Source organism: Candidatus Tokpelaia sp. (assembly GCF_008636115.1).
Classification (GTDB): Bacteria; Pseudomonadota; Alphaproteobacteria; order Rhizobiales; family Rhizobiaceae; genus QLZD01.
Genome location: NZ_QLZD01000021.1, coordinates 1 through 50792 on the forward strand (window position 1 = coordinate 1; position 50792 = coordinate 50792).

Below are 50792 nucleotides of genomic sequence, written 5' to 3' on the forward strand. Positions count from 1 at the left end.
CGGCTCACGGCTCACGGCTCACGGCTCACGGCTCACGGCTCACGGCTCACGGCTCACGGCTCACGGCTCACGGCTCACGGCTTGGGCGCGGCGCTGGGTTTCTCTGTATGCGGCGTTTGTCCGGCTAGCTGAGATAAATGCGCAGCTTGGGTGCAGTGCTTATGCTTTGTTGCGGGTACGGTTCTCGGTTTGGCGGCTGCCTGCGGTTGGCGCGCCGGCGACAGGAACAAGCGCCGAGGCGAGGTAAAGGCAGGCGTGGCAGCGGGCGGAAGCCTGGGGTGCTGGGGCAAATACGACAGCGGGCGCAAACCCCGGAAGCAGAGGCGAATGCCGGCGGCGGACGTGTGCCTGTGGTATGCGGTGTCTGGTAGCTGTATCAGCCGGTTTGCCGGCCGGAAAGGCGGAGTGTAGCGCAGCCTGGTAGCGCACCTCGTTCGGGACGAGGGGGTCGGAGGTTCAAATCCTCTCACTCCGACCAGTTTTTTATACGAAAATTGGCATTTTTACAGAAGCGCGCAGTTGAAGTAAATGGCGCTTAACAATAAATGCTTGTGCTGCTTTAGGCTTTTATATCACTTTCTTTAAGCTGTCTTCATCTTCACAATAAATATATTGGTCGCATGATTTTTCCGCGGCAGCTCCTGCTCCTGTTTGTGGGTTGTTACCGTCATCTGTTTCGCTTTCTTCCGTGAGGTCGCCTGCCGGCTCGCACCTCCTGCCAAAACCGTGCCCGGCGCAAAAGGATTTCGCTCGATTCCGTGACTGCGCCTACAGATTCAGCAGTGAGGGGGAGTTTTTTTATGAATTTTCTTGCTGTTTTAATTTCTGCCTCACGGTCTATTTCATAAGGAGCAAAAATAGGAGCCTGTTCACTGGCTTTATATTCTTGAAAAACGCCGTTATCTTTCCGTTTACCCCTGGTAAAAAATTCTGCGTAACGATTAGCGGTGATACCGTAAAAATGTATAAAATGGGCAGCAGGATATTCTTCATATCCTTTGCGAGACGCTCCTTCGACCTTCGCCGAATCAGAATGCATATCGGCCGTCAGGCTTTTAGGGTAAGGCTCAAGAAAAATAACCTGTTTTAGCCCGGCGGCAATAATATGTTTGGCGCACATATGGCAGGGGAAAGTAGTGCAATATAAACTAGCGCCTTTCAGGCTAATGCCAAGCCGGGCAGCGTCTGTTACGGCGTTCATCTCAGCGTGGACAATACGGCCATATTCCAGCGCGTCCATAAATTGCGAATCTTCTAATTTTTTCTTTTTATCTGAAGTGACATCTCCAATATCCTTATCAAGAATATGAAGAATCTCATTCAGCAACTGTATTTTACGCCTATCATTATTGTCCCCACCTCTTTTATATTCCCTGGCATCATATGTCTCGTCTGCCCAATAAGTACCGCCGCCGGCTTTAGGAACCTCATTACAACCCAATACAGCAATTTCTCCTGTCTCGCGAAAAACGGCAGCGCCAACCTGACGCGATAAATCCAGACTGCGCAAGGCAGCGGAATGTGCCATATACATGCCATATTCCATACGATTGGGGGAATATTTATTGCTGCCGAACAGCAATTCGACAAAGCGCTCAACCTGCTGTTTTATCGGGTGCTCTTCTACATTATCGGCACTGATGATAATATCAGCGAGCTGAAATATTTTGCCGACTTTTTGTCCATAGGGTTTATCTTTTTCATTATAATCCGTATTAACCAGCGCTTCTGCTTCATCTCTAAAGGTTGTGCCGTCACGTTTATTTTCAGCTTTGGCTTTTAATTTGGCCAGATATGTGACGCGTTTGTCTCGTGCTGAATAGATAGAAATCTGGAAAAAGGCTTTGCCGTAAACCGACTTTAGCAGTTTGATTTCCTCAACAGTTTTCAATTGGTCTATAATATACACATTGCGATGATAAATTGGCTTGTCACCTCTTTTATTTAGAATTTCCGATATAGCAATGCGAGCCAGGAAATCATTACTCTCCTTTTCTTCTCTGACTTTATTGCCGAATTTTATATAGTTTTCTATACGCTTGCGCTTTTCTTTTTCAGCTTTGTCCAAAAAAGGTGTGACTAAAATATTGTTTATATTTTTAAAAAGACTACTGATTTTAATATGATGCACGTTGTAATCAAATTCAGTGAAGGCTAATTTGAGTGCACTAATGACAGCTTCAATGTCAGTGCCTACTAATGATACAATGCCGATAAAAATATCAGGGTAAGTATTAGCATCAGCGTTTGTTGTGTTGGTATTTGAATTACCTTCAGACATCATATCTCCCCGTTACTGAAATTACCGCTTACAATATTATTTCCCAATTCAGCTAAGATATTATTAGCTAATATGCTGTTAACCTAGTTGTGTGAATCTTTCCGACTCATATTCTCATTTTTTATTCCATGTCTTACAATCGTCCAAGTGGAGCGGTTCAATAGAATTCCGGCTGATTCTGGCTACATTTAGTATATTGTGCAGATAGCTTATACCCAAAAGATTGGAGATAGAAATGGCTGATGATAAAAGCGAAGTGCAGCTTTCTCAATCTCATGAAGAAGGGTCTTTTGCCTCTCTTTCCGATGAACAAAGAGAAAAAGTATTGGAAGCCAATAAAAACGCCGGGGAAGAGGCTTTGGCAAATTTTTGGGCCTCGTATTCTACTGTGAATTCCAAAGCCGGGTGATAATTGCCGTTTTGGCAGTATATCAGCTTATCAGGAGGTTTTGCTATTTTTCTGTGATCCTGCGGTTTTGCTCTCCTCGGTGTCGGCAGCAGGCGGTTGTGCGGTTTGTTTTCCGGGCTTGGGCTGGGCACTGCAACAAAACGGCTGCCGTCTCAGGCTCGCTTTCTGCCGGGCGGTGTTTTTTGTTGCGCTGCTGCCGCCTTCGGCCTTGCGGCTGCTGCCTCCGGCAGAGGCGGCGGGGTATCGCCGTTCTGATAGGTAATATGCGGATAGGGGATAGAAATGCCGTTTTTGTCGAATATTTCTTTGACCGCCTGGTTAATGCGGCGCGATACCGGGTAAAAAGCGGTGTTTTTTATCCAATAACGGCAGGCCAGTATAACCGCGCTATCCGCCAGCTCACTAACAAAAAACAGCGGCTCAGGATTGGGCAAAACATCAGGCTCAGCCGCAATCACGCCCCGGATAAGGGCAAAAGCCTTGTTAATATCATTACCATAATCTATGCCCACTGTATAATCATGGCGGCGTGTGGGCAGGCGGCTGGCATTGATGATCGGCACATTCCACAGCGAGGAATTGGGGGCAGAAATATAAAGCCCGTCCGAGGTAATAATATCAGTGGTGAACAGGCCGATTTCCTTTACTGTGCCTTGAATAGAGCCGGCAGTAATATATTCATTAATACGAAACGGCCGCAAGGCCAGTAGCATGAGGCCGGCGGCAATATTCTGCAATGTGCCTTGCAGCGCCAGGCCGATAGCCAGTGCCGCGCCGCCCAGAGCGGCGAGGATAGAGGCTGTCTGCACACCAAACTGCCCCAATATCATTACCAGAATAATAATCAGCATGCCGTAGCGCACGGCGCGCGCCAGAAAATGGGCGATTGTTATGTCAACACCCTTAATGCGCGACAAGGCCTTAACTGTGCCGCGCTGCACCATGCCGGTTATAATCCAGCCGATAATAAAAATTATCAGGGCACCGGCAGCAGAGAGCGCATAATGCAAAGCCAGTTCCGAAAAACGGAATAATTGATCGCCGATCATGAACAGAGCCTCCATAAGGGTTGTAACAGGTAAGCCGCAATATGCTGTTTTTGTTAGGTGAGAATAGCGGCTTTGGCAAGAAGAATATCAGGCGCAGCGGCTGCAATCGGGTAACATTTTTCTGTGGAAGGAGAGGGTACAAGGGCCTTTACCTCACAGCCCATAGAGGCGCCAAACCGCCTTTGGGGTAAAGAGCCGGTTGCTTTTTGCCCCATGCCTATATTAGTATAAACAGCGCTGTTCGCATAAACGGGGCGGCAATGCTGCCCGCCTGGTGCTTTTGGCGCATTTATCCGGCCGGGTGCGATCAATGGCTTGCGGCCCGGTATCCGGTCTGTTGGCCTGAGGTGGAGATTATTTTGGGCGGCTATATTTTGCGCCGTATTTTGCTGATTTTCCCGACAATTATCGGCATTTTGACGGTAACTTTCATTATTGTGCAATTTACCCCCGGCGGGCCGGTGGAAAATATTATTGCCCAGTTGCAAGGCACGGGCGGCAATGCTTTGGGCAATCTTGCCGGCGGGGGTGATAGCGGCGCGACATCGGAAATTACTGCTTTTGCCGATTCTGCCGCTGCCGGCAAATATCGCGGCACCCAATATCGTGGAGCACAGGGGCTTGATCCGGAGTTTATTGCCCGGCTGGAGCAGCAATTCGGCTTTGACAAGCCGCCTTTGCAGCGCTTTGGCCTGATGCTGTGGAATTATCTGCGTTTTGATTTTGGCGATTCCTATTTTAAAGGGCGGCCGGTTTTGACGCTGATTATCGAGGCTCTGCCGGTTTCTATTTCGCTGGGGCTGTGGCAATTATTACTGTCTTATGCCATTTCCATTCCGCTCGGCATTTGCAAAGCGGTGAAAGACGGCTCGAAATTTGATATTTGGACCAGTGCTCTGGTGATTATCGGCTATGCTATTCCCGGTTTTCTGTTTGGCATTATGTTAATGGTGTTTTTTGCCGGCGGCTCATTTTTCAACTGGTTTCCGCTCGGGCATCTGGTTTCAGAAAATTTTGATGATTTATCTTTTTTCGGCAAAATCGGCGATTATTTATGGCATATTATTTTGCCGGTGACCGCTATGGTAATTTCCTCCTTTGCTACGGCCACTTTGCTGACCAAAAACTGTTTTCTGGAAGAAATCCGCAAACAATATGTAACTACGGCCCGCGCCAAGGGCGTGAGTGAGCGCGGCATATTATACAAACATATTTTCCGCAATGCCATGCTGGTGGTGATTGCCGGCTTTCCCGCTGCTTTTATTGCCTCTTTCTTTACCGGTTCGCTGTTGATAGAAATGCTCTATTCCTTAAACGGCATGGGGCTGCTGAGCTATGAGGCGGTGCTGTCGCGCGATTATCCGGTGGTGTTTGGCACAATTTATATATTTTCTCTCATTGGTCTCATTGTGGCGCTGCTGTCGGATTTAACCTATTGCCTGGTGGATCCGCGCATTGATTTTGACCGGAGAGATGTATGAAACGCGCCAAAGCCGGTTTTTCTGCCAAAGATGAAACAGCGCCGCCGCGCCGCAGAAAGTTTTTATTCTGCCTTTGCTGCCGGCCGCAGGGTCGAGCGTCCCGCCGGCCGTTATTGTCGCCGCTTAATCAGCGGCGCTGGCAAAATTTCAGGGCTTCCAGACGCGGCTTTTATGCTTTATGGATATTTCTGTGCCTGTGCCTGTGTTCCTTTTGCGCCGAATTTATCACTAATGACCGGCCGATTATCGCCTCTTATAAAGGTGAGCTGCTCTTCCCGATTTTTTTTGATTATGCCGATGAAAAATTTGGCGGCAGACTGGCGGCCGCCGATTTTCGCGATCCCTATATTGCTGATGAAATTGCTGCCCATGGCTGGGCGCTGTGGCCGCTTTTTCACTATTCTTACAATACGCCGGGCGAGAATAGCCGCGCTTTAAGCCCGCCTTTCTGGCTACAGACGAAAGCAGAGCGCTGCGCTCTTTACCCGCAAGGCGCGGCTGATCCGCAATGCCGCCTGGCTAACTGGAATCTGCTGGGGACAGATGATCAGACGCGCGATATTTTTGCCCGGGTTCTCTACGGTTTTCGCGTCTCCATCGCCTTTACCTTTATTCTTACCTTTTTTTCCGCCGCTTTGGGCATTGCCGCCGGCGCTGTGCAGGGCTATTTTGGCGGCTGGGTTGATTTGCTCCTCCAGCGCTTTATTGAAATATGGTCTTCTGTCCCCAGCCTGTATTTGCTGATTACGCTTTCGGCGGTTTTTGCCCAGAGTTTCTGGGTGTTGCTGGTAATTATGCTGCTGTTTAACTGGGTGCTGCTGGTGGGCGTGGTGCGGGCGGAGTTTTTGCGCGTGCGCAATTTTGAATATGTTACGGCAGCGCGGGCGCTGGGGGTTGGCAATTTTACTATTATGCGCCGCCATTTATTGCCCAATGCCTGTGTCGCTGCCATTACGTATTTGCCGTTTTTGCTGACTGCCGGCATTGCTACCCTGACTTCGCTGGATTTTTTGGGTTTTGGCCTGCCGCCCGGCTCTGCTTCGCTGGGGGAGCTGATGCGCCAGGCGACCAATAATCTCAATGCGCCGTGGATAGGCATAACCGGTTTTGTCGCTATTGCCGGCATGTTGTCGCTGCTGGCTTTTATTGGCGAGGCGGCGCGCGATGCTTTTGACCCGCGCAAAACCTTTCAATAGGAGTGGTTCATGCCCAAGCCGGAACAGGCGGAAAAATTGCTCGCTATACGCGATTTATCAGTGGCCTTTCGCGCCGCAAACGGGGCGGTTGCCCCGGTTGTCGACAAAATTTCTTTTAATATTCATCGCGGTGAAACTGTGGCGCTGGTGGGGGAATCCGGCTCCGGCAAATCATTGACTGCCCTTTCTGTCTTGAAATTATTGCCTTATCCCGCTGCTTTTCACCCTGCCGGTGAGATTTTGTTTTTTGACAAAGGGCAGGAAAATGAGCAGGCCGCCGGGGGGCGCAATATTCTGGCAATGCCGGATAAAGAATTGCGGGCCTTGCGCGGCCGCGCTATTAGCATGATTTTTCAGGAGCCGATGACTTCACTCAACCCCTTGCACCGCGTGGGGCGGCAAATTGCCGAGATTTTGCAAATTCACCAGGGCTGGCCTGCTGCCGCCGCGCTTAAGCGGGCGGCAGATTTGCTGGGCCAAGTGGGTATTCGCGATGCGGAAAAGCGCATTCAGGCTTTTCCGCATGAGCTTTCCGGCGGGCAGCGGCAAAGAGTGATGATTGCTATGGCGCTGGCTAATAATCCGTCACTGCTGATTGCCGATGAACCGACAACGGCACTGGACGTCACCGTGCAGGCGCAGATTTTGCAGCTTTTGGCACAGTTAAAGGCCGAGCGCCAAATGGCTATGCTGTTTATTACCCATGATCTGGCGGTAGTGCGCAAAATTGCCGACCGGGTTTGTGTGATGACCCAGGGTAAAATTGTTGAAACCGGCGCGGTCGCGCAGATTTTTGCCAATCCGCAACATGATTACACCAAAAAACTGCTGGCGGCTGAGCCGAAAGGCGGGCCGGCGCCTTTGCCTGCCCATAGTCCTGTTTTGCTGGCAGGTGAGCAGGTTAAAGTATGGTTTCCGGTTAAAAAAGGTTTTTTGCGCCGCACAAAAACTTATATTAAAGCAGTAGACGGCATAAATATTGCGGTAAAAGCCGGGCAGACTGTTGCTGTGGTAGGGGAATCCGGCTCCGGCAAGACCACATTGGGGCTGGCTTTGACCCGCATGATTGCCGCGCAAGGCACTATTCGCTTTGCCGGGCAGGAAATTGGCACTTATAATTACCGGCAAATGCGGCCCTTGCGCGCTGATATGCAAATTGTTTTTCAGGATCCGTTTGGCGCTTTATCGCCGCGTATGTCAGTGGGCGCTATTATTGCCGAAGGTTTGGGCGTGCATGCGCCTGGCCTGAGCCGCCGCGGGCGGGAAGAAAAAGTGATAAAAGCTTTGGGTGAGGTGCGGCTTGACCCGGAAATGCGCCATCGCTACCCGCATGAATTTTCCGGCGGGCAGCGCCAGCGTATTGCCATTGCCCGGGTGCTGGTGCTCAACCCGCGCTTTATTATGCTGGACGAGCCGACTTCTGCTCTTGATATGAGTGTGCAGGCGCAAATTGTTGAGCTGCTGCGCGATTTGCAGCAAAAGCATAATTTATCTTATCTGTTTATCAGCCATGATTTGAAAGTGGTCAAGGCGCTGGCGCATGAAGTTCTGGTCATGCAAAACGGCAGGCCGGTGGAGCATGGGCGGGCGGAAGATATTTTTGCCGCACCGAAAACAGCCTATACCAAGGCGCTGTTTCGCGCTGCTTTTGCGCTCAAGACAGGCCAGGCATAAACAGCGCCGTGCTTTTGGGGCGGTGCGTCTTGCCGCCGGGAAAAATGATGGAAAGACAAGACAGGAAATCCGTGATGAAAATTGCTGTTCAAATGGACGATATTGCCGCTATCCGCATTGCCGGCGATACAAGCTTTGCTCTGTGTCTGGAAGCACAAAAGCGCGGGCATACGCTGTTTTATTATACGCCGGATAAATTATTGATGGAAAACGGCCAGGTCTTTGCTCATATAAAGGCCTTGCGCGTGGCCGACAAACAAGGGGCGCATTTCAAGCTGGGCGTTGAAAAAAGAACGCCGCTCTCAGAAATGGATATTGTGCTGCTGCGCCAGGATCCGCCTTTTGATATGAATTATATCACCGCCACCCATTTGCTGGAGCGGGTGGGCGGGCAGACGCGCATTGTCAATAATCCCTTCTGGGTGCGCAACAGCCCGGAGAAAATCTTTGTAACCGAATTTCCTGATTTAATGCCGGCGACATTGATTAGCCGCGACCGGGCGGAGATAGAAGCTTTCCGCCGGCACTATGGTGATATTATTGTCAAGCCGCTTTACGGCAATGGCGGCGCCGGCGTATTTTACCTGAAAAAGGCCGATGGCAATTTGTCATCGCTGCTGGAAATGTTTGCTAGGCTTTACCCGGAGCCGTTTATGATGCAGCGCTATGTGCCGGCAGTGCGGCACGGCGACAAGCGCATTATCCTGATAGACGGTGAATTTGCCGGGGCGATTAACCGTGTGCCGGCCAAAGGCGAGGCGCGCGCCAATATGCATATTGGCGGCCGGGCGGAAAAAACAGAATTAACTGCGCGTGAGCGGCAGATTTGCGCCCGGCTGAAGCCGTTTTTACAGCAGCGCGGCCTGTTCCTGGTGGGGATTGATGTGATTGGCGATTATATAACCGAAATCAATGTGACCTCCCCCACCGGGCTGCGGGAGATAAAAAAATTCGGCGGGGCAGATATTGCCGCAATTTTTTGGAACAGACTGGAAGAACAGGGCAAAATCAAGGCGTGAAGCTTGACGCAGGCATTGTTTCCTGTATAGAAACATTATAGGCGGGCAGTGCCTGTGGGCGGGAAAGTTTTGTTTCTTCCCCTGTCGGCGGGACAGGATTTTGCGATGCACAAAATTCGCTATATTATCGGCATAATTATATTCGGCCTTGGCCTGCCGGCAGGAATGGGCGCGGCTTTAGCGCGCAATCAGGTGCAAATTGCCGGTTCCTCCACTGTTTTGCCTTATGCCCGCCTGGTGGCTGACGCTTTTAGCGAGGCCTATCCCCAATATAAAATTCCGGTTATTGAATCCGGCGGCTCCGGCGCCGGCCTTAAGGAATTTTGCAAGGGGGTGGGGGAAAATACTATTGATATAGCCAATAGTTCGCGGGCGATAAAGGCGGCTGAATTACGTGCTTGTGCGGCGGCCGGCATTGATGCAATAGAGGAAGTGCTCCTTGGCTATGACGGGGTGGTGCTGGCCACCGGCGCCGGCAGCAGCCGGTGGAATATAACGCCGCAGGATATTTATAAGGCGCTTGCGGCCCGTCTCTTTATCAAAGGTGATTTGCGCTCCAACCCCTATAAAAACTGGCATGAGGTAAATAATGCCCTGCCTGCCTGGGAGATTATTGCCTATATACCGGGAGAAAAGCACGGCACGCGCGAAGTGGTTGAAGAAAAACTGTTGCTGCAAGGCTGCCGTGACAGCGGCGCTTATGCGCAATTCGGCAAAGCGGGTTTTTCTGCGGCCGCAGCAAAGGAAGCCTGCATTGCCGTGCGCAAGGACGGCAGGGCGGTCGATATTGACGGTGATTATTCTGAAACACTGGCGCGCCTTACCGCCAATCCGGTTGGTCTTGGCGTGTTTGGCCTGAGCTTTTATCAGAATAATGCCGACAGATTGCAGCTTGTTGCGATCAATGCTGTTTTGCCGAGTGAGGAAACAATCGCCAATGGTCGCTATTCTGTTTCTCGTCCGCTGTTTATGTATGTCAAAAAGGCGCATATTGGTGTTATTCCGGGAATGAGAGAATATATTGAATTTTTCCTTTCTGAACAAATGATCGGCCCTGAAAGCCCGCTGGCGGAATATGGGCTTGTGCCCCAATCGCCGGCGCAAAGGGCGGCAGGTCGCGCAGCGATTGCCGCCGGGCAGGTGATGGCTATACCACGCGCGGCGCCGTGATTGTAAAGGTTCATAAGGCAGCCGGTTTGCCCTGGCCGGGATATAGGCTGCGGCCAAAAAGGCCGGCCGGTAATAGCGCTCCGGCCTGCCGGCGGAATTTTCGGCAAAGGCTTGCAATAAAGGCCGAATTGCCATAAAGGGCGCGGAAGGGCGGTAATTATCTGCCGGCCGGTATTTGCGGCTGTTCCCGTAACCGGGTTTTGCTGCCGGCCTGCGGGGGTGGGGTCGATAATGGGGCTTGCTGCGCGTGGCAGCCGGGTGAGGTGGTTTTATCGCCGGGACAATGGACAAGGATTCAGACTTTTCCTGTCTTGCCGGTGAAAAAGGGATTATATGTCGGCTTTAGGGGTTGCTTATATAATTATAGTTTTTGGCCTTGCCGGCTTTTTTGCGTGTCGGGCGCGAGCGCGGCTTTTGGAGCAGCGCGGGCAGAAAATGCATTCCCTCCCGCTTTATTATGGCTGGTGGGCGTTCTTTGTCACCAGCGCGCCGGCGCTGCTGTTTTTGCTGATCTGGACAATAAGCAGCGATTTATATCTGGAGCGCCGCGCCTTTTCTCACCTTGCGGCACAAAATGCCGCGGCGCAAAATGCTGCTTCTGCTGTGGCGGGCGTGGCGGCAAGCGGCGCTGCGCCGGCACAATCTGCCGGTTTTGGCCTGGAAAAGGCTGTTTTATCTGATCTGGTAAAAAATCTGCCTGCTTTGGGCGGTAATATTGCCGATTATGCGCAAGCGAGCTATGCTTCTGTGCGGAAAAAATTATTGACCGCCAAAAATATTGCTCTGGTAGAAAACGGCCGCAATTATATGCTGCCGCTGGCGGTAGAATGGCTTGAGACACGCCGTATTCTGCAAAAAACAGGCGGGGCGGCGGCTATTATTCTGGCTGCTTTTGCTTTTGTCGGCAGTTTTTATTATGTCAGGCCGGCTTTCCGCGCGCGCAATAAAGTGGAGCGTGTGATTATTTCCACTTTATTTCTGGCTTCCCTGCTGGCCATTGCCACCACAATCGGCATTGTTTTATCCATGCTGTTTCAGACTGTGCATTTTTTTGAATCTGTCTCTCCCCGTGCTTTCTTTTTCGGCACTGTGTGGGATCCGCGCTTTTCAACAGCGGCGGGAGAGGCGGGGGCAACAGGGCGTTTCGGCCTTGTTCCGCTTTTGGCCGGCACGCTTTATATTGCGCTGGTCGCCATGATTGTGGCTGTGCCTGTCGGCCTGTTTGCTGCTATTTATATGGCGGAATATGCCTCGCCCGGGCTGCGCTCTGTTATCAAGCCGCTGCTGGAAATTCTGGCCGGCATTCCCACTATTGTTTACGGCTTTTTCGCGCTTATGACTATTGGGCCGTTTTTGCGCGATATTTCGGCCGCTCTGGCGGGCGGGCAGAGTTTTATCCAGGCGCAAAGTGTGCTGACGGCGGGTCTGGTAATGGGTATTATGCTTATTCCTTTTGTGTCCTCTTTATCTGACGATATTATTACCGCCGTGCCGCGGGCTTTGCGTGACGGTTCTTACGGTTTGGGGGCAACGCAGTCGGAAACGGTCAAAAAAGTGGTTTTACCGGCTGCTCTGCCGGGTATTGTCGCGGCTTTATTGCTCGCTGCCTCGCGCGCTATAGGTGAGACAATGATTGTCGTGCTGGCGGCCGGTGTGGCAGCTAATATCAGCTTTAACCCGTTTGCGCCAATGACCACAATAACAGTGAAAATTGTCAATCAGCTCACCGGTGATCTGGAATTTGATTCGCCGCAGACTCTGGTGGCTTTTGCTCTGGGTATGACCTTGTTTGTCTTGACTTTATTGATGAATATTTTCGCCCTTTATATTGTGCGCAAATATCGGGAGCATTATGAATGAGCGTGGGGGCCGGGATTGAAAACAACATGCCGGGGGGGGGAGCACAAGCGGCCGCTTTGGGCGCCTGTTCTGCGGGAGATCCGGCGGGCAGGCGGCGCGATATTGGCTTGAAACGCCGTTACCGGGCGGAAAAGCGCTTTCGCTTTTATGGTATTGCCGCTATTGTTTTCGGCCTGTTTTTTCTGGTTTTGCTGCTCTGGTCTATTTTTGCCCATGGTTTTGGTGCTTTTTGGCAAACGACTATTACTTTGCCGGTAGCGCTGGAAGCGCAGGTGATTGACCCGGATAATCGCCTGGCGGCAGAGCCGCAATCTGTTTCTGATCCACATTTTCTGGCAATGATTGATTATCCGCTGCTTTTGCGCCGCGCTCTGGCGCAAAAACTTGGTGTCGCCGCCGATGACCGCGCTGCCATGCGGGAAATAGGGCAGATGATTTCCCCTTCTGCCCGCGGGCAGATGCGCCGTTTTCTTGGTGCCAATCCGCAGGCGATTGGCACAGTGCAGACTATTCGCTTTCTGGCTTCGGCCAATGTTGATGCCGCTTTTAAGGGGCAGATAAATTTCTCCCTGCCGCAGGATAAGCGCAAAATATCGGATCGGCAAAGGCAGTGGATTACGCTTTTGAGCAAAGAGGGTCTCCTGCATAAAAGTTTTAATACCGGCCTGTTTACACGCCCGGCCTCTGCCAATGCGGAATCTTCCGGCCTTGCCGTGGCGCTTATCGGCTCTTTTTATATAATATTGATTGTGCTGGTGCTGGCTTTGCCGATTGGGGTGATAACCGCCATTTATCTGGAAGAATATGCCGGTAAAAACGGTTTTACCGATATGATTGAGGTGAATATCAACAATCTGGCGGCTGTGCCTTCTATTGTTTTCGGCATATTGGGGCTTTCTGTCTTTATCAATTTTCTTGGGCTGCCGCGTTCGGCCTCGCTGGTTGGCGGCCTGGTGCTGAGCCTGATGACCTTGCCGACTATTATTATTGCGGCGCGTGTGGCGCTACAGGCTGTGCCTGTCTCTATCCGCGCGGCTGCTTTAGGGCTGGGCGCTTCTCACACCCAGACTGTGTTTCATCATGTTTTGCCTTTGGCCGCGCCCGGCATTTTGACCGGAACAATTATCGGCCTGGCCCGCGCTTTGGGAGAAACGGCGCCGCTTTTGCTCATCGGCATGGTGGCTTTTATTGCCAATTATCCGCACTCCCCGCTTGATCCGGCAACAGCATTGCCGGTGCAGATTTATATGTGGGCGGGAGAGGCAGAGCGCAGTTTTGTTGAGCGCAGTTCGGCTGCTATTATTGTGCTGCTGGCCATTTTAACGCTGATGAATGTGACCGCCGTGTTTTTACGCCGCCGGTTTGAAAAGCGTCAATAGGTTTTGCTGTGAACTCGCCGGAGATTTGAAGAAAGGAACAAATGTGACCGCCAAATATGCGGCCGTGAAGCCGAAAAGAGTTAAAATGCGCGGAGAAAATGTTACCGTATTTTATGGCAATAAGCAGGCTCTGCATGGAGTGACGCTGGATATTGCCGCCAATAAAGTGACAGCGCTTATCGGCCCTTCCGGTTGCGGCAAATCTACTTTTCTGCGCTGCCTCAATCGTATGAATGATACGATCGAGGGCGCGCGCGTGGAGGGTGTAATTACTCTGGACGGGGAAGATATTTATGCGCCGGATATTGATGTGGTAGAGCTGCGCGCGCGTGTCGGCATGGTATTTCAGCGGCCTAACCCGTTTCCCAAATCTATTTATGACAATGTCGCTTATGGGCCGCGTATTCACGGCCTGACAAAAAACAGGGCCGAGCTTGATGAAATTGTTGAAAAAAGCCTGAAAAGCGCCGGCCTGTTTGATGAGGTGAAAGACCGGCTGCATGATGCGGGCACGGGGCTTTCCGGCGGGCAGCAGCAGCGCCTGTGCATTGCCCGCGCTATCGCTGTCAGCCCGGAGGTAATTTTGATGGACGAGCCGTGCTCGGCCCTGGATCCGATTGCCACCGCCCGGATTGAAGAATTGATTGACGATTTGCGCAAAAATTATACAATCGCCATTGTAACCCATTCCATGCAGCAGGCAGCGCGTGTTTCGCAATATACGGCCATGTTTCATTTGGGCAGCCTGGTTGAAATGGGAGAAACAAAAATTATTTTTACCTCACCGAAAGAGCGACGCACGCAGGATTATATTACGGGGCGTTTTGGCTGAATATAGCGGCATCGCTGTCCGGCCGGGGGCTATGAGCCTGGCTGGTTTGCAGGCAATATTTGCCTGTATTATTGGTAAAACGGCTGTTATAATTTATGTTGATAGTGCTATTTGCTTGAATTTTTAGGGAAGAATCATGCCTACCGGTCATATTGTCCATTCTTTTGATAATGAGCTGAATTATCTCTCGCAGAAAATTGCTGAAATGGGGCGCCATGCGCGTAATATGGCAGAGCAGGCTGTGCAGGCCATTATCACTAATGATGATAAACTGGCCGATGAGGTGATTGCCGCCGATCATGTGCTTGATGAGGCGGAGCGTGAAATTGATGAAAAAGCTATTTTGATTATTGCGCGGCGCCAGCCTATGGCGGTTGATCTGCGTGAAATTGTCGGCGCTATCCGTATTTCGGCCGATCTGGAGCGCATTGGCGATATGGGCAAAAATATTGCCAAGCGGACAGCCGCTATTGCCCAGACACACAGGCCGGAAATGTTTTACGGCAGTCTGGAAATTTTTTCTTCACTGGCGCTGGAGCAATTAAGCCGGGTGCTGGAGGGCTATGAAAAACGTTCGCTAAAGCAGATCAATGCCGTGCGTGAACGTGATGATGAAATTGATGCCATGTATACTTCCATTTTCCGTGAGCTGCTGACTTATATGATGGAAGATCCGCGCAATATTACGCCCTGCACGCATTTATTGTTTTGCGCCAAAAATATTGAGCGGGTGGGGGACCATGCCACGAATATTGCCGAGACAGCGGCCTATATTATGACCGGTGCCTATCCTGTTTCCGACCGGCCGAAAGGCGACAGGACTTACCATCTTGGCACTGCCAGGGCTGGTAAAGGCCGCGGCGGCAAATGAGAGCCGGGGTAAGGTTTTGTGCCGGCGAGCCGGCCGGCCTGATTGCAGCAATAATCGGGCAATGCCGCGGCCCTGCCGGGGTAAATGGCAATAAAAAGCAAAAAATATTGTCACAAGGCTTGTATTTCCGGCAGGAGCGGTTTTATAACGGAGCGCAGTGATTCGTTTCTATAATGCGGGGTTTTAAGTTTATATTAAGCTTATGCGCATAATCAGGGCGCGATTGAGGGTTTTTTGTTGCAGTTTTGCTGTATGCCCGGCATTATGGCGGTGGGCTGCTCATTGCAGGGCGCATGAAAACTGCCGGCCTGCGCCTGATATTGCCGCGCGTCCGGGCGCTGTTTGAGAAATAGAAGGCGGTGCCTGTGTAAGGGTAACGCTTTATTAAGAAATATATTTGTATCAGAAGCGGTGAACATGTCTCTTACCAGCTCTTGCGAGTCAAAGAGACGGAATTTTGGGTCAGACTGTATTGGGGCCTGAAAACAGAAAAGGAGACGGCCATTGCCTTTTGAAAAAAAATCCTTACTGCCGGCAGTAAAACATAATAAAGCGGCAAAATGGCGGGGAATTTGCGCTTCGATGGCGGCGGCTGTTTTAATTACAGGCTGTGCGGCGCAAAATGGTGTGCAGTTGCAGCCTGCCGGCCTTGATGCACCGAAGAAAAATATCGGACAAAAGAGAAAGGCCTATAAACAGGGGCGGAATTATTATAGCGCGGCTTCATATTCCAACCGCCTGACTGAGCGCCGCTGTCTGGAGCGCGCTATGTTTTTTGAATCCAATCGTTCCAGCCGTGAAGGTTTGGTAGCTGTTGGCACAGTGGTGATGAATCGTGTGCATTCTTCGCAATATCCCAATACGATTTGCGGTGTTGTCGGGCAGAAAAGTCAGTTCGCACCGGGTGTTTTGACCAGGCCGGTAAATCTTGCCCTTGTGCCTGATGTGGCCGCTGCTGCCGATGCCGTATTGCGTGGCGAGCGCAGCCCAAAGCTTAAAAACAGCATGTATTTTCACACGGCGGGCCTGCGCTTCCCCTATAATAATATGCATTATGTGCTGGTCGCAGGCGGTAATTCTTTTTATGAAAGGCGCGGGCGTGACGGCTCGCTGAGCAATCCGGTTCATGATGAGACTTATGATGTCGCTTATGCTTTTGCTCAGGACAGGGGAGAAATTGCCCCGGCCGCGGCGGCGCTGAACGGCGCTGTTGCCGGTGGGGTTGATAATGTCAAGCTTGCTTCTATCCATTCTGATGCGCGCGCGCATTTATTGCAAACAGCTTACCGCCGGCCGGCGGCGTCTGCAAATGCGGCAGCGGCGGCAAATGCCTCATTACAGACAGTTTATGACCGGGGCAATGAGGCAGAGCAATTACCGGCCAATGGGGCAGCGGCAAATTTGGCTTCATATGAATCGAGCGCTGTGCCGGTGCCGCTGTTGAAAGCAAGTTTTCCGGCAGAGGAGACTGCGCGCGGCTTGCCGTCCGGCTGGCGTGGAGCGGGTGGCCGGCAGGGTTCGGCCGAAAATTCGCTCAAGATAGAAAAGGCAAAATTACCGCATTTTATGCCGATTTCGGCGCCGCAGGCGGCGGATACGGAAAATGGCGTCCTTCATGAAGTATTCGGCGCCGCGAATAGCAGCAAAATGTCCGGTTTTTCTTATAAGGCACCTGATGAGCAAAAAGCCGGTGAGGTAGGTGCTTTGCTGCTGGGCAATAAACCCTGATTGAATTGAGGAATCCTGAATATAGCGCCCCCGGCCTTTTAATTGAGGCGGGGGCGTTTTGCGTTACAAAGCGGGCGCTGACGGGGTTTTTATAAAAAATCGCCTAACGGCACAGCGGCAGGAGTTTTTATCCTCGGCCCAGCTTTATATTCTGCTGTTTTTACGCCGGGCAGGCCGCTAGAAAATAGTATTGCCCGGTTGCAGGACACAGGCGGCAATGCTTTGGCTGATCTTGCCGGCGGGGTGTGAGCGGCGCGCCAGCGGAAATTACCACTATTATTGCTTTGTCGTAACAGGCAAAAGCCGATAAGAGGCCGCCAAAGCAGCGCCTGTTCCGGCCGGCACTGTAACGGCAAGGGCAGATTTCTGCCGGTTTTTGCCGGCCAGAGCAGGTCTGTCCGGCAGCTTCGGGCGTGTGATAGTGTAAAAGCCAAAATTAGTCTTGCATTTTTTATCTGCGGCTTTAGGCTGGCGGTTGTTAAGCGGGTTTCGTGCCCATTCAGGGTGGGTCGTAACTGTGCCATACTATAAGACAAGCCGGTAGAGAAAAACAGGAACAAACAGGGAGAATTTATGCAGGAAAAGCACAAACAACAGCCTGTTGACGCGGTCAAGCTGGACAGGCTGGCGCAAATAGCAGTGAAAACCGGGCTTGGTCTGCAAAAAGGGCAGAATATTGTGGTAACGGCGCCGGTAGAAGCCTTGCCGCTGTTGCGCCGCATTGCCTGTCATGCTTATAGGGCCGGTGCCAATTTGTTCACCCCGCTGCTGGCTGATGAGGAGCTGACTTTGTTGCGCTTGCGCGAGGCGCCTGAGACGAGTTTTGACCATGCGGCCGGCTGGCTGTATCAAGGCATGGCGGCGGCCTATGCGCAGGGCGCGGCGCGCCTGGCCATAGTGGGGGAGAATCCCATGCTGCTGGCCAATGAAGATGCGGGCAAAGTGGCGCGCCTTAATAAAGCGACCTCATTGGCTTATAAACCGGCGCTGGAAAAAATTTCCAATTTTGATATTAACTGGAATATTATTGCTTATCCCGGCCTTGCCTGGGCGCGCCTTGTTTTCCCCAATCTGGCAGAAAATGAGGCTGTCTATCGGCTGGCAGAGGCGATTTTTGCCGCTTCACGCGCTGACAGGGAAGATCCGCTTGCCGCCTGGGCCGAGCATAATGCCGCTTTAAGGCGGCGCAGTGATTGGCTGGATACGGAAAATTTTGCCGCTTTGCATTTTAAAGGCAAGGGCACGGATTTGCAAATCGGCCTGGCAGAAGGGCATAAATGGAGCGGCGGCGCCAGTCAGGCGAAAAACGGCATTATTTGCAACCCCAATATACCGACTGAAGAAGTTTTCACTACGCCTCATGCCTATAAAGTAGAAGGTATTGTGCAAAGCACCAAGCCGCTGGCGCATCACGGCAGTTTGATTGAAAATATATGCGTGCGTTTTAAAGGGGGGCAGATTATTGAGGCTAAAGCCGGTAAAGGCGAAGCTGTGTTTAACCGCATATTGGAAAGTGATGCCGGGGCGCGCCGGCTGGGCGAAGTGGCGCTGGTGCCGCATTCTTCGCCGATTTCGGCAAGCGGCCTGCTGTTTTATAATACTTTGTTTGATGAAAATGCCGCCTGCCATATTGCGCTGGGGCAGTGCTATTCCAAATGCCTGAAGGGCGGGGCACATTTAAGCAAAGAGGAAATTGCTGCCCGCGGCGGCAATAGCAGCCTTGTTCATGTTGACTGGATGATTGGCGGCGGGGATACGGATATTGACGGCATAAAGCAGGACGGCAGCCTTGTGCCGGTATTCCGCAAAGGTGAATGGGTTTCCGCTTAAAAAGCGATATTTTTCAGGAAGAGCGCTGCGATGAGAAAACATAAAATTAAATTTTTTCAGGCCGAAGAAGGTGAAACGCCGAGCATTGTGGAAAAAAAGGTTAATAACTGGCTGGGCAGGCTGGATATGAGCAAGACGGAAATCCTGTCTATCCGGCAGTCACATTCTATGGCGACTGCCATGCCTACCGGTATACCGCTTTTGGTCTTTGTCGTCACTGTGCATTATACCGAATAAGGCGGCTGACACTATGCGCCGAAATAGGAAAATCGGCATACCGGCATAGAAGTTTGCTACAAGTCATAAAGCAGTGGAAAAGGCGAAAAAGCCGATAAAGAGAGGGAGTAAAGCGTAATTTGCGTAAATGTGAGTTATTTTGTGCTGCCGCAAGCTTGAGGCTTTTTCAGAGGGAAAAGGACAAACGACAGAGAAAGCAGCGGGAAATATCTATAGAAAACAAAGCGAGTGAGGCCTGTGCCTGAATTGCCGGAGGTAGAGACTGTGCGCCGTTTTTGAGGCGGTGAAATGCGGTGCATTTTGCCGTTAAGCCGAAAAAGAGCAAAGAATCGCGGCGTTTTGATAACGGCCTTTGGGTGTTGAAGGGAAGTCGCTTTATGCCTGAATTGCCGGAGGTAGAGACTGTGCGCCGCGGTTTGGCGCCGGTGCTGGAAGGGGCGGTTATCGATAAAGTGGAATTGCGCCGCCGCGGTTTGCGCCTGCCTTTTCCGCCTGATCTGGCAGAAGATTTGTGCGGCCGTGAGGTGCTTGCTGTCGGGCGGCGGGCAAAATATTTGCTGATAGATCTTTCCGGCGGTCAGACTCTCATCAGCCATTTGGGCATGTCCGGCTCGTGGCGGGTGGAAGAGGAGAGCCGGGCCGGGAGAGCCGGCTTGCCGGCAGGCAGCGGCGCGGGTGCCGGCGCGGATAATGCAGGAAACAGACCTGAATCGGTAGCGCCTTTGGCTGGCAGCGCAGGCGTGAACAAGGCAGAAAACAGGCCTGGGCCGGCGGTGCTTCCGGCAGGCGGCAAAGAAGGTGGAACGGAAAAGGCTAACCCGGCGGGGCCGTTGCCGGTGCCGGTGCTGTTAAAACATGATCATGTTATTTTGCATGTGCGCCGCCCTGTAATTGCCTTGAGCGGCCGTGTGCCTGCTGCTGTTTTGTCTCACGCCGGCGCTATTATTGCCGCTGCCGCCCCAAATTCTGCTGCCCATGCGGCTGGTGAGCAGAATTTTCGCCTTTCTTATAATGATCCGCGCCGTTTCGGTTTTTTGCTGCTGGTAGCGAGCGCCGCTTTGGCAACACACCCTTTACTGGCCGGATTAGGGGTTGAGCCGCTGGGCAAACTGCTTGACGGTGCCCTTTTGCAGCAGATTTTTGCCGGTAAAAAAGCGCCGTTAAAGGCAGTTTTGCTTGATCAGCATAATATTGCCGGTCTGGGCAATATTTATGTATGTGAGGCGCTGTGGCGGGCGCGGCTGTCACCGCTGCGGCCGGCGGTGAGCCTGGCGGGCAGCAGCAAAAGTGCGGCAAAAGAGGCGAAAGATTTGGCGGCTGCCATTCGCTCTGTATTGGCAGAGGCCTTGCAGAGCGGCGGTTCGCATTTGCGCAATTATGTCAAGACAGACGGCTCATTTGGGCTTTTTCAGCACCGGTTTCAGGTTTACGGGCGCGAGGGCGAGCCATGCCGCCGCTGTGGGGCGCCGATAAAGCGGCAGGTAATGAGCGGCCGTTCCAGTTTTTATTGTGCGCAATGCCAAAAATAATTAGGCAAGCCCGGCAAGCCTCCCTATAATGGCGGCCTGTTGCGTAGATAAATTAGCGGGTTGGAGTTGTGTTTATGCGTGAAGAGGCTGTAGATAAAGTCCTCAACATTCTGGAAGAAGATTTTAGCGCCGCTTTGACACGGCTTTTTGCCTTATTGCGGTATAAATCCATTTCTACCGACCCTGCTTTTAAGGAAGATTGCCGCCGGACAGCCGACTGGCTGGTGGAAGATTTGCGCACTATCGGCTTTGAGGCCGAGAGCCATAATACTAAAGGCCACCCTATTATAATCGGCCATCACCGGCAGGCGGGCGCAGAGGCGCCGCATGTGCTGTTTTACGGCCATTATGATGTCCAGCCGGTAGATCCTTTATCCCTGTGGGCGCATGATCCGTTTGACCCGCAACTGGAAGAGCGGGGCGGGCATAAAGTGATTGCCGCGCGCGGTGCTTCTGACGATAAGGGTCAGTTAATGAGTTTTATTGAGGCTTTACGCGCCTTTAACAAGGCAGAAGGCCGGCTGCCGCTTAATGTCACTGTGTTGCTGGAAGGGGAAGAGGAAGCCGGCTCGACGGCGCTTCTTCCGTTTTTGCGCGAGCATGCGGCCGAATTAAAGGCGGATTGCGCCCTGATTTGCGATACTTCCATGTGGGACAGGCAGACGCCCTCTATCACTATGAGTCTGCGCGGCATGGTGGGAGAAGAGATTATTATCAAGGCCGCCGGGCGTGATTTGCATTCCGGTTATTATGGCGGCGCCGCGGCCAATCCCATTCATATTCTGACGCGTATTCTGGCCGATATGCGTGATGAGAGCGGGCGCATTACTATCCCGCATTTTTATGACGGAGTAGAAGAAACGGCGCCGCAATTACTGGCTGATTGGGAAAAATTGCAGCTTGATGCGGAACATTTCCTGAAACCTGTGGGGCTGGCGCAGGCAGCGGGTGAAAAGGGGCGCGGGCTTGCTGAGCAGATCTGGGCCAGGCCGACAGCAGAAATTAACGGCATTAGCGGCGGCTATGAAGGGGAGGGGTTTAAAACCGTTATTCCCGCAAAGGCCGGTGCCAAAGTCTCCTTCCGCCTGGTTCATCGCCAGAATCCGCTGAAAATCCGCGAAAATTTCCGCCAGTTTGTCACCAGCCGCGTGCCGGGCGATTGCGAGGTGGAATTCAGGGAATATGGCGCCGCGCCGGCATTGAGCCTTTCTCCCACCTCGGTTTGGGTGCAGAAAGCGCAAAAAGCTTTATCGGCAGAATGGGGTGTGCCTGCTGTCTTGACCGGTTCGGGCGGCTCTATTCCTGTTGCCAATGATTTTCGTGCTATTTTGGGGGTCGAGCCGCTTTTTGTCGGTTTTGCCCTTGATGATGACTGTATTCATTCGCCCAATGAAAAATATGAGCTGCGCTCTTTCCGCAAAGGGCAGCGCTCCTGGGTGCGTATTTTGGCCGAACTGGCGCAAATATAAAATTTATCAGGCGCGCGCGGGCAATGCAGGGGAGCGAGGTCTGCGGCAGCCGGCATGGAGCGGCAGGTCTGACAGGCAGGCTGAAGGGACAATTCATAAAGAGAGATTCATATGGCGGCGCTGAAAAAACTGCATATTCATCAGGGGGATTTGCCCAGTCTTTCCCGCTATCAGGTAGAAGCGGTGGCGATTGATACAGAAACTATGGGGCTTAATGTGCATCGCGACAGATTATGCCTTGTTCAGCTTTCCACTGGTGACGGCATAGTAGATTTGGTGCAAATCGCCGCCGGGCAAAAAAAGGCACCCAATTTGGTGAAATTGTTGAAAGACAGCAAAATTACCAAAATTTTTCATTATGCGCGTTTTGATATGGCTGTGTTACTGAATGCTTTCGGCGCTATGCCGCAACCTGTTTTCTGCACTAAAATTGCTTCCAGACTGGTGCGCACTTATACGGATCGCCATGGGCTGAAAGATTTATGCGCCGAATTGCTGGATATACAAATTTCCAAACAGCAGCAATCTTCCTTTTGGGGAGCAGAAAATTTAAGCGCGGCGCAGCAGGACTATGCCGCCGCTGATGTTTTGTACCTCCATGACCTGAAAAATATTTTGCAGCAGCGCCTGCGGCTTGATAAAAGACAAAATCTGGCGGAAGAATGCTTCTGCTTTTTGTCCGCGCGCATCAGGCTTGATCTGGCCGGCTGGGCCGAGCAGGATATTTTTGCCCATAATTAACAGCGCACAATTACGGCTGCCCGGCAGCCTTGCCGGCCGCGGCGAGCGGCAAATTTGAGGCTGCGTTATACGGCCGGGCTGCGGCATGCCTAGGCACGCTCTGGTAATAGAGTCAATCAGAAACGGGGCAGTCTGTAACACAATCAAGGCTTCAATACTCTGATTGCTGTTATCGCTAATCAGAGAAGGCGGCCAGGCCGCAACAACAGCCAACTGACAGTCAAAACAACCAAAAATATAACTAATCAGAAACCGAAGGGGCGCGCGTAAGCCGTGCAAACCGAAGGCGCGCGCAAGCGTGCAAACAGCGCCCGGGTTGGCGGGCGGCGGGCGCAGCAAAGAACAGGCGCGCGCGGAGCGTGCAAACCGCGCCCGGGTTGGCGGGCGGCGGGCGCAGCAAAGAACAGGCGCGCGCAAGCGTGCAAACAGCGCTCGGGTTGGGGACGGCGGGCGCAGCAAAGAACAGGCGCGCGCAAGCGTGCAAACAGCGCTCGGGTTGGGGCGGCGGGCGCAGCAAAGAACAGGCGCGCGTAAGCCGTGCAAACAGCGCCCGGGTTGGGGGGTGGTTCTCAAATAGCTATAATTCCAGTTATTGGAAAAGGCAGCCAGGCTGCAATATGAAGCCGGCAGAGCGATAAAAGGCACTGTCCGATATAGCGTTTATTCTGCGCTTATTGCTCCCCTATTCCCTGTGATTCGCCGAATCAGCCCGCATTGGCATAAAAGCTCAATTCTGCCGGGATAAATTAGCCGATTTTTAAGAAATACTTAATTTCCATAGTAAAATTTCTATAAAAATATGCTTTGCTTTGTATCGTAATAATACAGTTTAAATTTAAACCTATAGTTTTATTTTAAAATAAATGCAATTTTAGCGCGTGTTGCTGTTTTACTACAGACATTTTCTGCTGTTTACTTATATTCAAAGTCATTGCAGTTCATTGCATTGGAGAAACGGACATGAAAATGAAATATTTGATTGCGGCTTCAGTCGCAGCATTGATAGTTTCCGGCACTGCCAGAGCGGCAGATATTGTTCACTATCAGGAGCCTGAATTCCAGCCTGCTTTCAGTTGGACGGGCCTTTATGGCGGCGGCACTGTCGGCTGGACATGGGCAGAGGCCAAAACCCGCTTCAAAAGCAAAGCAACCGGAGAAGTGCTGGGCAAAAAGAAAATCAAACCTGATGCCTTTGAAGGCGGCTTTTATGCCGGTTATAACTTCCAGTTTTCCGATGCTATTTTGCTCGGCCTGGAAACGGACTTCCTTTTCACCGGCAGCGGTGATGATAAACATCTTGGCGATTACAGGGTTAGCGTTCGTCAGAAATGGAATGGCGCCACCCGTTTGCGGGCCGGTTATGCCTTTGACCGCTTCCTGCCTTATGTGGCTGTCGGTGTTTCTTATGCCGATATCAAAACGCGTGCCGCCAGAAATGATGTAAGCAAAGCCAAGACACAAAGCCGTGCAGGCTGGAATGTCGGCGGCGGTGTTGATTATGCCATGACAGATCATATTATTCTGCGCGGTGAATACCGGTTCACCGATTTTGGCAAAGATACGGAGACCTTTAACCGCGAAGCCAAATATCGGGTGAAATATTACCAGAACGATTTCCGTCTCGGCGTTGCTTATAAATTCTAGTCTATTATAGAGGTTTCTTCTTTATAATAGCGATGCGCTCAAGTGAGAATAGCCGTTTTATAATGGAAATTCTTAAAATATAAAATTTATGACGCATCTGAACTGCGAAGTAAAAAATCAAATAGGGCATGGCCTGTTGCAGAAAGTGCCCTATTTATAAATTCGCACACAAAGAAAATTTAATTTACTGTATGTGAATCTTCTGTGTGTGAGTGCCTAGTGAAGCAAAACTTCTGTTGTATCAAGTATAGTTTGTACCTGGAATTTTCTTGTTCTTGTTACATTATATTACAGATATTTTGCCTCATCTGGCTTGTATCTGTAGATGTAATGTGTTCACAAGGGCAGGAATTTACTGTTATGAAGAAATATCTGATTGCTGTTTCCGCCGCCGCTTTGCTTATCTCCACCGGGGCAAAGGCGGCTGATATTGTCACTTATCAACCGGAACCTCTCCCCATTGCCCCTGCTTTTAGCTGGACAGGTTTTTATGCCGGGGGTGAGCTTGGCGGCTCATGGGCCGAGGCCAAAAATCGCTTGCGCCAAAACGGCGAAACAGTGGCAAAAAAGAAATTAAAGCCTGAAGGTTTTATTGGCGGAATTTTTGCCGGCTATAATTTCCAGTTTACTGAGGCTATTGTGCTTGGCATTGATACGGACTTCCTGTGGGACGATGTCGATGACAAAAAAACATTTGCCGATGGCCGCCGGCTGAAAGCAAGGCAAAAATGGAACGGCGCCACCCGTTTGCGCGCCGGTTATGCCTTTGACCGTTTTCTGCCTTATATTGCTGCCGGTGTTTCTTATGCCCGGCTTGATGATCTGTATCGCGGGGAAGACATTAACAAGAAAAAGAAGAAAACGCGCGCCGGCTGGAATATTGGCGGCGGTATAGATTATATTCCGCCGATTTTTAACGATCATATTGTCTTGCGTGCTGAATATCGCTTTACTGATTTTGGCAAAAAGACTCATAATCTGGGCAATGATTATAAATATCGCGCGAAATATTACCAGAATGATTTTCGCGTTGGTGTTGCCTATAAATTTTAAGCACAGGGAAATATGCCGCGCTGATAATAGAGCAGGATTGGGCAAAGCTTAAGAACAGGGCGCTCCGGGTGAGCGCCCTGTTTGTGTTTTAGCGGTCGGCAGGATAGATCTGTGCCGCAGCAAAAGCAGCGCAATCGGCAAAATTCGAGTCTGTTTTTATAAAAATGAGCCGATTCCGCCTGATAGAGGCCGTTAATCGCGGCAAAACGGCTTGAACTTGAGTGCCGGTTTTTTTATAATTCTGCTCTATTATCGGCCGGAGGGCGGGCAGCAGGGAAATTATGAGCGAAAACAGCAAAAACCGGCATAAGAGCAATGATTATTCGGCAACGCTTTATTTGCCGCAAACAGAATTTCCCATGCGCGCCGGCCTGCCCGGGCGTGAGCCTAAACTGGTGGAATATTGGCAAAATATCGGCCTTTATAAAATTTTGCGGCAGGATTCTGCCGGGCGTGCGCCTTATATTCTGCATGACGGCCCGCCTTATGCCAATGGCAATATTCATATTGGCCATGCCCTTAATAAAGTGCTGAAGGATAGCGTCTGCCGCGCCATGCAAATGCAGGGCTATAATGCCAATTATGTCCCGGGCTGGGATTGTCACGGCCTGCCGATTGAGTGGAAGGTAGAAGAAAAATACCGCGCTGCGGGCAAAAGCAAGGACGAAATTCCGGTTAATGAATTTCGCCGTCAGTGCCGCGATTTTGCCGCTTATTGGATAAAGGTGCAGGCGGAAGAATTCAGGCGTCTCGGCATTATCGGGGATTTTGAGACGCCTTATAAAACCATGGATTATCAGGCGGAAGCGCGCATTGCCGGTGAATTGATGAAATTTGCCGCTACCGGCCAGCTTTATCGCGGTTCCAAGCCGGTTATGTGGTCGGTGGTGGAGCGCACGGCGCTGGCTGAGGCAGAGGTAGAATATCGCGACAGTGAAACGGATATGATTTGGGTAAAATTTCCGGTTTTATCAAGCCCCTCTGCTGATTTGCGTGACGCTTTTGTGGTGATTTGGACAACCACGCCATGGACGCTCCCCGCTAATCGCGCCGTTTGTTATTCTGCCTCTGTGCGCTACGGCCTTTATGAAGTGACAAGCGCAGAAAATACTTTTGGCCCGCAAAAAGGGGAGAAGCTGCTGCTGGCAGAAAATCTGGCAGAGATTTGCGGGCAAAAGGCCAAATTAGTGCTGAATTATGTGCGTAGCGTTAACGCGGCAGAGCTGGCGGCAACTGAGCTGGTGCACCCGCTGCGCGGCGCCTTTGCCGGTGCGCATGATAAAGATGGGGCGGAAGCCTATGCCTTCCGCGTGCCGCTTTTGGCGGGCAGCCATGTGACAGATGATGCCGGCACGGGTTTTGTCCATACGGCCCCCAGCCATGGGCGGGAGGATTTTGACGCTTTTATGGCCGCTGCCGGATTATTGCAACAGCGCGGCATTGCCGCAAATATTCCCTTCTCCGTTGATGAGGCCGGTTATTATACGGCAGACGCGCCGGGGCTTGAGGCTGAAATTGCAGGCAAGCGGGTGCGGGTGCTGGGTGATGACGGCAGGCCGGGCAATGCCAATCAGGTGATTATTGCGGCTCTTATCGGCCGGGACAGGCTTTATGCCCGCGGCCGGCTGAAACATTCTTACCCGCATAGCTGGCGCTCCAAAAAGCCGGTTATTTTCCGCAATACGCCGCAATGGTTTATCGCTATGGATAAAGATTTAGGCGGCGGCGACAGTTTACGCAAGCGGGCTTTGCGGGCAATAGAGAATACCCGTTTTGTGCCGCCTTCCGGGCAAAACCGCTTGCGCGCTATGGTTGCCGATCGGCCGGATTGGGTGCTGTCGCGCCAGCGCGTCTGGGGTGTGCCGATAACAATTTTTGTCAATGACAAGGGCAAAATTCTGCATGATGAGGCGGTGAACAGGCGCATTATCACGGCTTTTGCCGAGGAAGGCGCCGATGTCTGGTTTGCGCCGGGCGCGCGGGCGCGCTTTTTAGGCAAAGAGCTGGCTGCCGGGCCGTGGCAAAAACTTGATGATATTCTTGATGTCTGGTTTGATTCCGGCTGCACCCATGTCTTTACACTGGAAGACAGAGATACAAAAGCGCGGCGGCAAGCCGGCACTGATTTGCGCTGGCCGGCCGATATTTATCTGGAAGGGTCGGATCAGCATCGCGGCTGGTTTCAGTCTTCACTGCTGGAAGCCTGCGGCACGCGCGGGCAGGCGCCGTTCAAGACCATTATAACCCATGGCTTTACCCTTGACGACAAGGGCAAAAAAATGTCCAAATCGCTGGGTAATGTGGTACGCCCGCAGGATATTATTGAGAAATATGGCGCCGATATTTTGCGTTTATGGGTGATGACGGTCGATTATTGGGAAGACCAAAGGCTGGGGCGTGATATTCTTCAAACCAATATCGATACTTACCGCAAATTGCGCAATACTGTGCGCTGGGCGCTGGGCGCTTTAGGCGCTCTGCCGGAATTGCCGCTGATTCAGCAGAAGCTGGCCGATAAGCAGCTTGACGCCGATATAAGCGCTTTGGAAGAATTTTGCCAAAATGGCGGCGCAGTGCCGGTTGCCTTGCTGCCGGAGCTGGAGCGCTATATGCTGGCGCGGCTTTACGCGCTGGATAAGCAGGTAAAAGCCGGTTATGAGGCTTTTGATTTCAAGCGCATTGTCCGCTTGTTACTGGATTTCGCTATTAATGATTTATCGGCCTTTTATTTTGATATTCGCAAAGATATGCTCTATTGCGAGGCGCCGTCTTCGCGCGGCCGCATTGCCGCATTGTTCACCCTGCGGGCAATATTTGAGCGCTTTATTACCTGGCTGGCACCAATATTGCCGTTTACGGCAGAAGAAGCGTGGCAATATTATAAGGACACCGGGGTGATGAGCGAGGAAGCCGGCTCACAAACAGGCGATAAAATTTCCATTCACCGCGAAGCTTTTCGCCTTGTGCCGGAAAGCTGGCGCAATGGCGGGTTTGAGCAAGGGCTGCTTGCCGAAAAATGGGAGCAAATCAGGAAATTGCGGCGGGTGGCGACCGGAGCGCTGGAGCAGGCGCGGGCGCAAGGGCAGATTGGCTCTTCGCTGGAAGCTGTGGTGACAGCCTATATTGACGATAATGCGCTTTATACCGCTCTTTGTCCACCTTCTACCGCTGTGCCCGGCGCGAGTGGTAAAGAAAACAGTCTTACGCCTGTGCATATGGCCGATATTTGCATTACCAGCGGTTTTGAGCTGGTGCACGGCGCTGCGCCGGAAGGCGCTTTTACCCTGCCGGAAGTGCCGGCTATTGGCGTAATGTGGCACAAGGCGGCGGATAAAGCTTATAAGCGTTGCGCCCGTTCCTGGCGCTGGACACAAGATGTCGGCAGTGATGCCGCTTATCCTGATGTTTGCGCCCGTGATGCCGCCGCCTTGCGGGAAAAGCGCAAATTAGGGCTGATTTAACCGTGAGCAAGGCTTTGCTTATATTGGAGCAAAAGACAAAACAGGCGGGCAGCGGCAGCAAGACTGCCCAGGCGTTATTGGCGCTGGCGCTGTCAGGCGCCGGCCTGTTTCTTGCCGGCTGCTTTGGGCCGACTTACGGCACCGGCAAAACCAGCGGCCAGCAACTGGCTGATGATTTTTCCAATATTACGCGGTGGAAGTCACTAAGCAGCAATAAAAATGTCGATACAAAGCCGCGGCCGGAGCTTTTACCGCCGACCAAAGCTGATTTATCGACACCATTGCCGGCACCGCAAGAGGCAGTGGCGCGTCCGGATAATCCCGATTGGCCGGAAAGCCCGGAGCAAAGGCGGGAGCGTTTGCGGAAGGAAGCTACGGAAAACCGCAATAATCCCAAATATATTTCACCGATTATGCAAGATGATGTGCCGCAAACCCGGCGCTATTTGCCCACCGGCATTGACCGCGCCCGTGAGCGTGAGGATAATATGCCAGGCCCGGCCACAACCAGGAAACAGGCGGCGCGCTATAAAGAATTGCGGCAGGAAGACGCGCCGGCCGGGGGGCTTAAAACGCGCAAATATTTAAGCGATCCGCCATTGGAATATTTAAAACCCTCAGCCAATGCGCCGACAGGGGATTTAGGCGAGTCGGAAGAAGAAAAAGAGCGTAAGGCCAAAGGCGGCAAAACCAGCATTTTCGGCAAATAATCCCGGCGGTCATGGCAGATGGCGATTGTGAAGGCGGTGAATCTGTTCTGAGGGCAATGCCTGTTGCCGCTGTTTATGGCGGAGCAATTTCAGGCTTTATCTGTTTGACAACAGAAAGCGGCAAAAGCTGCAAGAGCCAATGCGCCCCGGGCGGGAAGAAGCGGCTTTTATCGCTTTGCTCTTTATCTTGCCCTGACAGGGGGTGCCCGCGGGTGATTGGTAAAAGCGGAGGAAATATTATGCCTGTTGTCATTATCGGCGCCGGGCAGCCTGGCCGCCAGGCTCGCTTTGGCCTGATGACAGATTCCGCATTATTCCGGCACGGCACGCTGCGGCTGGATAAGTTTACTTTTATCGGCTGCGCCGGCCGGGGAATTTGAAGCTATTAAAAGAGATTTTATTGATGCCTGCTGTATCAATCGGCTAAGGCCTGAAACTTGCTTTGCCGGCAATGATAATATGGCTTTGATTGCCGGCTCTGATATTATCATTATCGCCGCTTCCGTTGCCATGGGTAAAACTGCAAGGCGAGAAGATTTGTTACACGCCAATAAAATTATTGCCAAAACTATTGGCGAAGCCATTCGCCATTATGCGCACAGGCTGGAATTATCACAGTTTCCAATCCTCTGTATATTATGGCGGCGCTGTTACAGCATTATGCCCAATGCCCCAGGCAGATGATTTGCGCTGCCGGGCAGCACGCCGGATACTGTGCGCAGCCGCCGCATTGTGCCGAAATATAGCGGCAATAAAGCTGCTGATCCTGTTGTTATCGGCCCGCGCGGTCAGGGAATACTGCCAATTCTTTGACGAGCTGCAACTGGTAAATCCTGATGAGGCCAGAGAGGAAATTGTCAATGAGGGCTATGCCATAGCGCGGCTTAACGGCTCAGCCATTTATGCGCCGGCGGCTAATATTATAGAAATTATATGGCATTATCTGGCTGATGAGCCGCGCGGTTTTACCCATGCCGCCGCCAGGCTGCAAACATTATTTGCAACTTTAGTGGCAGCGGCAGAATAGATTATTATATTGCCCGGTTTGCGGCGGGGAAGCTGCGGCCAGGATTCAACCGGCAGAGAGTAAAATAACGGGCAAAAAACATCATCATATCCCGCGATTTTTATCGCAAAATTTTACTGATGCAGAAGGGCATATTTGGGTTTTAGATAAACAGACAGGCAAAATATTTCCCACTAAGCCTGAAAATATTGCCGGTAAAAACTATCTTTATTCTATTGGCGGGAGACAAAATAGAGATAATGCTCTGGAGGAAGATTTCGGCAGGCTGGAAGGAAGAGTTGCACCTTTTATAGCTGCAATTATCGCAAACAGGAAATTTCCTGAAACCGGGGAGGATAAAGGCATCCTGCTTTGTTTTTTATGCCATCTCGTACATTGCGCGCCGAATATGGCGACTATGGCTAATAATGAAGAGCTTGTTTTGAAAGCGCTGGAAGCAGACTATATCAAAACCATGAAGCAGCGGCCAATAAAGGATTTTATAGACAAGAAGAATATTGCCAAAGCCATGCTGGAAACTGATAATCTTATATATGCCGAAAGTTTTGGTGACATAGTGTGGCTTTTGGCGAGCTATATAAAAAAATTTCAATGCTTTTTATGATTGCCGAAAATAGATGCTATAGTCAATGACCATTATGCTCTAACATTATGTCATAAAGTATTGCTTCAAGAAAATTCAGAATATAAAGATGCTATTCCAGATATATGGCGGAGTATAGCGTATATATTTTTTCCGCTTGCTTATTCTATGTATATAATATTCGTCAATAAGCAACTGTCTTGCGCCGATAATTTGCCGGAAATTTTGCATGCTTTGGGGGAGAGGCGGGTATCGATATGTTTACGAATCATGTTGCCGGCCGCTATGTTTATGGCGCGGGTGAAGAAGTTTTGCCGCAGGCTGCGGCCGATGCCAAAGCCTTTGCCGCAAATCTGGCAGCAGGCAGATAAAGATTTATCGCGTCTTTCCCGTCAAGCGCGCATAGTTCTCAGCAGGGCTTTCAGCCGATAAAGCTCGTCCAGAGCGGCGCGGGGGGTGAGACTATCCGGGTCGATGGCTGCCAGCGCTGTCAATAAAGCCGTTTCTGCCGGGGTAAAACCGGCCTGCCTGATTGCTCCCGCCGCCGTGTTAACAGGCGAAGAATCCTGCTGCCCAATATTTGTATTTCCCGCCGCCGGCAATGTCGCGGCTGTCTCACGACCGGGGCCGCTCACCCTGGCGGCAGCAATAAACGGAGCGGGAACACTATCCGGTTGCTTATTCGCCGCCGGCGGCAACAACTCCCCTGTGCCGGTTACTGCCTGTCCTTCGCCGGCGGCTTTATCCTGTATCGCCGCTGCGGCAAAAGAGGCAGAAGAAGTGTCGGCTTTTGTCGCAACAGCGGAGATTGGCTCAGTCTGCCCATATTTGGCAGCTTTATTGTTTGTCACGGCACCAAATAGCGGCAAATCCTGCAAAATATCCGCTGCCTGGCTGGTTAATGCCTGATTTTCCAACTGTGCCAGCACAGCGCGCGCCCGCGCAATCACCGCTTCCGGCAGGCCGGCCAGTTCTGCCACTTGCACGCCATAAGAGCGATCGGCTACGCCGGCGGCCACTTCATGCAGAAAAATCACTTCATTCTGCCATTCCCGCACTTTGAGCGTGTGGTTGGAAAGCCGCGGCAGAGTTTTAGCCAAAATTGTCAATTCGTGAAAATGCGTGGCAAAAATAGCGCGGCAGCGATTCATATTATGCAAATATTCCAGCGCTGCCCAGGCAATGGAAAGCCCGTCAAAAGTGGCGGTGCCGCGGCCGATTTCATCTAATATGACGAGTGATTTCTCCCCCGCCTGGTTTAAAATTGTTGCGGTTTCCACCATTTCCACCATAAAGGTGGAGCGCCCGCGCGCCAGATCGTCAGAGGCGCCAACCCGGCTGAACAGCCGGTCAACAAGGCCGATATGGGCGCTTATTGCCGGGACAAAGGACCCCATTTGCGCCATAAGCACAATAAGCGCATTTTGCCGCAAAAATGTGGATTTGCCACCCATATTCGGCCCGGTCAGCAGCCAGATACTGCCGGCCTGTCGGCTCAATTCCGCTTTATCTACCTTTATTTGCTCCGTTTTGGCGGCTTTGCCCACCGGCGATAAATCGCAATTATTGGCAATAAAAGGATCGTCTGCCTGGCGGCGCAAAGCCTGTTCTACCACCGGGTGACGGCCGTTTTGCACAGCAAGCTTCAGACTATTATCCACTACCGGGCGGCAGTAAGCCTGTTCTTCTGCCAGCACGGCCAAAGCGCTGGAAACATCAAGCACGGCCAGCGCCGCGGCGCCGTCACGCAAGTCATCGGCATAATTTTTAATATCTTGCGTTAATTCTTCAAAAATCTGCAATTCAACAGCCAGAGCGCCATTGGCAGCCGAATTGATACGATTTTCCAGATCAGCCAGTTCTGCCGTGGTAAAGCGCATGGCATTGGCCATGGTCTGGCGGTGGATAAAGCGGCTCTCGGCAGCGCCGGCCTCCGTCATTACGCCGGCCTGCGCTGCTGTCACCTCAATAAAAAAGCCCAAAATATTATTATGTTTGATTTTGAGGTTTTTTATATCGGTCTCAAGCGCCAAATCTTTTTGCATGGCAGCAATAATGCGGTGAGTCTCGGTTTTTAAACTGCGCAATTCATCTAATTCGGCATTATAGCCTTTGCGAATAAAACCGCCGTCACGCTTGAAAAACGGCAAGTCGTCATCAAGCGCGGCCTGCAGCTTTTTCCGCCAATCATCGGGCAAGGCGGCCAAAGCTTCTATCGCCTGTTGTAATTCCGCCGGCAAATCGGCAAGGGCAAAATCATGGTGAATGGCGCGCGCGGCCTTTAACGCATGTAAAACGGCAGCAAAATCACGCGGGCCGCCGCGTGCCAGCGCCAGGCGCGAAAGAGCGCGCATAATATCGGCCAGGCCCTGCAGCTTTTCCCGCAGGCTGTTGCGCAATCCAGGCTCTGACAGAAAAAAGGCGACAGAATCCAGCCGATCTTCAATATCTTCCACCTGATTAAGCGGTGCTGTCAGCCGGTCGAGCAGCAGGCGCGCGCCGCTGCCGGTTAAAGTGCGATCTACTGCTTTGAACAGACTGCCTTCATGCTTGCCGGAAAGCGTGCGCGTAAGCTCAAGATTGGCCGCAGTGGCGGCATCGATAAAAAGCTGCTTGCTGCCATCTTCCAGCGCAGGGCGTTGCAGCGGCGGTCTTTCATGAATCTGCGTTTTTTCCACATAAGCCAGAATAGCGGCAATGGCTTGCAGCTCAGCGCGGGAGAAATCGGCAAAACCTTCCAGCGTGGCAACATGGTAATAAGCGCAAATGCGCTTTTCTGCCTGGGCTGTGGCAAACAGACTATCCGGCTGGGGTGACACGGCTTTGCCGACAATATCCAGCAGAGCGCGCAGTTTTTCATCATTGTAAAGCGTGGCGGCAATAATCAGCTCTTGCGGCTCGACTCGCAAAATATTAGCCAGCAGCCTTTTATTATCGCAAGTGGAGACACGAAAAATACCGGTTGAAATATCCAGCCAGGCAAGGGCAAAATAAGATAGCGCCTTTGCTGTCTGTTCCGTTTCATCTGGCAGCAGGCTATTGCCCGCCGCCGGCTGCTGCCGGCCGGCAGTATTTTCTGCCCGCACCAGCGCCATGAGATAATTGGCGCGCTCCGGCGCCAGCAGTTTTTCCTCTGTTACTGTGCCGGGGGTGACAAGGCGGACAACCTCACGCCGGACAACGGCTTTTGTGCCGCGGGCGCGCGCCTGCGCCGGATCTTCCATTTGTTCGCAAACAGCAATGCGATAATTGGCGGCAATCAGCTTTTGCAGATAATCCTCGGCCGTGTGAACAGGCACACCGCACATAGGGATATTTTCACCATTATGCCTGCCGCGCGCTGTCAAGGTAATATCCAGCACTTTGGCGGCGATTAGCGCATCGTCAAAAAACAGCTCATAAAATTCACCCATGCGGTAAAACAGCAGAAAATCCGCATGCTCAGCCTTGATTTTGAAATATTGCTCCATCATCGGCGTGTTTTTAGCATCATGCGCTGCTTTTGCCGCAATTCCTGCCTGGCTGTCCATTATCCCCAACCCATATTACGGGTCTGCCGACCCGCTGCCGGTTTGCCTGCTTTTGGGGCTATTGCCCCACCGGCATTGACAATACCCTATTCCTTTCGTCCGGCAGCGGCGAAAGCCGTCACCTGGCGGCAGCGAAAGCCCCAGACTTAATGCTGCCCTTGTGTCTGCCCCTTGCCGTCATTTTGTTCAGCCATACGATTATGATAAAGCGTGGCAAAATCAATCGGATCAATCATCAGGGGCGGAAAACCGCCATTACGGGTGGCATCGGCAATAATCTGCCGCGCAAAGGGGAAGAGAAGGCGCGGACATTCAATAAAAATAACCGGAGTCAAATGCTCTTCGGGGAAATTTTCTATTTTGAAAATGCCGCCGTAAGTCAGCTCCGCCTGAAAGAGAACCTCTTTATCATCAAGGGCTTTGGCATCAATAGTCAGCACAATATCATAGAGATTATCGCCCATGCCGGCAGCATGGACATTGATATTAATATTGATAGCGGGCGCTTTATCGCGGGCGCGCAAGGCAGCAGGCGCATTAGGGCTTTCAAAAGACAAATCTTTGATATATTGCGTTAAAATGCTTAAATAAGGGCCCTGCGCTTCCTGCGTTGTTTGTGTTTGTGTGCCGCGAACTCGATCCATTTCTGCCATTATATGCTCCTTCATGCGGGCGGTTTAGCTGTTTTAACGGACTCATCTGCCGGGAGGTTAAAGCTGTTTTGCGATTTTGTTTCTGGCTAGCACGGAAAACCCCTGCCTGCAAGCCGCCCTTGAGTTTTGCACTATTTATAGTGCCTTTATCGCCGATATTTGGGCGCGGCGGCTTTGGCTTTCACGGTTTTTCGGCCTGTTACGGTTTCTTCCATGGCGAATTTTCCGGGTCGCGGGCATGATAATTTTCAGGCTCAAGGTCAATAATTCTGCCGCTGCGCCGGGGTGAGCGCGCCTCGGTTCCACCGGCAGCCGGCCTCTTGCCGAAAGTGAAGGAGGCTTTGTCTCCGCCGTTTTTGCGGATAAAATCGGCAAGAGCGGCTTGAATCGGCGGCAGGAGCATAATAAGGCCGCATAAAGAGCTGATAAAACCGGGTACGATGAGTAGGATTGCGCTGACACAGATGATAAGGCGGCGGATTACCGCTTTATCGACATTGTTATTTTGCCGGGTCGCGGCTTTTATGTTTCTGGAAAAACCCTGAATTGTGCCGCGCAGCAGCCCGATACCGGCCAGGCTCGATAGTAAAACCAGTAACAGGCTGGGGACAATGCCGATTTTGCTGCCGACAAAGATAAAAGCAGCGATTTCTGCAAAAATATAACCGAAAATTACGAGCGGCGCCAAAAACAGTGGAAAACGCATCGACATGGCAGAATATCTCCCTGTTATTGCGCCTGCCGCCCAAATAGCGGCAAAAAGACCCAAATAGCGGCGCGCGGCAGAATCACATTATTTGAATTCATCACTATTTTGCTTTATAGGATAAGTTTGTGTTTAAAAAGGGGTGAGCGGCATAATTGGGGCGTCAAGGTCACAATTTGGCCTCATCGCCTGATAAAATAAAGCAGGGCTGGAAAGCCCTTTGGCCCGGCAGGTGGAGGCGCCGCAGGGGCTTGAGCTTTGGCTGAAGAGGGTTGCGTGCTTTTGGCAGATGAGCAGGAACGGAGATCACTGTGCCGATGGATTTGAATATTGTGACATTTATCTTTTTTGCTTTGGCCGTGGTGGTTTTTATCCAGTTGCGCAATGTTTTGGGGCGCCGCACCGGTAATGAAAGACGGCCTTTTGACCCTTATGCCAAAAGCAAGGCAGAGCCGGCAGCCGTTGAAAAAACAGCCGCCTTGCCGCCGGCTGCAAAAAGTGCCCCTTTTGCTGCGATTGATGCTTATGCGCCGGCCGGCAGCGAGCTGAATGAGGATTTGCGCGCTATAGGCCGCGCTGACGGCAGTTTTGCGCCGCAGGAATTTTTGACCGGGGCCAAGGCTGCTTATGAGATGATTTTGACCGCTTTTGCTCGCGGACGGCGAGGTGATTTGCAAAATCTGCTGGCAAAAAATATTTACGAAAATTTTGTCACGGCGCTGGAACAGCGCTCTGCCACCGGCGAGACGGTGAAATTTTCTTTTATCGGGGCAGAGAGAGCCGAGATTGTCGCCGCTGAGCTGGAAAAGGGGCGGGCGCGCCTGACTGTTTCGTTTAAAGGGGAAATAATTTCAGCCACTTATGATAAAGCCGGGCAGTTAATCGATGGTGATGAGCAGAATATTGTCGTGCTGAGAGATCGCTGGACATTTGCCCGGGAGCTTGCCTCCAAAAGCCCTGACTGGCTGTTAGTGGCGACAGAAGATGAAGAATAACAGGCAGAGTGATTCATTGTGCCGGCGCGCTTTGTTCCTGTTTGCCGCAGTCAAGGGATAAAAGAACCGGACAGGGAAAAGAGATGCGGCATTATGAAAGGCAGGAAAATTCGGCAAAAAGCTGCTAAGGGGGAAGGGCGGCGCGAGGGTGATATAGAGGATATGTCGGCACGCGCCGACATATTTGCTGCCGGGCTTTCAGGGCCTGACAGGGAGATTTGGGCGCAAGTGGCGCGTAATGTGCGTCCGCTCCGGCGGCAAAGCCCTCCCGGCAAAACAGCTTTATCGCATAAGGGTAAAACCGTGCCGGTTACAACCGGCAGCACCGCGGTAATGCCGCCGCCAGGCCGGCCTGCCGGCAAAATGCTGCGGCGGCGGGGTGAGCCGGCGTTAAAGAGCAGCGCCGGCGCCAAAGGGCTGTTAAGGGGTTTTGAGCGTAATCTTTACCGCCGGCTGGCGCAGGGGCGCCAGGCGGTTGATGCAAAAATTGATTTACACGGCTACACTCAGGCACAGGCATATAAGGCCTTGTTGCATTTTGTGCAGCAAATGCAACGGTGCAGGTTTCGTCATATTTTAATTATTACCGGCAAAGGTAAAACCTGCCAAAATGGTGGAATTTTGCAAAAGCAGGTGCCGCATTGGCTGGTAACAGCGCCGTTCCGGCTTTATATTGCCGCCATAGAGCAGGCCGCCGGCCGTCATGGCGGCGAAGGCGCCTTTTATGTGCGTTTGCGCCGGCTAAATACAGGGCCTGCCGGCAAAGATTAGCTTTGGCGCAGCACTTCTGCGGTTTGAGGATATGCTGCCGGGGGAGCCTGCCGCTGAAGAAGACCCACAGTTGAGCGAACAGCGCTATCGGGCTGTTAAACAAAATGCTGGAGGGCGTTACCTGTTTGCAGTATTCGTTTTGCGGGAGAGAGCAGATTCTCTGAAAATCCGGCCCAAAGTGCCCGTTACAGGCACAAAAAGAGGTGATAAAATATGAAGAAAAGGCTTAAAAAATTAACGCCTCTAATGTCAGATAAAGAGGCAGAGGAGTTTGTGGATAAGGCTGACTTATCGGAATATGATTTGTCGGGGTTCAAGCCGTTTCGGTTTGAACTGCAAAAAAAAGACAAGGTGCTGCATATGCGCCTGCCGCTCGATCTGGCTGATGCGATAAAGGCACAGGCAAGAGAGCATGGCATGCCTTATCAGCGCTATGTGCGCCACTTGCTTGAGGCTGCCGTAAATAAAGCAGCATGACCGCATTTGTCTTTTTGGCTATAGTTTAATCAGGGATTTTTTGCCGCCTTTGCCGGTTGCAGTGTGACTGCCTTTTCTGTTTATCTGTGATTTTGGCGAAAATTTTCAGAATTTAATTGCCCTTGCTGCCGGGCGGCGGGCAGGTGCCTCTGTAAGGCCGGCGCCAGGTGTGCCGATTATATTAGCGACCGCGCAATATATCAAAAATGCTCCGTTTTTTGTCTGTCTGTACCGGTTTACCGTCAGCACTGCTGAGCGCCACCGGCGGGCGCGGGGCATTATCGGCGATGATTTTCGAGCTGTCATAGGCGGGCAGCTCATTTGTATCCGGCGGCAGGTCGCTGCCGCCGGGAACGGCATTTTCCAGTCGGTAGGAGCCGGGCAGGTTTATTGCCGGCTTGCTTTTTTCAGCTTCCAGCATATAGTTTTTCCATAAAGCAACGGGCAGGCTGCCGCCGCTGACACGGCGCATGGATTCGCCATTATCATTGCCAAACCAGACACCGGTTACATAATCGGCCGTATAGCCGATAAACCAGGCATCGCGGAAATTCTGACTGGTGCCGGTTTTGCCGGCAGCCGGGCGGCCAAGCCGTGCCTGTGCTGCTGTGCCGTTTAAAATAGTTTGCTGCAGCATGGCATTCATCATGCCGACAATTTGCGGGCTGACAAGGCGCGGTGCTTCAATTTTGCCAATATTATAAAGTGTCCGCCCTTTTGTATCGGCAATATGGCGGATAAGGTGAATTTGCGGTTTTGTCCCCCCCGTGGCAAAAGGCAGATAGGCGCCTGTCAGTTCCAGCAGGCTGACCTCTGCCGTGCCGAGCGCAATAGAAACATGATTGTCAATGCCGGAGCGAATGCCCAGCCGATGCGCCGTATTGATAATATTGGCGGTGCCCACTTCCATTGCCAGTTGCGCCGCTACCGAATTGAGCGAATGGGAAAGAGCCGTGGTCAGGGTAACATCGCCCATATATTTGCCGCCGGCATTGCGCGGTGTCCAGTTGCCAATGGTCACCGGCGCGTCATTGCGGGTGGAATTGGGGGTTTTGCCTTGCTCCAATGCCGCCAGATAGACAAAAGGCTTAAAAGCGGAGCCGGGCTGCCGCTTGGCATCGACAGCGCGATTATATTGGCTGGCGGCATAATCCCCCCCGCCGATCATGGCACAAATCACCCCTTTAGTGTCAATAGAAACCAGCGCTCCCTGGCTGATATTGCGGCTTTTGCCGTTTTGCCGGATTTCGCGGCGCAGCAGTTTTTCCGCGGCTTTTTGCAGCCGCATATCCAGGCCGGTTTCAACAATAATATCTTCATCAACCCGGCCGATTAAAAACGGAATCTGATTGACAACATAATCGGCGACAAAATTTTCCGACCCGGACCAATAAGAGGCGGCTTGCGGCACCGGCTCTTTCAACGCTGCTTTATAGTGTGCCTCATCAATCATATCCTCTTCCCGCATTGCCGCCAGAACCAGTTTGGCACGGGCATAAGCGGCCTCAGCATCGCGCGCGGGCGAAAGCCGTGACGGCGCCTTGAGCAGGCCGGCCAGGGTCGCAGCCTCCATCAGGGTTAAATGGCGCGCCGATTTGTTGAAATAGCGGCGGGCGGCGGCCTCTGCCCCATAAGCGCCGGAGCCAAGATAAACGCGGTTGAGATACATTTCCAGGATTTGCCGTTTGCTGAATTTATATTCCAGCCACAGCGCCAGAATAGCCTCACGGCTTTTACGGTCAAAGGTGCGATCAGAAGATAAAAACAGATTTTTGGCTAATTGCTGGGTCAGAGTAGAGCCGCCCTGCCGCGCAGAGCCGATAAAATTGCGGCTTAAAGCACGGCCTATACCCATTGGGTCAAGCCCGCTATGCCGGTAAAAGCGGCGATCTTCAATGGCTATTACTGCTTTTGGCAGCCAGGGGCTCATATCGGCCAGCGCTATGGCCTCACCTCCGGTCAGGCCGCGATTGGCAATCAGCGCACCGTTTCGGTCGACAATACGAATATTGGGCGGGCGAACAGGAATTTTCCAGGTGGAAAATTGCGGCATAGTGAGTAAGACATAAGCAATATAGAAGCTCAGGATAATCAAACCCCACAGGCCGGAAACGGCAGACCAGTAAAATATGTGCCCCAGCCGGCTGCGTCTCTTTTCAGGCGGCGTGTCATTTATATGCCGTTTTGCGTGCATTGGCGCCATGACTTTTACAAACTCATCTTAACCGGCCGCTTTTTTACGTGATGGACAGTAAAACAGCTATTGCCCGTAATTTACCCGAAATCGCGCTATTTGCCCTTAATCCCCGCCAAATATAAGGGCAGGGGATTAACATTTTGGTAAAAAGCGCAAGAATATTGCCGGAGCGGCAGCAGAAGGCAACAGTAAACTTGCCGGAGCGGCAGCAGAAGGCAGGAACAAACTTGCCGGCAGCTCGGCCGGCTTGCATTTTATCGCCGCCTTTTACCGCAATTTTTTATGCCGAATTGTTTTTCGGCGCTTTTTTTGCCGATTTTGGCGTGATGCTGGCCTGGCGGCGCGGCGTCGGTTTGGCTGCCTGTCGGCTTTGTTATTTTATGGTATGGCACTGAAACCCTGCTGATATTATGCCTTAATCGCCTTATGGGAGATAAGAGTAAAGCAGCCTGTGCAGCCTGTCGGGCGATTTTGCCTGTGCGCGATATGATTTTGCCGGTTTTAAAGCTTTTAAGCCTGCGCAAAAAACCGTTATGAGCTTTGGCTCCACTATTATTTGGGGAAGATTGTTCTGCCGATAAAGCCGATAAACAGGGCAATCAATACGGCTGCCAGACCATAGCGGAAAGACTGGGTCTGCGCCGCGTGATACAGCAAATAGGCAATATTTTTGCGGGTGATTTCCAGCCCGGTTTCGGCCTCATCGCTGTAAACCCCGTCACGAAATAAATAGGCCTTGACCGTATAAGAGCCGACAGGCACATTATCGGGCAGGTGGAAGCGAGCAGAGAACAGCCGGGTTGAGCCAAAGGCGATACTGCCTGTTTCCTGCCCGTAAAGCCCCTGCTTTTGCTTAAGGGCGATAAGCTCGTTTTTATAAAGTTTAATCGCCTCAGGGCTTAAGCGGCCTTTGGCATGCAGCGGCAGATAATTTAGCCCCAGCCCCAGGCTTTGATAGATTTGCGGCACTGTAATATCGCGTAATTCACGGGTAGAGGCCAAAGCATAAAATTGCGGCACATTGGTAAATTTGACCGAAGAGCCGTTGAGCCAAAGCCCCAGCCGCCGCTCTTTTTTGTAAAGCACAATATTTTGCTGCGGCCCTTCCAATACGACAATAATATCATAGCGGTTTTGCCGCCGCAAAAGCGGATCCGTGTTTTCCAGCACGCCGGCTATATAAAAATCAGTGCCGGCAAAACTGGCATCAATAGTTATGTCACGCGCCGTTACAATAATTTGCAGGGTTTCCTGCGGCGTGCTGCCCGGCTCTTCCTGCGCTTGCGCTGTCGGCAGCCCTGTAAGGGCGATAAAAACCGGCGCGGCGATAATGGCCCGGCGGCAATATTTGCGCCATTGGCGCCGGCAGGCTGCAAGGAGCTTTCTGCCGCGCTGAAAGGCGGCGCGGCAGAAAAGGCCGGCTCTGCCCGCCTGAGCTAAAAACATCATAGTTAGCCCCCCGGTAATGCAACCAGTGTCACCAGCTCTGCCGGGCGGATAAACAGGCCAAAAGCCAGCCATAAGGCAATCACCAGAATAAGCAGCGCCATAAGCAACCGCAGCTGCTCGGCCTTTAATCTGCGCCCCAGGCGATTGCCTGAGGCCACGCCGACAATGCCGCCTGCCATTAGCAGCACGGCCAGCACAATATCTACCGAATGATTGGTCACAGCCTGCATAATAGTGGTAAAGCCGGCGACAAAGCTGACCTGAAACAAAGATGTGCCGACAACAATATTAGTAGGCACATGCAACAGGTAAATCATGGCCGGCACCAGAATAAAACCGCCGCCAACCCCCATAATAGAAGACAAAATGCCGATAATAAAACCAAGGCCGATAACAGGCAGCAGGCTAATATAAAGACCGGATCTTTGAAACCGCATTTTCCACGGCAGTTTTTGCAAAAAATTATGCCGGCCGGGGCGTTTTATCATTGCCGGGAGGCCTTTTCTGGCGCGTAGCACGGCTTTGATGCTCTCCTGCGCCATTAACAGGCCGACAATGCCCAAAAGCCCGACATAAAGCAGCGAAATTATCAGATCCAACTGCCCCAAACGGCGCAAAAAGCTGAAAATATAAATGCCGCAAAGAGAGCCGAGCAGCCCGGCAAGGCTTAAAATCAGCCCCAGTTTTATATCTAATGTGCGGCGTTTGAAATGATCAAAGGCGCCCTGGGCCGAAGAGGCAATGACCTGATTGGCGCCGCTGCCCACGGCAATAGCCGGCGGAATATTGTAAAAAATCAGCAAAGGCGTAATCAGAAAACCGCCGCCAACGCCAAACAGGCCGGAAAAAAAGCCCACCAGTGCCCCCAGCCCCAGCGGCACAAAAATGGTAACAGATGTTTCGGCAATAGGGAGGTAAATATGCAATTTTTATCCACCGGCAGCGTTTTACCCCTATGGGGCAAGCAGTTTTTGGCCTGACTCGGCCTTTTTAGCGCAAAATTCTTGTTTACGGGTTAAAGAAGCGCGTTTTGCGGCTTTTATACGGTGAAAAAGCGAATAAAGAAAAGAGAACTATCACTGGAATAATTGCTGTTTTGCCTGGATTTGCTGTATTGGGAAGGAAAAACGGGCAATAGCACTGCTTTTATTCCTCTGTCAGATAATGGCATGCAGTTGCGCTTTGCGGATAAGGCATTGCAAACTGGCCTCCTTTACAGCGGCTATAGGCTGCCATAAAAAGCTGAGTTCACGCGCCCCGGCTGCTTTCGTCTCCAATTCTGAGGTCAAGGCCGGCAAATAGCGAAAATCATAGCGGAAGTGGCCGGGTTCGGCTTTTTTGGGGTTGGCCGCTATGCTGTGAATGTCAATATCAAAAGGCATTGGATTGGCTTTATACCAAAGGTGAGGTTGGGTTATAAATCCTTTTTCTTCCTCTATTTCGCGTATGGCTGCCTGTGCCGGCGTCTCCCCTTTTTCAACAGAACCGCCCGGTTGCGAGTCGAGCGGCGTAAATAAGGGTGGAGAATCATCAGGAGCTTCTCCCGGTGAAAGACGATCCCGCCGGCGGTGATATGCCCCGGTGTTGTTTTACGGTTAAACGAGCCACAGGGAGCGGCCGTTAACCGGCGCAGCAGCGGGCACCATGGCAGTTTGCTCATCGGGCCAAGCGGTGCCATAGGCAGCGATAGCATCGGCGGTGCGTTTGATATTTGCCCGTTCTTCCCGCATGTCGTTTTTCACTGTGGCTATCGGCAAGAGACCCTTTGCACAGAACACGCCGCAAAACTAAAACTTTGCCGCAAGCTATGCAAGCTGTTTATCGGAGTATTGCGCCTTATCTTATGGTATATTAGCGATAAAATCTTTGTTTGCGGTGCGGTGGAAGATATGATAAGGGCAGTGCACATTATTTTAGCCTTGAAAAGCGCTCTGTCAGGGGAGCGGAGTATTGTGGAAGCCGGGGGTTGGACGGAGTTTTGCCATGCCCGATAACAGCTTTATCAAACCTTTTGCCGCTTTTGCCCCGGCTATAGCCGAGCCGACAAAATTGCGCCGCGCCATTACCGCGGCCTGTCGCCGGCCGGAGGAAGAATGCCTGCCGCCTTTGATAAAAGCAGCCAGTTTTGACAAAGCGGACAAACAGGCCATTGCCGCCACAGCGCGCCGGCTGGTAGAGGCTTTGCGCCGCCCGCAGGCCAGGCCTTCTATGGTAGAGGAGCTGGTGCAGGAATATGCTTTATCCTCTGAAGAAGGCATTGCGCTTATGTGCCTGGCTGAGGCTTTGCTGCGCATTCCCGATAATGCCACGCGTGATGCCCTTATTCGCGATAAGCTGGCTAACGGGGATTGGAAAGCACATTTGAATTCCGGCCGATCCATGTTTGTCAATGCCGCTACCTGGGGGCTGATTTTAACCGGCCGGCTTGCCGGCAAGGCGGATTCCGGCCGGCTGGGCGGCAAATTGACCAGATTGCTGGGCCGCTATGGCGAGCCGCTTATCCGCAAGGCTGTGGCAATGGCGATTAACCTGATGGGTGAGCAATTTGTCCGCGGCGAGACGATTGAAAAAGCGCTGCAAGCCGCCCGGGGCATGGAAGAAAAGGGTTTTCGCTATTCTTATGATATGCTGGGTGAAGCGGCAATGACTGCGGTTGATGCCCGCCGCTATTTTGACAGTTATACGCAGGCGATTCACGCTATTGGCGCCGCTGCCGGCGGCAAAGGCATTTATGAAGGGCCGGGCATTTCTATCAAATTATCGGCGCTGCACCCGCGTTACAGCCGTGCTCAGGCCGACAGGGTGATGAGCGAATTGCTGCCGCGGGTGCGTGAGCTGGCATTGCTTGCGCGCCGCTATAATATCGGCTTTAATATTGACGCGGAAGAGGCCGACCGGCTGGAGATTTCGCTGGATATAATAGAGGCTCTGCTGTTTGATGAAGAACTGCAAGGCTGGGACGGTATCGGCTTTGTTGTGCAGGCCTATGGCCGCCGCTGCCCCTATGTGCTTGATTATCTGATTGATGCGGCGCGGCGCTCAAAACATCGCCTTATGCTGCGGCTGGTCAAAGGCGCTTATTGGGATAGCGAAATCAAGCGGACGCAAATAGAAGGCCTGTCAAGCTACCCGGTTTATACGCGCAAAATTTTTACCGATATTGCCTATATTGCCTGCGCGCGCAAGCTGCTTGACGCGCCGGACGCGGTTTTTCCGCAATTTGCTACGCATAATGCCCAGACATTGGCGACTATTTATCATATGGCAGGGGCAGATTACACGCCGGATAAATATGAGTTCCAATGTTTGCACGGCATGGGTGAGGCGCTTTACAGCAATGTTGTGGGAGCAGACAGGCTGGGGCGCCCGGCCCGCATTTATGCCCCTGTCGGCCATTATGAGACTTTGCTCGCTTATCTGGTGCGGCGCCTGTTGGAAAACGGCGCCAATTCCTCCTTCGTGCACCGTATTGCCGATAAAAATGTAACGGTGGAAGATTTGATTGCCGATCCGGCTGAGAGCGCGGCCGCGCTGCCCGATTTGCGGCAAAATGATAAAATCGCCCGGCCGCAGGATTTGTTCCTGCCGGAGCGTCAGCCGAAAGCAGCAGCAAACTCGCCGCAAAGGCGCAATTCTGCCGGGCTGGATTTGTCTGATGAAATGGTGCTGTCCGCACTGACGGCGGAATTTCAACAAACATTGGACAGAGATTATAGCGCCGTGCCCTCTATTTTGCGCGGGCGCCGGGTTATGCCGGGCGAAATTGCCGCGCTGGATAAAAGGCTGATACAGGAAAATGCCGCCGCCAAACAGGTAGTCAACCCGGCCGATCGGCGCGATATTGTCGGTTATGTGCTGGAAGCTGATGCCGAAATTGTGCAAAAAAGTTTTGCCGAAGTGCGCAAAGGCGCTTTGTTCTGGCATGAAGAGCCGGTGGCAAATCGTGCCGATATTTTGGCCAAAGCGGCGGATCTTATGCAGGCACGCGGGGCGGAACTGCTGGCTTTATGCTGCCGTGAGGCCGGCAAATCTATTGCCAATGCGGTGGCTGAATTGCGTGAGGCGATTGATTTTCTGCGCTATTATGGTGCTGAAGTACGGCAAAGCTGGGGCGCTTTGCCAAAGCCGCTGGGTGTGGTTGTCTGCATTAGTCCGTGGAATTTTCCGCTGGCAATTTTTACCGGCCAGATTGCCGCTGCCCTGGCGGCCGGTAATGGTGTTTTGGCCAAACCGGCAGAGGAAACGCCGCTTATTGCCGCTTTGGCGGTAGAGATTTTGCATGAAGCCGGCGTGCCGCGTGATGTTTTGGCGCTGGTGCCCGGTGACGGCACAATCGGCGCTGCGCTGGTGGCACATGAAGGTGCGGCCGGGGTGGTGTTTACCGGCTCTACCGCAGCGGCGCGCAGCATTCAGGCGCGCCTGGCCGCGCGTCTGGGCACTGCCGGAGCGAGAGCAGAAGGCAGCAGCAAACCTGCCGGAGCGGACAAGCCGGGGCGGGGGGGTGAGGGCGGGCAAAAGCCGGGCTCAAGGCCTGTGCCGCTTATCGCCGAAACGGGCGGGCAAAATGCGTTAATTGTTGATTCTTCCGCTTTGGCGGAGCAGGTAGTGGCGGATTGTATCTCTTCGGCTTTTGACAGTGCCGGGCAGCGTTGCTCGGCCTTGCGTATTTTGTGCCTGCAGGAGGATATTGCCGATTCGCTGTTAACCATGCTGAAAGGCGCCATGGCTGAATTGCGGCTGGGGCGCACGGATTTTCTGCATAATGATATTGGCCCGGTTATTACCAATGAGGCGGCAAGGTCTATCAAACGCCATATAGAAGCCATGCGGGCAAAAGGCTTTCACATTACGCAGCTGCCTTTTGATAAAGCTTTGGCCGGATATGGCAGTTTTGTGCCGCCGACTATTATTGAAATTGACAATATTGCCAGCCTGAAGCAGGAAGTTTTCGGCCCGGTTTTGCATATTATCCGCTATAAGCGCGCTGATTTGGACAGCGTGATTGAGGCGATTAACGCCACGGGTTATGGCCTGACCTTTGGCCTGCATACGCGGCTGAATAATATGATTGATCATGTTTCCGCCCGTATTGAGGCCGGCAATATTTATATTAACCGCAATATTATCGGCGCGATTGTCGGCTCGCAGCCTTTTGGCGGCCGCGGCCTTTCCGGCACCGGGCCTAAAGCCGGCGGGCCGCTTTATGTGGGGCGGCTGGCGCTCCATGCGCCGCGGCCTGATGTGCCGGCAGAGGCTTTGGCAGCACTGAATGCCGGCGGCGAAGACAAACAGCATCAGGCGGCGGGGCAGCAGGGTAAAAGTGAAAGCGGGCAGGGCATGCGTGTCGGCGCAGACCGCCGGCAGAGTGCTTTGCGCCGGGCGGCAATGGAGCATTTGGCTGAGCTTGCCGCTTTTGCCGCCAGGCGAGGTTTGGCCAATATTGCCGCCTTTGCCGGGCAAGCCGGGCAGGAATCGCTTTTGGGGCTGGATATAGAATTGCCTGGCCCGGTGGGGGAAGAAAATCGTTATAAATTACGGCCGCGCGGGGCGGTTTTTGTGCAGGCGGAGAGCGCGGAGACTCTGTTATTTATGCTGGCGCTTTGTCTGGCGACAGGTAATAAACTTGTCCTTATTCGCGATAAAAAATTGCAGGATCTGCTGGCCGCAATGCCGGCTGCCTTGCGCCGGCAAATACGCCAGGTAAACAAACTGGCAGATATAGTGCCCGCTGCCGCAGCCTATGCCTTGCTGGAAGCAGAGGGAGAAGAACTGATACGGCAGCAAAAAGCTCTGGCCTCCTTGCCGGGGGCAATTATCCCCGTGCAGGCGGCGTGTCTGGCCGATATGCTGGCCGAGGCAGATTTTATTGCCGGAGCGGCAGCAGAAGGCAAAGATAATATTGCCGGAGCGAGAGCAGAAGGCAACAGCAAATTTGCCGGAGCGGCAGCCAAAGGCAGCAACAAATTTGCCGGGCTGCAAGAGGAAGGGCAAAACCTGGCGGCGGCGGGTGATAATAAGTGGCCAAGGGCCTTTGCCGTGAATCTGCTATTGGAAGAAGTAGCTGTTTCCAATAATATTGTCGCTGTTGGCGGCAATGCCAAATTGATGAATGTCGGCTGAGCGGGCAGGGCAGCAGGGCGTACCGCGGGCTTTGCCGCAAAAGGGGGGCCAAGGCGTGATTGATAAGAGCCGGGTCTGATAGAGCAGGGCGATGAAGAGGCAGGGCCGGCGGCTCTATCGACTCTGCTTATTATCGGCCGGGCAGGAGAGAGCAACCTGGCCGGTGCATGCAGATATGTTGTAAAAATACAACAATTACATGCTGTTAAGGGAAGAATTGGTTAATATTTGGTTAACACTTTATCGGCTATTTTAACTGTTAAGCATATAATAACGGCTTTGGGGGCAAGGGTGCCGTGCCGGTTTTTGCCGGATTTATGTTAACTATTTGTTAACCTTATTAAAACCTTAACGATAAAGCGAGGCTATTGCCGGGATAAAGGCAGGATTTCGCTTTTTGGGCATTTATGCCAAAAGTTTATTAACCTTCCTCTGTTAAATTCCGATTACGGGCTGTGAGTCAAGGGATTGACACAATTATTCCTTTGGGCTGCGGCCGGCAATTTTTGGCATAATTTATGCCAAAAACAGTGAGCACGGCATAAATTTGGCTGAAAAGCGCAGATAGTGCCGGGATATGTAACAGTGACGGTTAACCGTTCTTTTCAACGTTTTTGAGTATTATGCAGCATTTGAAGCCGAAAATCGCGCAATCGCTTTCAGCACAGACTGCGCAGGAATCAGAGAAAAAGAGCGGGATAAATGAAATTATTTGTCCTGAACCCTGTTCCCCTATTTGGCAAAAGGCCTTCGCTTTGGCTGATAATGTGCGCTTTACCCGCACGCCCGACAGCGAAATAATACGCCGCCGCGCTGCTATTGACCCCGTTTATGCCAAAATTCTGGCCGAGGCGGAAGCCGCCAAAGCGGCCTATCGACAGCGGCGCGAGGCAGAAGAGCGCGCTTTACCCCCGGCTGAGGCTGCTGGGACTGAGGTAATGGCCACAATAAATGAGGTAGAGCCTGCTGCGCCTGCCGCTTTGGCCGCCGGTGCTGCGGCGGCCGCAGTACCTGCCTTTATGCCGGAAATGCCGGAATCCGCCGAGGAAAATATGGCCGCTTTGCCTGAACATACTTTCCATGAAGCTGACGCCGATAGGGATTGCGGTTCGATAAATCAGGGCTATGAGACAATAGAGCAAATGCGCGGTTTTGCCACGGCCGCTTTTGGCGGTGCCCCGGCCCGGACAAGCGCGGCCGAGGCCGCTGTTTTGCCTGAGGCTGAGCCGGCGCCGGCTCCCCGGCTTTCTGTAAATGACAGGCAGGAAGCAGCGGTTTTGCCTGCCGAAAATAGTGAGGCAGAGATTAAAAATGCTGCAAAAACAGTTTCCTGTCCGGAGAATATTTTCCCCTGGACTATGAAAGCCGATAAGGTATGGGCTGCGCCTTTACTCGCCGGTTCTGGCCGGGCCGCCAGTGATGAAAAAGAGCGCGAGCCGGCAGAGCCTGCTGCGCCTGCCGCTTTGGCCGCCGGTGCTGCGGCGGCCGCAGCACCGGCCTTTACGCCGGAAGTGCCGCCTGTAGCAAAGCAAATAGATGTAATCAGGCTGTTTAAAAGCATGGAGTGCCGCCAGCCGCAAATGCGCTGGATTCCCGTGCCGGCCCATATGGCACAAACATTGGCAGCAGATTCTCTGTCGCCGACAGATCAGCCCGCTTTACCGGCAGAGGCCGGTAAAGCAGCCGCAAATGCCGATATTTTTGCCGGCTTTGCCCGGCAAAGCAGGTCGCTTTATCCGACTGCTCACCCGGAAGCCGGGCACAATAAAAATAATACGCCGAGCGTGAATTTTGCTGCTGCCCAGCCCCCTACCCTGAATTTACAATTCAAGCTGGGCGGCTATAACAGCGCTCAGGACAGTTTTATCTGGGAGCATATTCAAACTGCCCCTGCTCCTTTAACGCCGCAAAATCAGGAAAAAGGCGCACGAGAAGCCAATCTTGATGCGCTCTGTACGCTGGCTGTTGAGCAAACGGGCAAAGCGGCCGCCGCGCCGCTACCTGCGGCGGCAGAAGAAAGCATTGCCGCCGCGCCGCCGCAGGCAGCGGCCATGGCCGAGCAAAGAGAGATAAAGGCCGGCCGGGCGGAGCCTTTGGAAATGCCGGCCGGGCGCCCGGCCCAGCCAAAGACAGAAGCCCGATACAGCTACAGGCTGCCTTCTTTGGAGCTGTTGCAGGAGCCTGTCTATCATGAAGAAAATATTATTTCGCAGGAGAGTTTGGAGCGCAGTGCCGGTTTATTGGAAAATGTGCTGGAAGATTTTGGCGTGCGCGGCGAGATTATCCATGTCCGCCCCGGGCCGGTGGTGACTCTTTATGAATTTGAGCCGGCGCCAGGGGTTAAATCTTCCCGTGTTATCGGCTTGTCAGACGATATTGCCCGCTCAATGTCGGCTATTGCCGCGCGCGTGGCGGTTATTCCCGGGCGTAATGTTATTGGCATTGAGCTGCCCAATAAAAAGCGGGAGACAGTCTATTTGCGCGAAATATTGCAATCCGGCGCTTATAAAACCAGCGATTATAAATTACCGCTGGCTTTGGGCAAAAATATTGGCGGTGAGCCGATTATTGCCGAATTGGCCAAAATGCCGCATTTGCTGGTGGCCGGCACCACCGGCTCCGGCAAATCTGTGGCTATTAACACGATGATTTTGTCGCTTG

General features: G+C 52.4%; 36 protein-coding genes, 1 tRNA gene and 4 pseudogenes. 30 read left to right on the top strand and 11 right to left on the bottom strand.

The genetic code is table 11. The annotated features are described in order from the left end of the window. The first annotated feature begins 401 nt into the window (after window positions 1-401). Window positions 402-478 (top strand) — tRNA-Pro (locus DPQ22_RS03180). Between the two features lie 189 nt (window positions 479-667). Here the strand turns inward: DPQ22_RS03180 and DPQ22_RS03185 are convergent. After that, window positions 668-2281 carry an anti-phage dCTP deaminase gene (locus DPQ22_RS03185; RefSeq protein WP_190323120.1) on the bottom strand — a complete coding sequence of 538 codons (1614 nt, stop codon included), beginning with the start codon at window positions 2279-2281 and terminating at the stop codon, window positions 668-670. Between the two features lie 235 nt (window positions 2282-2516). Between DPQ22_RS03185 and DPQ22_RS08805 the strand changes: the two genes are divergently transcribed. After that, a complete protein-coding gene (locus DPQ22_RS08805) occupies window positions 2517-2690 on the top strand; it encodes a hypothetical protein (RefSeq protein WP_190323121.1) in 174 nt (57 codons plus the stop codon). Window positions 2691-2842: 152 nt separating this feature from the next. Here the strand turns inward: DPQ22_RS08805 and DPQ22_RS03190 are convergent, their stop codons facing one another. Both DPQ22_RS03190 and DPQ22_RS03195 read right to left on the bottom strand, forming a co-directional pair. Next, entirely contained in the window at window positions 2843-3739 is an 897-nt protein-coding gene (locus DPQ22_RS03190; RefSeq protein ID WP_246681450.1) for a mechanosensitive ion channel family protein, read from the bottom strand. Between the two features lie 53 nt (window positions 3740-3792). Continuing rightward, entirely contained in the window at window positions 3793-4050 is a 258-nt protein-coding gene (locus DPQ22_RS03195) for a hypothetical protein (RefSeq protein ID WP_150213148.1), read from the bottom strand. A 48-nt stretch (window positions 4051-4098) separates the two neighbouring features. Between DPQ22_RS03195 and DPQ22_RS03200 the strand changes: the two genes are divergently transcribed. The 23 genes and pseudogenes from DPQ22_RS03200 (at window position 4099) to DPQ22_RS03305 (ending at window position 31254) form a co-directional block, all read left to right on the top strand. After that, a complete protein-coding gene (locus tag DPQ22_RS03200; protein WP_150213149.1) occupies window positions 4099-5220 on the top strand; it encodes a microcin C ABC transporter permease YejB in 1122 nt (373 codons plus the stop codon). Next, window positions 5217-6416, top strand: coding sequence for an ABC transporter permease (locus DPQ22_RS03205; protein ID WP_150213150.1), 1200 nt, complete (start codon window positions 5217-5219; stop codon window positions 6414-6416). The genes DPQ22_RS03200 and DPQ22_RS03205 overlap by 4 nt, the downstream gene beginning before the upstream one ends. 9 nt (window positions 6417-6425) lie before the next feature. Continuing rightward, the gene (locus DPQ22_RS03210; RefSeq protein ID WP_150213151.1) at window positions 6426-8090 is read left to right on the top strand and encodes an ABC transporter ATP-binding protein; all 1665 of its coding nucleotides are present in this window, start codon (window positions 6426-6428) and stop codon (window positions 8088-8090) included. Window positions 8091-8164: 74 nt separating this feature from the next. After that, window positions 8165-9109, top strand: a complete 945-nt coding sequence (gshB, locus tag DPQ22_RS03215; protein WP_150213174.1) for a glutathione synthase — start codon at window positions 8165-8167, stop codon at window positions 9107-9109. A 105-nt stretch (window positions 9110-9214) separates the two neighbouring features. After that, on the top strand, window positions 9215-10279 hold the full coding sequence (locus DPQ22_RS03220) for a PstS family phosphate ABC transporter substrate-binding protein (protein ID WP_150213152.1): 1065 nt from the start codon (window positions 9215-9217) through the stop codon (window positions 10277-10279). Window positions 10280-10612: 333 nt separating this feature from the next. Next, on the top strand, window positions 10613-12139 hold the full coding sequence (gene pstC / locus DPQ22_RS03225) for a phosphate ABC transporter permease subunit PstC (RefSeq protein WP_150213153.1): 1527 nt from the start codon (window positions 10613-10615) through the stop codon (window positions 12137-12139). Window positions 12140-12165: 26 nt separating this feature from the next. Then, the gene (gene pstA, locus DPQ22_RS03230) at window positions 12166-13518 is read left to right on the top strand and encodes a phosphate ABC transporter permease PstA (protein WP_150213175.1); all 1353 of its coding nucleotides are present in this window, start codon (window positions 12166-12168) and stop codon (window positions 13516-13518) included. Window positions 13519-13603: 85 nt separating this feature from the next. Further along, complete coding sequence (gene pstB, locus DPQ22_RS03235) at window positions 13604-14350, top strand: phosphate ABC transporter ATP-binding protein PstB (RefSeq protein ID WP_150213154.1); 747 nt, start codon at window positions 13604-13606, stop codon at window positions 14348-14350. A gap of 136 nt (window positions 14351-14486) precedes the next feature. Next, window positions 14487-15221 carry a phosphate signaling complex protein PhoU gene (gene phoU, locus DPQ22_RS03240; RefSeq protein WP_150213155.1) on the top strand — a complete coding sequence of 245 codons (735 nt, stop codon included), beginning with the start codon at window positions 14487-14489 and terminating at the stop codon, window positions 15219-15221. A 582-nt stretch (window positions 15222-15803) separates the two neighbouring features. Continuing rightward, window positions 15804-16382: pseudogene (locus tag DPQ22_RS09110) on the top strand (cell wall hydrolase); the annotation flags it as partial. 1140 nt (window positions 16383-17522) lie between these two features. Beyond that, the gene (locus tag DPQ22_RS03250) at window positions 17523-18779 is read left to right on the top strand and encodes an aminopeptidase (RefSeq protein WP_150213156.1); all 1257 of its coding nucleotides are present in this window, start codon (window positions 17523-17525) and stop codon (window positions 18777-18779) included. Between the two features lie 30 nt (window positions 18780-18809). Next, window positions 18810-19016 carry a hypothetical protein gene (locus DPQ22_RS03255; RefSeq protein WP_150213157.1) on the top strand — a complete coding sequence of 69 codons (207 nt, stop codon included), beginning with the start codon at window positions 18810-18812 and terminating at the stop codon, window positions 19014-19016. A gap of 377 nt (window positions 19017-19393) precedes the next feature. Beyond that, entirely contained in the window at window positions 19394-20545 is a 1152-nt protein-coding gene (locus DPQ22_RS09315) for a DNA-formamidopyrimidine glycosylase family protein (RefSeq protein ID WP_150213158.1), read from the top strand. A 74-nt stretch (window positions 20546-20619) separates the two neighbouring features. Beyond that, complete coding sequence (locus DPQ22_RS03265) at window positions 20620-22014, top strand: M20/M25/M40 family metallo-hydrolase (protein ID WP_150213159.1); 1395 nt, start codon at window positions 20620-20622, stop codon at window positions 22012-22014. 111 nt (window positions 22015-22125) lie between these two features. Next, complete coding sequence (locus tag DPQ22_RS03270; protein WP_190323122.1) at window positions 22126-22755, top strand: ribonuclease D; 630 nt, start codon at window positions 22126-22128, stop codon at window positions 22753-22755. Between the two features lie 960 nt (window positions 22756-23715). Continuing rightward, entirely contained in the window at window positions 23716-24399 is a 684-nt protein-coding gene (locus tag DPQ22_RS03275) for an outer membrane protein (protein WP_150213160.1), read from the top strand. 360 nt (window positions 24400-24759) lie between these two features. Then, the gene (locus DPQ22_RS03280) at window positions 24760-25452 is read left to right on the top strand and encodes an outer membrane protein (RefSeq protein ID WP_246681452.1); all 693 of its coding nucleotides are present in this window, start codon (window positions 24760-24762) and stop codon (window positions 25450-25452) included. A 281-nt stretch (window positions 25453-25733) separates the two neighbouring features. Beyond that, window positions 25734-28913 carry an isoleucine--tRNA ligase gene (gene ileS, locus DPQ22_RS03285; protein WP_150213162.1) on the top strand — a complete coding sequence of 1060 codons (3180 nt, stop codon included), beginning with the start codon at window positions 25734-25736 and terminating at the stop codon, window positions 28911-28913. Window positions 28914-28915: 2 nt separating this feature from the next. Continuing rightward, window positions 28916-29623 carry a hypothetical protein gene (locus tag DPQ22_RS03290; protein WP_150213163.1) on the top strand — a complete coding sequence of 236 codons (708 nt, stop codon included), beginning with the start codon at window positions 28916-28918 and terminating at the stop codon, window positions 29621-29623. Window positions 29624-29862: 239 nt separating this feature from the next. Further along, window positions 29863-30003: a hypothetical protein gene (locus DPQ22_RS08810; RefSeq protein WP_190323123.1), complete on the top strand. Its 141-nt coding sequence runs from the start codon at window positions 29863-29865 to the stop codon at window positions 30001-30003. A 34-nt stretch (window positions 30004-30037) separates the two neighbouring features. Next, window positions 30038-30307 carry a lactate/malate family dehydrogenase gene (locus tag DPQ22_RS03295; protein ID WP_256371542.1) on the top strand — a complete coding sequence of 90 codons (270 nt, stop codon included), beginning with the start codon at window positions 30038-30040 and terminating at the stop codon, window positions 30305-30307. Window positions 30308-30353: 46 nt separating this feature from the next. Continuing rightward, window positions 30354-30650, top strand: a complete 297-nt coding sequence (locus DPQ22_RS03300) for a hypothetical protein (RefSeq protein WP_150213165.1) — start codon at window positions 30354-30356, stop codon at window positions 30648-30650. An 88-nt stretch (window positions 30651-30738) separates the two neighbouring features. Then, the gene (locus tag DPQ22_RS03305) at window positions 30739-31254 is read left to right on the top strand and encodes a DUF4238 domain-containing protein (protein ID WP_256371543.1); all 516 of its coding nucleotides are present in this window, start codon (window positions 30739-30741) and stop codon (window positions 31252-31254) included. A gap of 806 nt (window positions 31255-32060) precedes the next feature. On the opposite strand, the pseudogene mutS reads toward DPQ22_RS03305, so the two are convergent. From mutS to DPQ22_RS03320, 3 genes and pseudogenes are all read right to left on the bottom strand, one after another. Then, window positions 32061-34763: pseudogene (mutS, locus tag DPQ22_RS03310) on the bottom strand (DNA mismatch repair protein MutS); the annotation flags it as partial. A 146-nt stretch (window positions 34764-34909) separates the two neighbouring features. Beyond that, window positions 34910-35416: a protein-export chaperone SecB gene (gene secB / locus DPQ22_RS03315; protein ID WP_150213167.1), complete on the bottom strand. Its 507-nt coding sequence runs from the start codon at window positions 35414-35416 to the stop codon at window positions 34910-34912. Window positions 35417-35615: 199 nt separating this feature from the next. Continuing rightward, a complete protein-coding gene (locus DPQ22_RS03320) occupies window positions 35616-36128 on the bottom strand; it encodes an FxsA family protein (protein ID WP_150213168.1) in 513 nt (170 codons plus the stop codon). A 311-nt stretch (window positions 36129-36439) separates the two neighbouring features. Here DPQ22_RS03320 and DPQ22_RS03325 point away from each other — a divergent pair, with 311 nt between their 5' ends. The 3 genes from DPQ22_RS03325 (at window position 36440) to DPQ22_RS03335 (ending at window position 38365) form a co-directional block, all read left to right on the top strand. Beyond that, entirely contained in the window at window positions 36440-37117 is a 678-nt protein-coding gene (locus tag DPQ22_RS03325) for a Tim44/TimA family putative adaptor protein (protein ID WP_150213179.1), read from the top strand. A gap of 93 nt (window positions 37118-37210) precedes the next feature. Next, window positions 37211-37888: a Smr/MutS family protein gene (locus tag DPQ22_RS03330; RefSeq protein ID WP_150213169.1), complete on the top strand. Its 678-nt coding sequence runs from the start codon at window positions 37211-37213 to the stop codon at window positions 37886-37888. Window positions 37889-38101: 213 nt separating this feature from the next. Then, complete coding sequence (locus DPQ22_RS03335; protein ID WP_150213170.1) at window positions 38102-38365, top strand: CopG family antitoxin; 264 nt, start codon at window positions 38102-38104, stop codon at window positions 38363-38365. A 181-nt stretch (window positions 38366-38546) separates the two neighbouring features. Here DPQ22_RS03335 and DPQ22_RS03340 read toward each other — a convergent pair whose 3' ends face one another. The 5 genes and pseudogenes from DPQ22_RS03340 to DPQ22_RS08815 form a co-directional block, all read right to left on the bottom strand. Further along, complete coding sequence (locus tag DPQ22_RS03340; protein ID WP_320411413.1) at window positions 38547-40559, bottom strand: transglycosylase domain-containing protein; 2013 nt, start codon at window positions 40557-40559, stop codon at window positions 38547-38549. A gap of 555 nt (window positions 40560-41114) precedes the next feature. Further along, window positions 41115-42011 carry a TIGR02186 family protein gene (locus DPQ22_RS03345; RefSeq protein ID WP_246681453.1) on the bottom strand — a complete coding sequence of 299 codons (897 nt, stop codon included), beginning with the start codon at window positions 42009-42011 and terminating at the stop codon, window positions 41115-41117. 2 nt (window positions 42012-42013) lie between these two features. Next, window positions 42014-42937 (bottom strand): sulfite exporter TauE/SafE family protein, encoded by a 924-nt coding sequence (locus DPQ22_RS03350; RefSeq protein ID WP_150213172.1) that lies wholly within the window; start codon window positions 42935-42937, stop codon window positions 42014-42016. Between the two features lie 231 nt (window positions 42938-43168). Further along, a pseudogene (locus DPQ22_RS03355) lies at window positions 43169-43495 on the bottom strand (NUDIX domain-containing protein); the annotation flags it as partial. A gap of 111 nt (window positions 43496-43606) precedes the next feature. Further along, complete coding sequence (locus DPQ22_RS08815; protein WP_190323124.1) at window positions 43607-43768, bottom strand: hypothetical protein; 162 nt, start codon at window positions 43766-43768, stop codon at window positions 43607-43609. Window positions 43769-43994: 226 nt separating this feature from the next. Here DPQ22_RS08815 and putA point away from each other — a divergent pair. Both putA and DPQ22_RS09125 read left to right on the top strand, forming a co-directional pair. Then, window positions 43995-47288: pseudogene (gene putA, locus DPQ22_RS03360) on the top strand (bifunctional proline dehydrogenase/L-glutamate gamma-semialdehyde dehydrogenase PutA); the annotation flags it as partial. A 1598-nt stretch (window positions 47289-48886) separates the two neighbouring features. After that, a partial coding sequence (locus DPQ22_RS09125; protein WP_256371540.1) for a DNA translocase FtsK occupies window positions 48887-50792 on the top strand: 1906 nt, incomplete at its 3' end.

Excerpts from the sequence above, each read along its gene's own strand:
- DPQ22_RS03185 (WP_190323120.1), bottom strand. The coding sequence starts at position 2,281 with ATGTCTGAAGGTAATTCAAATACCAACACAACAAACGCTGATGCTAAT.
- DPQ22_RS08805 (WP_190323121.1), top strand. The coding sequence starts at position 2,517 with ATGGCTGATGATAAAAGCGAAGTGCAGCTTTCTCAATCTCATGAAGAA.
- DPQ22_RS03190 (WP_246681450.1), bottom strand. The coding sequence starts at position 3,739 with ATGATCGGCGATCAATTATTCCGTTTTTCGGAACTGGCTTTGCATTAT.
- DPQ22_RS03205 (WP_150213150.1), top strand. The coding sequence starts at position 5,217 with ATGAAACGCGCCAAAGCCGGTTTTTCTGCCAAAGATGAAACAGCGCCG.
- DPQ22_RS03210 (WP_150213151.1), top strand. The coding sequence starts at position 6,426 with ATGCCCAAGCCGGAACAGGCGGAAAAATTGCTCGCTATACGCGATTTA.
- gshB (WP_150213174.1), top strand. The coding sequence starts at position 8,165 with ATGAAAATTGCTGTTCAAATGGACGATATTGCCGCTATCCGCATTGCC.
- DPQ22_RS03220 (WP_150213152.1), top strand. The coding sequence starts at position 9,215 with ATGCACAAAATTCGCTATATTATCGGCATAATTATATTCGGCCTTGGC.
- pstC (WP_150213153.1), top strand. The coding sequence starts at position 10,613 with ATGTCGGCTTTAGGGGTTGCTTATATAATTATAGTTTTTGGCCTTGCC.
- pstA (WP_150213175.1), top strand. The coding sequence starts at position 12,166 with ATGCCGGGGGGGGGAGCACAAGCGGCCGCTTTGGGCGCCTGTTCTGCG.
- pstB (WP_150213154.1), top strand. The coding sequence starts at position 13,604 with ATGCGCGGAGAAAATGTTACCGTATTTTATGGCAATAAGCAGGCTCTG.
- phoU (WP_150213155.1), top strand. The coding sequence starts at position 14,487 with ATGCCTACCGGTCATATTGTCCATTCTTTTGATAATGAGCTGAATTAT.
- DPQ22_RS03250 (WP_150213156.1), top strand. The coding sequence starts at position 17,523 with ATGCAGGAAAAGCACAAACAACAGCCTGTTGACGCGGTCAAGCTGGAC.
- DPQ22_RS03255 (WP_150213157.1), top strand. The coding sequence starts at position 18,810 with ATGAGAAAACATAAAATTAAATTTTTTCAGGCCGAAGAAGGTGAAACG.
- DPQ22_RS09315 (WP_150213158.1), top strand. The coding sequence starts at position 19,394 with ATGCCTGAATTGCCGGAGGTAGAGACTGTGCGCCGCGGTTTGGCGCCG.
- DPQ22_RS03265 (WP_150213159.1), top strand. The coding sequence starts at position 20,620 with ATGCGTGAAGAGGCTGTAGATAAAGTCCTCAACATTCTGGAAGAAGAT.
- DPQ22_RS03270 (WP_190323122.1), top strand. The coding sequence starts at position 22,126 with ATGGCGGCGCTGAAAAAACTGCATATTCATCAGGGGGATTTGCCCAGT.
- DPQ22_RS03275 (WP_150213160.1), top strand. The coding sequence starts at position 23,716 with ATGAAAATGAAATATTTGATTGCGGCTTCAGTCGCAGCATTGATAGTT.
- DPQ22_RS03280 (WP_246681452.1), top strand. The coding sequence starts at position 24,760 with ATGAAGAAATATCTGATTGCTGTTTCCGCCGCCGCTTTGCTTATCTCC.
- ileS (WP_150213162.1), top strand. The coding sequence starts at position 25,734 with ATGAGCGAAAACAGCAAAAACCGGCATAAGAGCAATGATTATTCGGCA.
- DPQ22_RS08810 (WP_190323123.1), top strand. The coding sequence starts at position 29,863 with ATGCCTGTTGTCATTATCGGCGCCGGGCAGCCTGGCCGCCAGGCTCGC.
- secB (WP_150213167.1), bottom strand. The coding sequence starts at position 35,416 with ATGGCAGAAATGGATCGAGTTCGCGGCACACAAACACAAACAACGCAG.
- DPQ22_RS03320 (WP_150213168.1), bottom strand. The coding sequence starts at position 36,128 with ATGTCGATGCGTTTTCCACTGTTTTTGGCGCCGCTCGTAATTTTCGGT.
- DPQ22_RS03325 (WP_150213179.1), top strand. The coding sequence starts at position 36,440 with ATGGATTTGAATATTGTGACATTTATCTTTTTTGCTTTGGCCGTGGTG.
- DPQ22_RS03330 (WP_150213169.1), top strand. The coding sequence starts at position 37,211 with ATGAAAGGCAGGAAAATTCGGCAAAAAGCTGCTAAGGGGGAAGGGCGG.
- DPQ22_RS03335 (WP_150213170.1), top strand. The coding sequence starts at position 38,102 with ATGAAGAAAAGGCTTAAAAAATTAACGCCTCTAATGTCAGATAAAGAG.
- DPQ22_RS03340 (WP_320411413.1), bottom strand. The coding sequence starts at position 40,559 with ATGCACGCAAAACGGCATATAAATGACACGCCGCCTGAAAAGAGACGC.
- DPQ22_RS03345 (WP_246681453.1), bottom strand. The coding sequence starts at position 42,011 with ATGATGTTTTTAGCTCAGGCGGGCAGAGCCGGCCTTTTCTGCCGCGCC.